At 34.0% G+C, this 57,671-nt stretch carries 58 protein-coding genes and 1 tRNA gene (1 of these 59 cut by a window edge); 22 read left to right on the forward strand and 37 right to left on the reverse strand.

The genetic code is table 11. The annotated features are described in order from the left end of the window. Positions 1-352: 352 nt before the first annotated feature. A complete protein-coding gene (locus ABEG63_RS07155) occupies positions 353-697 on the reverse strand; it encodes a zinc ribbon domain-containing protein YjdM (protein WP_346583950.1) in 345 nt (114 codons plus the stop codon). A 170-nt stretch (positions 698-867) separates the two neighbouring features. On the opposite strand from ABEG63_RS07155, the gene ABEG63_RS07160 reads away from it, so the two are divergent. From ABEG63_RS07160 to ABEG63_RS07225, 14 genes are all read left to right on the forward strand, one after another. Further along, complete coding sequence (locus ABEG63_RS07160; RefSeq protein WP_267404895.1) at positions 868-2,073, forward strand: RsmB/NOP family class I SAM-dependent RNA methyltransferase; 1,206 nt, start codon at positions 868-870, stop codon at positions 2,071-2,073. A gap of 236 nt (positions 2,074-2,309) precedes the next feature. Then, positions 2,310-3,974, forward strand: a complete 1,665-nt coding sequence (locus ABEG63_RS07165; RefSeq protein ID WP_346583951.1) for a GLPGLI family protein — start codon at positions 2,310-2,312, stop codon at positions 3,972-3,974. A gap of 320 nt (positions 3,975-4,294) precedes the next feature. Continuing rightward, a complete protein-coding gene (gene asnB, locus ABEG63_RS07170) occupies positions 4,295-5,971 on the forward strand; it encodes an asparagine synthase B (protein WP_346583952.1) in 1,677 nt (558 codons plus the stop codon). A 227-nt stretch (positions 5,972-6,198) separates the two neighbouring features. Continuing rightward, positions 6,199-7,041 carry a hypothetical protein gene (locus ABEG63_RS07175; RefSeq protein ID WP_267404892.1) on the forward strand — a complete coding sequence of 281 codons (843 nt, stop codon included), beginning with the start codon at positions 6,199-6,201 and terminating at the stop codon, positions 7,039-7,041. A 140-nt stretch (positions 7,042-7,181) separates the two neighbouring features. Next, positions 7,182-8,588: a DHA2 family efflux MFS transporter permease subunit gene (locus ABEG63_RS07180; protein ID WP_346583953.1), complete on the forward strand. Its 1,407-nt coding sequence runs from the start codon at positions 7,182-7,184 to the stop codon at positions 8,586-8,588. 330 nt (positions 8,589-8,918) lie between these two features. Next, positions 8,919-9,794: a pirin family protein gene (locus ABEG63_RS07185; RefSeq protein ID WP_312398337.1), complete on the forward strand. Its 876-nt coding sequence runs from the start codon at positions 8,919-8,921 to the stop codon at positions 9,792-9,794. Between the two features lie 199 nt (positions 9,795-9,993). Continuing rightward, positions 9,994-10,305, forward strand: a complete 312-nt coding sequence (locus tag ABEG63_RS07190) for a GNAT family N-acetyltransferase (protein ID WP_346583954.1) — start codon at positions 9,994-9,996, stop codon at positions 10,303-10,305. A gap of 77 nt (positions 10,306-10,382) precedes the next feature. Continuing rightward, a complete protein-coding gene (locus tag ABEG63_RS07195) occupies positions 10,383-11,285 on the forward strand; it encodes a pirin family protein (protein ID WP_346583955.1) in 903 nt (300 codons plus the stop codon). 19 nt (positions 11,286-11,304) lie between these two features. Next, positions 11,305-11,838, forward strand: a complete 534-nt coding sequence (locus ABEG63_RS07200) for an NADPH-dependent FMN reductase (protein WP_346583956.1) — start codon at positions 11,305-11,307, stop codon at positions 11,836-11,838. Between the two features lie 48 nt (positions 11,839-11,886). Continuing rightward, complete coding sequence (locus tag ABEG63_RS07205; protein WP_326982478.1) at positions 11,887-12,285, forward strand: OsmC family protein; 399 nt, start codon at positions 11,887-11,889, stop codon at positions 12,283-12,285. Position 12,286: 1 nt separating this feature from the next. Next, entirely contained in the window at positions 12,287-12,586 is a 300-nt protein-coding gene (locus tag ABEG63_RS07210) for a GNAT family N-acetyltransferase (protein WP_267404885.1), read from the forward strand. Positions 12,587-12,835: 249 nt separating this feature from the next. Further along, complete coding sequence (locus ABEG63_RS07215) at positions 12,836-14,275, forward strand: sodium:solute symporter (RefSeq protein WP_346583957.1); 1,440 nt, start codon at positions 12,836-12,838, stop codon at positions 14,273-14,275. Between the two features lie 535 nt (positions 14,276-14,810). Then, positions 14,811-15,662 (forward strand): transketolase, encoded by an 852-nt coding sequence (locus ABEG63_RS07220; protein ID WP_312398343.1) that lies wholly within the window; start codon positions 14,811-14,813, stop codon positions 15,660-15,662. 61 nt (positions 15,663-15,723) lie between these two features. Further along, on the forward strand, positions 15,724-16,671 hold the full coding sequence (locus tag ABEG63_RS07225) for a transketolase family protein (protein WP_346583958.1): 948 nt from the start codon (positions 15,724-15,726) through the stop codon (positions 16,669-16,671). 51 nt (positions 16,672-16,722) lie between these two features. Here ABEG63_RS07225 and ABEG63_RS07230 read toward each other — a convergent pair whose 3' ends face one another. The 5 genes from ABEG63_RS07230 to ABEG63_RS07250 all read right to left on the reverse strand — a co-directional run bounded on the left by ABEG63_RS07230 (position 16,723) and on the right by ABEG63_RS07250 (position 23,722). Continuing rightward, on the reverse strand, positions 16,723-17,136 hold the full coding sequence (locus ABEG63_RS07230) for a nuclear transport factor 2 family protein (RefSeq protein WP_267404881.1): 414 nt from the start codon (positions 17,134-17,136) through the stop codon (positions 16,723-16,725). Between the two features lie 6 nt (positions 17,137-17,142). Continuing rightward, positions 17,143-17,667, reverse strand: a complete 525-nt coding sequence (locus ABEG63_RS07235) for a TetR/AcrR family transcriptional regulator (RefSeq protein ID WP_346583959.1) — start codon at positions 17,665-17,667, stop codon at positions 17,143-17,145. 210 nt (positions 17,668-17,877) lie between these two features. Then, complete coding sequence (locus tag ABEG63_RS07240) at positions 17,878-18,255, reverse strand: hypothetical protein (protein ID WP_312398353.1); 378 nt, start codon at positions 18,253-18,255, stop codon at positions 17,878-17,880. 68 nt (positions 18,256-18,323) lie between these two features. Continuing rightward, on the reverse strand, positions 18,324-18,794 hold the full coding sequence (locus tag ABEG63_RS07245) for an AsnC family transcriptional regulator (RefSeq protein WP_042723244.1): 471 nt from the start codon (positions 18,792-18,794) through the stop codon (positions 18,324-18,326). A 134-nt stretch (positions 18,795-18,928) separates the two neighbouring features. Beyond that, positions 18,929-23,722 carry a translocation/assembly module TamB gene (locus ABEG63_RS07250; RefSeq protein WP_346583960.1) on the reverse strand — a complete coding sequence of 1,598 codons (4,794 nt, stop codon included), beginning with the start codon at positions 23,720-23,722 and terminating at the stop codon, positions 18,929-18,931. A gap of 4 nt (positions 23,723-23,726) precedes the next feature. Between ABEG63_RS07250 and tsaD the strand changes: the two genes are divergently transcribed. Genes tsaD through ABEG63_RS07265 form a run of 3 tightly spaced genes read left to right on the forward strand, consistent with a single transcriptional unit; the run spans position 23,727 to position 25,888 of the window. Then, the gene (tsaD, locus tag ABEG63_RS07255; RefSeq protein ID WP_346583961.1) at positions 23,727-24,743 is read left to right on the forward strand and encodes a tRNA (adenosine(37)-N6)-threonylcarbamoyltransferase complex transferase subunit TsaD; all 1,017 of its coding nucleotides are present in this window, start codon (positions 23,727-23,729) and stop codon (positions 24,741-24,743) included. Then, positions 24,740-25,147 (forward strand): hypothetical protein, encoded by a 408-nt coding sequence (locus tag ABEG63_RS07260; RefSeq protein ID WP_346583962.1) that lies wholly within the window; start codon positions 24,740-24,742, stop codon positions 25,145-25,147. The genes tsaD and ABEG63_RS07260 overlap by 4 nt, the downstream gene beginning before the upstream one ends. Before the next feature lie 45 nt (positions 25,148-25,192). After that, positions 25,193-25,888: an RsmE family RNA methyltransferase gene (locus tag ABEG63_RS07265; RefSeq protein WP_346583963.1), complete on the forward strand. Its 696-nt coding sequence runs from the start codon at positions 25,193-25,195 to the stop codon at positions 25,886-25,888. 34 nt (positions 25,889-25,922) lie between these two features. On the opposite strand, the gene ABEG63_RS07270 is transcribed toward ABEG63_RS07265, so the two are convergent. Continuing rightward, the gene (locus tag ABEG63_RS07270; RefSeq protein ID WP_346583964.1) at positions 25,923-26,600 is read right to left on the reverse strand and encodes an RNA methyltransferase; all 678 of its coding nucleotides are present in this window, start codon (positions 26,598-26,600) and stop codon (positions 25,923-25,925) included. A gap of 163 nt (positions 26,601-26,763) precedes the next feature. Between ABEG63_RS07270 and ABEG63_RS07275 the strand changes: the two genes are divergently transcribed. The 3 genes from ABEG63_RS07275 to ABEG63_RS07285 all read left to right on the forward strand — a co-directional run bounded on the left by ABEG63_RS07275 (position 26,764) and on the right by ABEG63_RS07285 (position 28,454). Further along, positions 26,764-27,780, forward strand: a complete 1,017-nt coding sequence (locus ABEG63_RS07275) for an asparaginase (protein WP_267404873.1) — start codon at positions 26,764-26,766, stop codon at positions 27,778-27,780. A 56-nt stretch (positions 27,781-27,836) separates the two neighbouring features. Then, positions 27,837-27,923 (forward strand) — tRNA-Ser (locus tag ABEG63_RS07280). 228 nt (positions 27,924-28,151) lie between these two features. Beyond that, on the forward strand, positions 28,152-28,454 hold the full coding sequence (locus tag ABEG63_RS07285; RefSeq protein ID WP_346583965.1) for a hypothetical protein: 303 nt from the start codon (positions 28,152-28,154) through the stop codon (positions 28,452-28,454). A gap of 8 nt (positions 28,455-28,462) precedes the next feature. On the opposite strand, the gene ABEG63_RS07290 is transcribed toward ABEG63_RS07285, so the two are convergent. From ABEG63_RS07290 to ABEG63_RS07430, 29 genes are all read right to left on the reverse strand, one after another. Further along, positions 28,463-28,813 (reverse strand): hypothetical protein, encoded by a 351-nt coding sequence (locus ABEG63_RS07290; RefSeq protein WP_346583966.1) that lies wholly within the window; start codon positions 28,811-28,813, stop codon positions 28,463-28,465. 96 nt (positions 28,814-28,909) lie between these two features. Then, complete coding sequence (locus ABEG63_RS07295; RefSeq protein ID WP_346583967.1) at positions 28,910-29,257, reverse strand: hypothetical protein; 348 nt, start codon at positions 29,255-29,257, stop codon at positions 28,910-28,912. A gap of 70 nt (positions 29,258-29,327) precedes the next feature. Continuing rightward, entirely contained in the window at positions 29,328-29,804 is a 477-nt protein-coding gene (locus ABEG63_RS07300) for a hypothetical protein (protein ID WP_346583968.1), read from the reverse strand. 942 nt (positions 29,805-30,746) lie between these two features. Then, positions 30,747-31,304: a hypothetical protein gene (locus ABEG63_RS07305; protein ID WP_346583969.1), complete on the reverse strand. Its 558-nt coding sequence runs from the start codon at positions 31,302-31,304 to the stop codon at positions 30,747-30,749. 174 nt (positions 31,305-31,478) lie between these two features. Continuing rightward, positions 31,479-32,129: a hypothetical protein gene (locus tag ABEG63_RS07310; RefSeq protein ID WP_346583970.1), complete on the reverse strand. Its 651-nt coding sequence runs from the start codon at positions 32,127-32,129 to the stop codon at positions 31,479-31,481. Between the two features lie 383 nt (positions 32,130-32,512). Then, positions 32,513-32,833, reverse strand: a complete 321-nt coding sequence (locus tag ABEG63_RS07315) for a hypothetical protein (protein WP_267404863.1) — start codon at positions 32,831-32,833, stop codon at positions 32,513-32,515. A 271-nt stretch (positions 32,834-33,104) separates the two neighbouring features. Beyond that, positions 33,105-33,767, reverse strand: coding sequence for a hypothetical protein (locus tag ABEG63_RS07320; RefSeq protein WP_346583971.1), 663 nt, complete (start codon positions 33,765-33,767; stop codon positions 33,105-33,107). Then, entirely contained in the window at positions 33,748-35,004 is a 1,257-nt protein-coding gene (locus tag ABEG63_RS07325) for a hypothetical protein (protein WP_346583972.1), read from the reverse strand. The genes ABEG63_RS07320 and ABEG63_RS07325 overlap by 20 nt, the downstream gene beginning before the upstream one ends. Before the next feature lie 2 nt (positions 35,005-35,006). After that, positions 35,007-36,962 carry a type VI secretion system tip protein VgrG gene (gene vgrG / locus ABEG63_RS07330; protein ID WP_346583973.1) on the reverse strand — a complete coding sequence of 652 codons (1,956 nt, stop codon included), beginning with the start codon at positions 36,960-36,962 and terminating at the stop codon, positions 35,007-35,009. A gap of 56 nt (positions 36,963-37,018) precedes the next feature. Continuing rightward, positions 37,019-37,405 carry a type VI secretion system tube protein TssD gene (gene tssD / locus ABEG63_RS07335; RefSeq protein ID WP_267403890.1) on the reverse strand — a complete coding sequence of 129 codons (387 nt, stop codon included), beginning with the start codon at positions 37,403-37,405 and terminating at the stop codon, positions 37,019-37,021. A 139-nt stretch (positions 37,406-37,544) separates the two neighbouring features. Beyond that, positions 37,545-37,931, reverse strand: a complete 387-nt coding sequence (gene tssD / locus ABEG63_RS07340; protein WP_267403892.1) for a type VI secretion system tube protein TssD — start codon at positions 37,929-37,931, stop codon at positions 37,545-37,547. A gap of 122 nt (positions 37,932-38,053) precedes the next feature. Further along, on the reverse strand, positions 38,054-38,440 hold the full coding sequence (tssD, locus tag ABEG63_RS07345; protein ID WP_267403893.1) for a type VI secretion system tube protein TssD: 387 nt from the start codon (positions 38,438-38,440) through the stop codon (positions 38,054-38,056). A 96-nt stretch (positions 38,441-38,536) separates the two neighbouring features. Beyond that, positions 38,537-39,919 (reverse strand): DUF5458 family protein, encoded by a 1,383-nt coding sequence (locus ABEG63_RS07350; RefSeq protein WP_346583974.1) that lies wholly within the window; start codon positions 39,917-39,919, stop codon positions 38,537-38,539. A 17-nt stretch (positions 39,920-39,936) separates the two neighbouring features. After that, entirely contained in the window at positions 39,937-40,386 is a 450-nt protein-coding gene (locus ABEG63_RS07355; RefSeq protein ID WP_267403895.1) for a hypothetical protein, read from the reverse strand. A gap of 43 nt (positions 40,387-40,429) precedes the next feature. Continuing rightward, on the reverse strand, positions 40,430-42,250 hold the full coding sequence (locus ABEG63_RS07360; RefSeq protein WP_346583975.1) for a type VI secretion system baseplate subunit TssF: 1,821 nt from the start codon (positions 42,248-42,250) through the stop codon (positions 40,430-40,432). 4 nt (positions 42,251-42,254) lie between these two features. After that, positions 42,255-42,683 (reverse strand): GPW/gp25 family protein, encoded by a 429-nt coding sequence (locus ABEG63_RS07365; protein ID WP_346583976.1) that lies wholly within the window; start codon positions 42,681-42,683, stop codon positions 42,255-42,257. 8 nt (positions 42,684-42,691) lie between these two features. Continuing rightward, entirely contained in the window at positions 42,692-43,387 is a 696-nt protein-coding gene (locus ABEG63_RS07370; protein WP_346583977.1) for a hypothetical protein, read from the reverse strand. Further along, entirely contained in the window at positions 43,365-43,967 is a 603-nt protein-coding gene (locus ABEG63_RS07375) for a hypothetical protein (protein WP_346583978.1), read from the reverse strand. The genes ABEG63_RS07370 and ABEG63_RS07375 overlap by 23 nt, the downstream gene beginning before the upstream one ends. 2 nt (positions 43,968-43,969) lie before the next feature. Then, positions 43,970-44,482, reverse strand: coding sequence for a type VI secretion system TssO (tssO, locus tag ABEG63_RS07380; RefSeq protein WP_267403905.1), 513 nt, complete (start codon positions 44,480-44,482; stop codon positions 43,970-43,972). A gap of 25 nt (positions 44,483-44,507) precedes the next feature. Then, a complete protein-coding gene (locus ABEG63_RS07385) occupies positions 44,508-45,668 on the reverse strand; it encodes a hypothetical protein (protein WP_346583979.1) in 1,161 nt (386 codons plus the stop codon). A 58-nt stretch (positions 45,669-45,726) separates the two neighbouring features. Then, a complete protein-coding gene (locus ABEG63_RS07390) occupies positions 45,727-46,065 on the reverse strand; it encodes a hypothetical protein (RefSeq protein ID WP_346583980.1) in 339 nt (112 codons plus the stop codon). Beyond that, entirely contained in the window at positions 46,055-46,258 is a 204-nt protein-coding gene (locus ABEG63_RS07395) for a hypothetical protein (protein ID WP_346583981.1), read from the reverse strand. Before ABEG63_RS07395 ends, ABEG63_RS07390 begins: the two co-directional genes overlap by 11 nt. 28 nt (positions 46,259-46,286) lie before the next feature. Then, positions 46,287-47,282 carry a DUF2931 family protein gene (locus tag ABEG63_RS07400; RefSeq protein WP_346583982.1) on the reverse strand — a complete coding sequence of 332 codons (996 nt, stop codon included), beginning with the start codon at positions 47,280-47,282 and terminating at the stop codon, positions 46,287-46,289. Positions 47,283-47,343: 61 nt separating this feature from the next. Then, positions 47,344-49,737, reverse strand: a complete 2,394-nt coding sequence (locus ABEG63_RS07405; RefSeq protein WP_346583983.1) for a DUF2235 domain-containing protein — start codon at positions 49,735-49,737, stop codon at positions 47,344-47,346. A 10-nt stretch (positions 49,738-49,747) separates the two neighbouring features. After that, positions 49,748-50,227 carry a DUF4280 domain-containing protein gene (locus ABEG63_RS07410; RefSeq protein ID WP_346583984.1) on the reverse strand — a complete coding sequence of 160 codons (480 nt, stop codon included), beginning with the start codon at positions 50,225-50,227 and terminating at the stop codon, positions 49,748-49,750. A 37-nt stretch (positions 50,228-50,264) separates the two neighbouring features. Continuing rightward, a complete protein-coding gene (locus ABEG63_RS07415) occupies positions 50,265-51,248 on the reverse strand; it encodes a hypothetical protein (protein ID WP_346583985.1) in 984 nt (327 codons plus the stop codon). Between the two features lie 22 nt (positions 51,249-51,270). After that, a complete protein-coding gene (locus tag ABEG63_RS07420; protein WP_346583986.1) occupies positions 51,271-52,299 on the reverse strand; it encodes a TssN family type VI secretion system protein in 1,029 nt (342 codons plus the stop codon). Next, on the reverse strand, positions 52,296-53,231 hold the full coding sequence (locus tag ABEG63_RS07425) for a type VI secretion system baseplate subunit TssG (protein ID WP_346583987.1): 936 nt from the start codon (positions 53,229-53,231) through the stop codon (positions 52,296-52,298). The genes ABEG63_RS07420 and ABEG63_RS07425 overlap by 4 nt, the downstream gene beginning before the upstream one ends. A gap of 2 nt (positions 53,232-53,233) precedes the next feature. Continuing rightward, on the reverse strand, positions 53,234-53,887 hold the full coding sequence (locus ABEG63_RS07430) for an NlpC/P60 family protein (RefSeq protein ID WP_346583988.1): 654 nt from the start codon (positions 53,885-53,887) through the stop codon (positions 53,234-53,236). Positions 53,888-53,982: 95 nt separating this feature from the next. Between ABEG63_RS07430 and ABEG63_RS07435 the strand changes: the two genes are divergently transcribed. Then, on the forward strand, positions 53,983-55,038 hold the full coding sequence (locus ABEG63_RS07435) for a PKD domain-containing protein (protein ID WP_346583989.1): 1,056 nt from the start codon (positions 53,983-53,985) through the stop codon (positions 55,036-55,038). Positions 55,039-55,052: 14 nt separating this feature from the next. Beyond that, entirely contained in the window at positions 55,053-57,521 is a 2,469-nt protein-coding gene (locus tag ABEG63_RS07440) for an ATP-dependent Clp protease ATP-binding subunit (protein WP_346584073.1), read from the forward strand. Between the two features lie 119 nt (positions 57,522-57,640). On the opposite strand, the gene ABEG63_RS07445 is transcribed toward ABEG63_RS07440, so the two are convergent. Further along, positions 57,641-57,671, reverse strand: the 3' end of a protein-coding gene (locus ABEG63_RS07445; RefSeq protein ID WP_346583990.1) for a hypothetical protein. 674 nt of this gene lie beyond the right edge of the window; only the last 31 of its 705 coding nucleotides appear in the window; its start codon lies beyond the right edge, outside the window; it ends in the stop codon at positions 57,641-57,643.

Genomic DNA, 57,671 nt, shown 5'->3' on the forward strand with positions numbered 1-57,671 from the left:
ATATCTATTCTAGCTTTACGAGCTTTCAGAACAGGTTTTTCTTCTGATTGTAGGCGGAAAAATAGCTCCGCCGCTTCGCCGAAACTACAAAAATAGCGAGTGCGAAGAGCAGGAAAAAGCTCCTAAACCAACTTAACCATCACATTTCATTACACTTACACTGTTAAATTTTTAATAAAAAAAAATACAAACATAAGAATTGAGTTTAAACTTTTCTTACATTTGTATTTCCACAGCATAAGGAAATTTTTGGTTAATTCTCTTTCTGCCTCTAAAGATGAAAATTAGTCTTATTCTAGACAGGACAATCGACTCTTTTGAAAGATTACACTGCCCAATTCTTTCCTTTTTTTTATGCTTTTTTCACAAATTCTGATTTCAAAGCCATTGCCCCGAAACCATCAATTTTGCAGTCAATATTATGATCGCTGTCGGGTCTTAAACGAATATTTTTCACTTTTGTCCCTGCTTTTACAGGTTTTGGAGCACCTTTTACCGGTAAATCTTTTACAACAACTACAGAATCTCCATCCTTCAGTTCATTTCCATTTGAATCTAAAATCACACCTGAATTAGATGTATCAGCAGATACTTCTTCGGGATTCCATTCGTAAAAACATTGCGAACAAACCATCATATTATCGCTTGGATAGGTAAATTCAGAACTACATTTCGGACAAAGTACAGTATCACTCATATTTTTTAATTTTTGCAAAGGTAAGATTTTAAATGTTGGAATGGAAGCCTGATAATGGAAGACGGAAGTTATATCCTATTAACCTTAAACACAGAACTAAAAACTTTGAACCTCAAATTATCAACTTAAATTTGTATTTTTGCAGATTCAAAATAGCAGAACCCAATTTTATGGAATTGATACACAGAAACCTGGCAATCGGAATTCACGATGCTTTACAGGAAACATTTTTCGAAAAAAATAAATATGCCGATAAAGTAATCGAAAGACTTTTGAAAGCACACAAAAAATGGGGAAGCCAAGACAGAGCGGTAGTTTCTGAGATTTTCTACAACATCATCCGTTGGAAAAAACGTCTTGAATATTACATGGGTGAAGGGGTAAAACCAAACAACATCTATAAATTAATCATCGCTTATCTTCTTTGGAGCAAAACAAATTATAAAAAATTCGAGGAATTTGACGGAATAAAAATCGCTGATATTCTTACTAAGCTTAAAAAAGGAACTGTTCCTACAAAAGCTATCGAACATTCAATTCCAGAATGGTTGGCTGAAACTTTGGAAAAAGAATTAGGTGACAAATGGGAGAAAGAAATGTTTGCTTTGAACGAGCAGGCTCCAACAGTCTTAAGAGCAAATTCTCTAAGAACAACTCCAAAAGAGCTGATTTCTGATCTTGCCGATGAAAATATTGTTTCATATCCTATCAAAAATTATCCGGATGCGGTTCAGTTAGAAGAGAAAAAGAATGTTTTTCTTACAACAGCGTTTAAAGAAGGATTATTTGAAGTTCAGGATGCCTCTTCTCAAAAAATTGGTTATTTCCTTGATGTAAAAGAAGGACAAAGAGTGGTTGATGCTTGCGCTGGCGCAGGTGGAAAGACACTTCACTTAGCTGCTTTGATGCAAAATAAAGGGCAAATTATTGCTTTAGATATTTTTGAATGGAAATTAGCTGAATTAAAACGTCGTGCAAAAAGAGCTGGTGCTCATAATATTGAAACACGAATGATTTCTGACAATAAAGTCATCAAAAGACTTCATGAAAAAGCTGACAGACTATTGATTGATGCGCCATGTTCAGGTCTTGGAGTTTTGAAAAGAAATCCGGACAGTAAGTGGAAAATCGATCAGGCTTTTATTGACAGAATTAAAATTGAGCAACAACAAATTCTGCAGGATTATTCTAAAATGGTGAAAAAAGGCGGACAAATGGTGTATGCCACATGTTCTATTTTACCTTCCGAAAATAATTTGCAGGTTGATGAATTCATCAAAAATAATCCGAATTTTAGAATGATTAAAGATGAGAAAGTAATGCCAAGTACAGGTTACGATGGTTTTTATATGGCTTTGATCGAAAGAGTTTCTTAATTCAGAAAAAACATATTGATATAAAACTACTCTATTTTTTGGAGTAGTTTTTTTTATTTTAAGCCTAAGATTTTAATTCTAAAAATCTGGAAAATTAATTTTGATAAAATATTTTCAATTCATAAAGGCAACTTCCACACAAATATTTATACTGATTATTAAAAAAGTACCATTGAAATTCGCAAAGCCCAAATTCTCTGAATTAAAATTTATCTTTGTGAAAAACCAATATCATTATGAACAAAAGAGTTTTACTCACTTTTTTTATTTTATTTTCTTGTCTGTCATTTGCTCAGACCTATGAAATTCAGTACATCAGTTCTTACAATGGAAAAGTTTTGACCGATCAATCTCCAACTCTTGTTTGGGTGAATGAAAAGGAAAATTTTATTTTAAATAACAAAATCAGAGAACAAAAATCAGATTATCCATTTGAAATAACGAAAGTGGAAAAACCTTCTAACACCATCGTTTCTTATGCTTTTCTAAAATCGAATGAAATAATTTCCAATGCAGACACAGAAGCTGTAGGAAAACAAACATTTGAGCTTACCAATGAAACGAAAAAAATTCTTGGTTATAATTGTAAGAAAGCGGTTACAAAAATCAATTCTAACACTATTGAAGTTTGGTACACCAATGATTTAAAAATAAATGGAGGACCTTCTGTTACAGGACAAAATTTAGGTTTAGTTTTGGAAATCGAAAGAAATAAAAATTCTGTAATTACAGCAAATTCCATCAAAAAAGTTAAGAAAACAGACATCGATAATATTGTAAAAGGTTCGATAAATTCAACCGACGCGTTAACTTATAAAGATCTTTTATGGAAAAGCAGATTCACCATCTTGAAAGTTTTTGATAATGAAACCATCAATTTTTCTGAAGATTCTAAATCTGATCAAAACATAAAAAGATTTGCCAATGGAACAATTATACTAAAAAAAATAAAGTTTCCGAAAATCTCTGAAGGCGAACTTATTTTTGCGGAATTAAAGCAACAATCTAATGGTGACGCGTACGACAGAACCGGAACAGTTTTCTTTATTCCACAGGATAAATCTCAATCTTTCTTCGATGGATTGGAAAAAGGTGCAAAAACGCTTCCTGTTTTTGATAACGGAAACGGAAAACAATATTATGGAATTACAGCTACCGAAAACTACAATCCGGCTGTAGAAATGATGAGATTTTTTACACCATTCGGAATTAATAAATTTAACCATATTCAATTAAAAGATAAAAATTGGCAAACGATAAATCCGTACAGAGAAGATATTACCGAACTGAAACCGTCTTTATCTGAAAAAGAATTATGGATCGGAACATTTATAGGAAATTATGATAAAGGAGGTCACAAAGTAAGCTTGGAAATTACCATTCACAAAAGTGACCAAACCGTTAATAAAAATAATACCGTAATTCCATTGTTCAATTCTTTGAATATTATGGAAATGGCGGGGCAGGATTATTCTACCATGTTTAATAATGATAAAGGTTTATTTGTAGAATTTACGTTGAAAAAAGATTTGAAAAACGCTCAGTTGAGATACACAACTACTGGTCACGGCGGCTGGGAAAATGGTGATGAATTTGTTCCGAAAGCCAATTCTATTTTCTTAGATGGCAAGTCTACCTTTTCTTTCGTGCCTTGGAGAACAGATTGTGGTTCTTATCGATTATTTAATCCAGCTTCAGGAAATTTCTCAGACGGACTTTCATCATCAGATTTAAGCAGATCAAACTGGTGCCCGGGAACGGTTACAAATCCTAACTTTATTCCTTTGGGAGATCTGAAAGCCGGAAAACATACGATTCAAGTAAAGATTCCACAAGGGCCAACAGAGGGAACGAGCTTTAGTGCTTGGAATGTTTCCGGAGTATTATTGGGATCTGAATAAAAAACAAAACCTTCTCACAAATTGAATTGTAAGAAGGTAAAAACACAAATGATGAAAAAAAATTATTTCGAGCCACAAAGTAAAGACAAAAATTCATATAATTAATTATCATATATTAAGAAATATCTCATTTTTATTTCGTATGTGAACAGTGTTTTCGATTGCACAAAGAAAAAAATCAACTTATGGCGTGAATTTAATTCGATTTAATTAAAAATATTCTTTAAAATAAATTTTTAAGTTAAAAATTTTCACATTTAACGATTTTTTGTTGCTATTTTTAAACCACATCAATACATTTGCTTTTAAATAATAATAAAATGTGCGGAATTGTATGTTTGTTTGATGCCAAACAAAAAACTGAAATACTAAGACCTCAGGTATTGGAAATGTCGAAGAAAATTCGTCACAGAGGTCCGGACTGGAGCGGAGTTTTCCAGGATGAAAAGGTAATTTTTTCTCATGAAAGATTAGCAATTGTAGACCCAACTTCGGGAAAACAGCCTTTATTTACAAAAGATCAAAAAGTAGTTTTAGCCGTAAATGGTGAAATTTATAATCACAGAGAATTAAAAGCCGAATTTCCTGATTATGAATTTCAGACAGAATCTGATTGTGAAGTTATCCTTGCGCTTTACAGAAAATATGGTAAAAATTTCATTGAAAAACTAAACGGGATTTTTGCATTCTCTTTATATGATACTGAAAATAATGTATATCTGATTGCCCGCGATCATATGGGAATTTGCCCGCTCTATCACGGTTGGGACAAAAACGGAAACTATTATGTGGCTTCAGAGTTGAAAGCTTTAGAAGGAGTTTGTAAAACGATTGAAACTTTTTTACCAGGGCATTTTGTTTACAGTGAAGACGGAAACGATCTGCAACAATGGTACACAAGAGATTGGGAAAACTTTGACCACGTAAAAGATAATGAAACCGATATCGCTAAAATCAGAAAAGGGCTTGAAGATGCCGTTCACAGACAGTTGATGAGCGATGTTCCTTACGGAGTTTTACTTTCCGGCGGGTTAGATTCTTCTGTGATTTCTGCGATTACCGCAAAATTTGCAAGACAAAGAATTGAAAGCGGCGATACTCAGGAAGCTTGGTATCCTAGATTGCACAGTTTTGCAGTAGGTTTGGTAGGTTCTCCGGATTTGGCAGCGGCTCAGAAAGCGGCAGAGCATATCGGTTCTGTTCATCATGAAGTTAACTTTACCGTTCAGGAAGGTTTGGATGCGATTCGTGATGTGATTTATCATTTGGAAACTTACGATGTTACGACCATTCGTGCTTCTACCCCGATGTACCTTTTAGCAAGAGTCATTAAATCTATGGGTATCAAAATGGTACTTTCCGGAGAAGGTTCTGATGAATTATTTGGCGGTTATTTATATTTCCATAAAGCACCGAATGCGAAAGAATTCCATGATGAAACAGTGAGAAAACTTGGAAAACTTCACCTTTACGATTGTTTAAGAGCCAACAAAGCGTTGATGAGCTGGGGAATTGAAGGACGTGTCCCTTTCTTAGATAAAGAATTCATGGATATTGCGATGACGATTAACCCTAAAGATAAAATGATTAACGTTGCAGAAGGTAAAATTGAGAAGTGGGTTTTAAGAAAGGCATTTGAAGATCTTTTACCAGAATCTATTGCCTGGAGACAAAAAGAACAGTTCTCAGATGGCGTAGGATATTCTTGGATCGATACTTTGAAAGAACTTGCTGAAAAAGAAGTGACCGACGAAATGATGGCAAATGCGAAATTCAGATTTCCGTTGAATACGCCTCAAAACAAAGAAGAGTATCGTTACAGAACTATTTTTGAAGAGCATTTCCCAAGTGAAACGGCGGCGGCAACGGTACCTTCTGTGCCTTCGGTAGCTTGTTCTACACCTATCGCTTTAGAATGGGATGAAGCCTTCAAAAAAATGAACGACCCAAGCGGAAGAGCTGTGAAAGTACACGAAACGTCGTATGAAAAACAGTGATATGTGTTTTAGTGTTTTACAGATAACTTTTTATGTTGAAAGATATTATGTCTGAAAAAATCTAAAAATATCAGTTTAAAAAACTAAATCCTAAGCACTAAAATCTAATCCCTTAAAAATAAATTTATCAATCCTGTAGCAATACAGGATTTTCTTTTGAATTAACAACAATAATATTGATATAATTTAACCAAGAATCAAAATTATTATCTAATAAATAATTATATTTGGAAAACGAAAATATCAATTATAAAGAAATGAGAAGAAACATTACTATCTTATTTGCCTTATTATCTATGACTTTTGCTTTTGGACAGGGAAAATATGGCAAGTATCTCAACTCAAAAAAGCTGGCAATGGCTTATAAAACAGTGAAGGATGCTGATAAAGATGATTACTACCAACAATATTACTGGTTGGCAAAAGCTGAGCAACTGAAAACCTTCCCTCACCTTAAAGATGTAAAACCGGTAGTTTTATATGAATTTGTAAAAAAGGTGAATCCTCAGAATCCTACTAAAAAATTGGATGATAGAGGAAAAGAATTGAGAGCTACAGCAGAATTATCATTGAATCAATATTTCAAAAATAAAAACTTCGAGAACAATTCTGTTTTGATGTATAATCTTGAAACTTATGTAGATCCGTCTAAAGGTCAATATTATACAAAGGTTGATCCTGAAAAGATTAAAGAATTGGTACCAAAAGAATTATTCGCATTCAATTCTAACAACAGAAATACAGGAGAAGACAAAACGTATTACCTGTGGATTGAAAAGAAAAAAGATGATTTTCACATTGTAGACATCATCCCAAGTGAGAAAGAAGATAAAGATTTTTATGTAAGATTAAAGCAATATCTTCCGAGCTATAAATTCTCAAAATACGTTCCTTCGGTTAAAAAAGGAACGAAAACTGATAAAACCGACGTAGATTATTATTACATTATGCCTTTTGAGCAGAATACGGATAATATAGAATACAAAACCAAAGATTTTAAAACTTTCACGTTAAGCCAATACAGAAAAGCGGGTGATGAATGGAAAGGAGTAGAAAAACCTAGAAGATAAAACAGAAAAGTCTTGTGAAATTTCACAGGACTTTTTAATTTTATATAGATTTCTTCATCTAAAGGAATGGACTGTTTTTTGACAGTCTTCTTTAAACCCAAAATAAAGCCTGGAACTTCAGAATTTCCAGCCGATAAAAAATGTCAGAACTCAACGCTACACAAACAAACATTAAAAAAGTACTACCACTGATCCTTGCAACTGCGATTTTTATGCAGATGCTAGACTCAACCATTCTTAATACTTCATTACCTTCCATCGCGAAAGACCTGAATGAATCGCCACTGAATATGCAGAACGCCATTATCAGTTATGTTTTAACATTGGCTGTTTTTATGCCTGCGAGTGGGTTTTTAGCAGATCGTTTCGGAACAAAAAAAATCTTTATCATTTCTTTAATTTTATTCAGTCTAGGCTCATTATTCTGTGCGACGTCTCAAAATCTCACACATCTTGTAATTTCACGTGTACTTCAAGGAGTTGGAGGAAGTTTAATGACACCTGTCGGAAAATTAGCCTTAATTAAAACTTTCGATAAAAATGAATTGTTAAAAGCCATGAATTTTGCTGTTGTTCCAGCCTTAATTGGTCCCATATTAGGTCCGCTGGTTGGTGGCTATATGGTAGATTATCTTTCGTGGCACTGGATCTTTCTGATCAATATTCCGATTGGATTATTAGGAATTGTTTTAGCTATAAAATTTATGCCGAATTACAAATCCAAAGATGTTGATTTTGATTTAAAAGGTTTCCTTATTTTCGCAGCTGCCTCTCTCTTGCTTTCCATTTCTTTGGAACTTTTCGGAGATCTTCAAAATACAACTCCTGTTTTATTCGTATTTATTTTAGGATTTCTTTTTCTTTATTATTATTACAAACATGCAAAAAGAGACAGTAGCCCTATTTTCCCATTAAACTTATTTCAGGTAAGAACATTCAGAGTAGGAATAATTGGAAATTTGGCAACAAGACTGGGCATAAGCTCCGTCCCTTTACTATTGCCTTTAATGATTCAGATCGCATACAAGCAGTCAGCGGTAACTTCAGGATGGATTATCGCGCCGATGGCCATTACCGCAATTTTCGGAAAGTCTTATGTTATTAAAATTTTAGACAAGTTTGGTTATCGACAGACTTTAATGGTCAATACTTTCATCATCGGAACCTTAATTTGCCTGTTAGCCATTCCCGATATTCACACTTCTTTATATTGGTTTATCCCGATTATTGCGATCTTAGGATTTTTCAACTCAATTCAGTTTACCTCAATGAATACTATTTCTATTGCAGATTTAAGAAACTTCCAGACCAGCAGCGGAAATTCATTGTTATCAGTCAATCAACAGTTGGCGATTGGTTTTGGTATTGCTTTCGGATTAATTGTTTTAAAAATATTCGAAAACACTCCGGAACTTATCAATCATGAAATTCACAATGCTTTTCGATGGACGTTTTTAAGCATCGGTATTCTTACGATTGTTTCAGGGTTAGTTTTCAGAAGACTACACATTTCGGATGGAAAAAATATGCAATCGAAAGAAGAGTAATTTAAAAGTGTGAATGGCATTCATTTATAAAATAAATAGTTTGTCATGCTGAAAGCATCTCGGCATAGTATTAGAAAATAGAATGGAAAGATTCGGGCATAGATGCTTTCAGCATGACAAATTTTATGCAAAATAACATCCGAAAATAGATTCTTCACTCTGCTTCCACTCAGTTCTGAATGACATAAGCAAAACCTGCACTAACAACCCGCAACAATCAACCAGAAACTAGATACAATCAAACAACAATCAGCCACCACGTAATTACCACAGATCAATGCATCTGATTTTCAGCTGTCGTACCTTTGTTTTATTAATATCAACAATATTATGGCAACTAAAAAAGTAGAAAAAATAGTATCTCCCAGACCTGCTCATTTTGTGGGTGATGGTTTTAGGGTTCATAATTTTATTCCAGGGGTACAGGGAATGGACATGAAAAGAATGGATCCATTTCTTGTTCTGGATTACAATTCAAAATTTCATTTCAACGGAACAGATCAGCCGCGAGGTGTCGGAGTGCATCCTCACAGAGGCTTTGAAACCGTAACCATAGCTTATAAAGGTAAAGTTCAGCATCATGACAGCGCTGGCGGCGGCGGAATCATCGGTGAAGGCGATGTACAATGGATGACCGCTGCAAAAGGCGTTCTTCACAAAGAATATCACGAAAAAGAATGGGCACAGAAAGGCGGATTTTTCCAGATGGTTCAGCTTTGGGTCAATCTTCCGTCGGTGTATAAAATGAGCTGCCCAAAATATCAGTCCATCAAAAATTCTGAGATGACGAAAGTTGATCTTGGCGAAAACGGTTTTATCGAAATTATTGCCGGAACATATAAAGATCAAAAAGGTCCCGCTTTCACTTTCAGTCCTGTGAATATGATGAATGCCAAACTGAAAAAAGGCGGAAAGGCAGAATTCAGTTTTCCGGAAAATTTCAATACGGGAGCCTTGGTTATCGAAGGAAATATTATCGTGAACGGGGAACAAAAAACAGCAACCGATCATTTTGTTTTATTCCGAAATGAAGGCGAAACATTTACCATTGAAGCTTCAGAAGATGCCATTGTTTTAATTATCAGCGGCATGCCATTGAACGAGCCAATTTATCCTCACGGTCCTTTTGTAATGAATACCCGAGAAGAAATCATGCAGGCATTTGAGGATTATAATTTGGGACGTTTTGGTTATTTGGCAGATTAATTTCATTCAAACTTATATTTTGAGTTCTTCTTTTTCTTAATTTTATGTGATTGTGTTTTAATATATCAAAATTCAACACGCCCTTTGTCATTCCGTAGGAATCTAAACTTATTTATTCGAGTTTAAATTTTAAATATAATAGCTGAGATTCCTACGGAATGACAAACTAAACGGAAATTTAAAACAATCCAAAAAAATCATGAAATCAGAATTTGAAAATATAGCATTAATCAACACAGGAAAGCGATTCGAAATAGAATTCAACGGTCATTCTGCTTTTATTGATTATCGCGAAATGGGAAGCCAGATTGCCTTAAACCATACCGAAGCAGATCTGTTGATCTCGGGAACTGGCGCCGCAGAAGCTGTTGTCGAAAAAACATTACAATATATTGAAGACCATCATAAAAAAGCACTCCCTTTCTGCCCTTACGTTGCCGCATTCATTAAAAAAAATCCTGAATGGAAACGTATTGTCGATGAGCGCTTTCACGGTTACGATCAACTTTAATTTTCCTTAAAGTACCGTAAACAGAACAAAAATTAATTACATTAGCTTATATAAAATTTAAAAACCACCTTAATATCATGTCAAATATCGGACTTATTATAGAAGAAAAATCAGCAGATATAGGAAACTTTTTAGTCGGCAGACTATTGCCTTTCCGTGAAAAAAGAGCGGTTGGACCATTCGTTTTTATCGATCATATGGGACCTTCAGAGCTTAAAGATTATCAAAATCTTGATGTTCCGCCGCATCCGCACATCGGTCTTTCAACATTAACTTATCTTCTGGAAGGATCAATTTTCCACAGAGATAGCATCGGAAGTGCTTTGGAGATCAAACCAGGAGCCGTAAACTGGATGACTGCCGGAAAAGGTGTCGTTCACTCAGAAAGAACACCGGAATATTTGAGACATTCAGATAAAAGACTTCACGGTTTTCAAATTTGGGTGGGGCTTCCGAAGCATTTGGAACAGTCTGAGCCTACTTTTCATCATATTGAAGCAGACGAAATTCCGGTTTGGGAAGAAGACGGAATTCAATATAAATTAATTGCAGGAGAAGCGTTCGGCAAAAAATCTCCGGTTCCGGTTCACAGCAAATTATTTTTTATTGAAATTAAAACTACAGACGCAAAAAAAATCAGCATCGGAAAAGATCTTTATGGGGAAGCGGCAATGTATGTTTTGGACGGAACCGTTACAACAGACGGAAATTCTTATGGTTCAAAACAATTGATGATTGCCAAAGACACCAAACTCTGCGAATTTGATATGAGTGAAAATGGAACGGTGTATCTTTTTGGCGGTGAACCTTTTGAAGAAGAACGTTTTATTTTCTGGAATTTCGTAAATTCAGACAAAGAATTAATTGAAGAAGCAAAAGTAAACTGGAACGACCAGAATCACGACGCTTTTCCTTTAGTTCCGGGAGACGAGGAAGAATATGTTCCGCTTCCGAAAGCGATTTTAAACAGAAAACCATAAAGAATTTTAAATATAAACGATGAAAATATTAGCATTTGCAGGAAGTACATCTTCCACATCGATCAATAGAGAACTGGTAAAATTTGTTTTGAAAGATTTTCAGAATGAAGATATTCATTTAATCGATTTAAATGATTTTGATATGCCCGTTTTCTCCGTTGACCGCGAGAAAAAAGGTTTCCCCGAAGAAGCGCATAACTTTTTAAAAGCCATTGAAGAATCTGACGTCATTATCTGTTCGCTTGCCGAACACAACCGATCGTACAGTTCGGCTTTTAAAAACGTTTTTGATTGGGCTTCGAGAATCAACGTCAAAGTTTTTCAGGATAAACCCATGTTTCTGATGTCGACTTCTCCAGGAGGTTATGGCGGCGGAAATGTGATGAATACGGCAAAAACATTTTTTCCGCAATTTGCAGCTGATATTAAAGATACTTTTTCATTGCCGAAGTTTTATGAAAATTTTGATCTAGAAAGTGGCGTTATCAACCCTGAAATGCTGAAAGAGCTCAAAGGCAAAATTGAAAATTTTAAAAATCAGATTAAAAACTAAAAATTTAATTGATTTTTATATTTAAATTAGAACCCAATAGAAAAAACAATGGCGGTAACGGTAAAAGCAAGTTTAGGAAAAGAAAAATATTATACACAGGTTGTCGCTGGTGAAAATACTTTGATCACCGACGAACCTGTAGATAAAGGCGGACAGAATAAAGGTTTTAACCCTTTTGAAATCCTGGCAACTTCTTTGGCAAGCTGTACGGCAGCAACCCTGAGAATGTATATTGACAGGAAAGAATGGGACGTTGAAAACATTAACGTAGAAGTAGAACTGGAAAACTTCCCATTAACTAAAAGAGCGATCTTTAAAAGAGATATCAGCTTTGAAGGCACAAATCTTGATGAAGAACAATTAAAAAGGCTTCACACGATTGCAGACGCGTGCCCGATTCATAAAATATTAACAAACGAAATAGAAATTTTAACCAAATTCTCATAATATGATTGAAGTAAAACAAAACAACGACGAAAAACACGGAAATTTTGAGGCATTCATAGATGGAAACCGCGCAGGTTTAATGACTTACACCTGGGCTGGTGAAGAGAGATTTATCATCGACCATACTGAAGTGGAAGAAGCATACAACGGCCAAGGTGTTGGCAAAGAAATGCTTGTAGCTGCGGTAGATTTTGCAAGAAAAAACGGAAAAACCATTATTCCGCTTTGCCCTTTTGCAAAAGCTACTTTCCAGAAACATGAAGAGCTTCAGGATGTTTTAGTGAATCAGACTCATGCTTAGTTTTTTAGACTAAGATTGAAATTGATTATTTTAAATTTAATCTAAATCTTATGGATGCTTCGACAGGCTCAGCATGACATTCCTGATACTAACTGTCTAATTTTAACAGCAAATTTTAACATGCCATGCTGAGCTTGCCGAAGCATTTTAAACAAAATAAAAACCTTTTGGATTTATATTCCGGAAGGTTTTTTCTTTTTCAGCAGACTATAAAAAAACTATATTTGTAAAATTTTAATCGAATAAAATATGTCTCCATTTATATTACTGGCCATCATTATCGTGTATTTTGCATTGCTGCTTTGGGTAGCCTACCGCACCGGAAAAGGAAGTGATAATGAGAGTTTCTTCATCGGAAACCGTAAAAGTAATTGGATGCTTGTGGCGTTTGGAATGATCGGAACTTCACTTTCAGGAGTTACTTTTGTGAGCGTTCCGGGAGCTGTTGGAAATGACAAATTTGCCTATTTACAGATTACCGTGGGATATTTGATAGGTTATGTGATCATCGCCTACGTTCTTCTCCCTTTATATTATCGATTAAAATTAACCTCTATTTACGGCTATCTTCAGCAAAGAATGGGACAGCTTTCCTACAAATCGGGAGCATGGATCTTCATTGTTTCGAGATTGGTAGGCGCCACCGCTAGATTATATCTTGTGGTGAATATTTTACAGGTTGCTATTCTTGATAGTTTAGGTGTTCCTTTTATTGTTACAACATTGATTATTCTCGCAATGATCATTCTTTATACTTATGAAGGCGGGGTGAAAACCATTGTCTGGACCGATACTTTACAGACTTCATGTATGCTTTTAGGATTAATCATTTGTACTGTTTACATGCTGAATCATTTAGGATTAAGCTTAGGTGAAAGTTTTACCGCGATGAACGAAAAAGGCTATACAAAAATCTTCGATTTTGATCCTAACCAGAAAAGCTTTTTCATTAAACAAATCTTAGCCGGAGCATTTATCACCATCACCATGACCGGAATTGATCAAGAAATGATGCAGAAAAGTTTATCAGTAACCAAACTGAAAGATTCTCAGAAAAACATGGTGACTTTAGGCTTTATTTTATTAGGTGTAATTTCATTATTCCTTTATATGGGCGGGCTTTTACATCTGTATGGCGCTCAGGAAAATGTAGCAAGTGCGGGAGATCAGTTATTCCCTGATATTGCATTGAACCATATGCCTCCATTTATTTCCATCATCTTTATTATTGCTTTAATTTCAGCTTTATTTCCAAGTGCGGACGGCGCAATGACAGCTTTAACCTCATCTTTATGCATCGATATTTTCGGAATGAAGGAGAAAAAAGAATGGGACGATAAAAAGAAAGAAAGATTCAGAAAAAATGTTCACCTGATTGTGGCACTATCTTTCTTAATTATGGTGATTATCTTTAAAGTCATCAATGATAATTCGATGATTGGTTTAATTCTTAAATTGGCGGGCTTTACTTACGGACCGCTTTTAGGACTTTTTGCCTTTGGAATTTTTACTAAATTTAAAGTGAAAGACAATCTGGTTCCATTCATTTGTATCGCTGCGCCAGTGATCTCTTATTTTATCGATAAATATCAGGAAACTTTATTTGGAGAATTTAAAATTGGTTTGGAATTATTGATTATTAATGGATTGCTTACTTTTATTGGCCTTTGGTTGATTAGAAAGAAATAATTTATTTTTAAACGCAAAGATTATATTTCTTCCTGCATTATTTTTTAGAAGGTAAAGGCAAATAATTTGCTTCGCGAAGCTTGAAACAACGCTTCATCAAATCAACTTGTTGATTATTTTTTACTCCTTTATTTTAAAAATAAGCAAATTAAAAACTTTGCGTCAAAAAGTATTTAAACAAATTTGAACAGATTGTAGGTTTTGGCTAAAGCCAAGTTTGAGGTCTGCTTTTTAAACGGACTAAAGTCTGTTCCTATTGAATTTTGAATTACTGATTTTTAATTATTAATTCAAATCTTTAATTTAAATTTTAGTTATCATTACAAATACGGAAAGTATTATCTATAAATTCATTTTACAGTTAAGATTCTTCCTTCGTCAGAATGACAAAAAACACTCTTAATTAGGATTAAAAAACAAAATACATATCATAAAAACAATCAAAAATACTGAAATCCGGAGTCAAAATCTGGATTTTTACATTTCCGTAAGCCACTAAAAAATTGTAGATTTGTGTATATATAAATCCTATACAATGAGTAAAAGTATCGAAGAGTTAAAATCTCTTACTACGCAAATCAGAAGAGACATTTTGAGAATGGTTCACGCTGTAAATTCAGGACACCCGGGAGGAAGTTTAGGTTGTACAGAATTCTTCACAGCCCTTTATGGTAAAGTGATGAACTACAATCTTCCTTTCACAATGGAAGGTAAGAATGAAGATCATTTCTATCTTTCGAACGGACACATATCTCCCGTATTCTATTCTACTTTAGCAAGATTCGGCTTTTTCCCTGTTGAGGAATTAAGTACTTTCAGAAAATTAGATTCAAGATTACAGGGTCACCCTACCACTCACGAAGGTCTTCCTGGTGTAAGAGTAGCTTCAGGTTCTTTAGGACAAGGAATGTCTGTGGCTCTAGGTGCTGCTCAAGGTAAAAAACTAGACGGAGATAACTCAATCGTTTATTCTTTACATGGAGATGGTGAATTGCAGGAAGGACAAAACTGGGAAGCGATCATGTATGCTGCCGGTAAAAAAGTAGATAACATCATTTCAACAATCGATTATAATGGACAGCAAATCGACGGAAGTACTGAAAATGTACTTTCTCTAGGAAATCTTCATGCAAAATTTGAAGCTTTCGGATGGACTGTTCTAGAAGAGAAAAACGGAAACGATCTTGAAGCTGTAATTGCTATTCTTGAAAAAGCAAAAACTGAAACAGGAAAAGGAAAACCAGTGGTTATTCTTCTTCACACCGAAATGGGTTACGGTGTAGATTACATGATGGGATCTCACGCTTGGCACGGAAAAGCTCCGAATGACGAGCAACTGGATACCGCATTCAAACAATTATACTTAGAAGCTCCTGCGGATTATTAATTATAAACAATAAATAATTGGTAATAAGTAATCTTTTAATCTTTAATTAATAATTAAAATAATGAAATATACATATACAGAAAAAAAGGATACACGTTCAGGATTCGGAGCAGGATTAGCTGAATTGGCAGATAAAAATCCTAATGTTGTAGCACTTTGCGCAGACCTTATCGGTTCTTTAAAAATGGAGAAGTTCATTGAAAAAGCTCCGGAAAGATTCTTCCAGACAGGAATTGCAGAAGCAAATATGATTGGTTTGGCAGCAGGTCTTAGCATCACAGGAAAAATTCCTTTCACGGGAACTTTCGCTAACTTTTCTACTTCAAGAGTGTACGACCAGATTCGTCAGTCGGTAGCGTATTCTAATAAAAATGTAAAAATATGTGCTTCTCACGCAGGTCTTACTTTGGGTGAAGATGGGGCAACTCACCAGGTTTTGGAGGATATCGGAATGATGAAAATGCTTCCTGGAATGACAGTAATCAATACTTGTGACTATAACCAGACAAAAGCGGCAACTTTAGCTATTGCTGATCATGAAGGTCCGGTATATTTAAGATTCGGAAGACCGGTAGTTCCTGTTTTCATTCCGGAAGATATGCCTTTCGAGATCGGAAAAGGAATTCTTTTGCAAGAAGGAACTGATGTAACAATTGTAGCAACTGGTCACCTTGTTTGGGAATCTCTTGTGGCTGCAGATGAGCTTGAAAAAGAAGGTATTTCTTGTGAAGTGATCAATATCCACACCATTAAACCTTTGGACGAAGAAATCATCTTAAAATCAGTTGAAAAAACAGGTAAGATTGTTTCTGCAGAAGAGCACAACTACATTGGTGGTTTAGGAGAGTCTATCGCGGGAATGTTGGCAAGAAAAAGACCGACAAGACAGGAATTCGTTGCTGTAAACGACACTTTCGGAGAATCTGCTACTCCTGCTGAATTGATGAAGAAATATAAAATTGATTCTGAAGCGGTAAAAGAAGCTGTGAAAAGAATTTTAAACAAATAATTTCTTTTGAAATATATAAATCAAAAGCATCCGTTTCTGGATGCTTTTTTGTTACTTAAACTTTCTGTCTTCTTCTTTTATCGCCAAATCATTAATACTTGCAAATCTTTTTCTCATTAAACCATTTTCATCAAACTCCCAGTTTTCGTTTCCATACGCTCGAAACCAGTTCCCTTCTTTGGTTTCATATTCGTATTCAAAACGCACAGCAATACGATTTTCAGTGTGTGCCCAATATTCTTTTTTAAGCTTGTAATTCAATTCTCTGTCCCATTTGCCACTGAGAAATTTCACAATCTCTTCTCTGCCGTTAACGAATTGATCTCTGTTCCTCCATTCGCTGTCGATGGTATAAGCTTTGGCAATTCTTTCGGGATCTTGGCTGTTCCATGCATCTTCTGCAAGTTGAACTTTTTCTAAAGCCGTTTCTAAGGTAAACGGTGGAAGTGGATGTTTTTGTTCCATTTTAAGTTAAATTAAATTGATAATTATTTTTTTTGATTTTTCTATTAATTCATTCGATTTGAAAAGCTGACTTTCGATGATACTGCTTTCGAATAATAAATAAATATGATCCGAAATATTTTCATCTTTTACCAATGCTGAAAAATAATTCCTCAGATCTATTTTATGATTTTGAATAACATTTAAAATCTTCACATTATCCATCGGGATCTCTGATAAAATATTCAGAAAACTACAGCCTCTGAAATTTTCTTTTTCATTCATGTAGATTAAAAAATCGAAAGAAGAAATGATTTTAGACTTTATATCATTTTCCTTTGAAGTGAATTGGTGTAATTCATTAAACCAATACTCATGTCTTACGTTTAAAAATTCCACACAAAGGTCTTCTTTAGACTTAAAATACTGGTAAAAGCTCGCTTTCGCAACCTTAGCCTCCGCAATAATTTGGTTAATTCCTGTGGAGTTATAGCCTTGACGAGCAAACAGGTGGAAGGTAGTTGTGATAATTCTTTCTTTTGGTGATGACATAATTTATTTTTAATAATACAAAGATAAAATAAAAACACTGAAATATACAGACTAGTCTGTCTATTAATATTATGAAGAAATATCTATAATTAAATCTAAAAATGAAAAATTTTTATTCACTTTTGGTAAAAAGAAAACTCAAGTAGAAACAAAAAAAGCGGGTTAAAGCCCGCTCATATTGAAAATATAATTTATTTAATTTTAAAAGTGTTATCTAAAAAACTTCCACTTCGGAATAATCGCTAACATTCCAAATCCTGTGAAAAGAAAAAGGTTGGTAACATCCGTATAAAGGAAAGTTGAAAGATAATAGCTGTGCATAAAGAAATGCAATACCAAAAGAGCTGGAAAAGAAAATATGCCTATTTTTCTGTAGAAAAACATTAAGATCAGACTAATCATCATTAACGCATCCACCGAAAAAATAATATAAAAATACCATCTTGGGATGTTTAGAAAATCGTGCTGAAGATATTCATCCACATCTATTCCCAATCCCATGATCGTAAACAGCATCAACGCTGCGAAAGCGCCTATAAATCCCCATCCTTTCTTAGGATTTTCATCAAAATAACTGTACTCTTCCATAACTACAAAAATAAAGAACTTATGAGAGATTTCATAAGTTCTTTTATATAATTCGTTTAAAATTTGAATTAAATAGAAATAGCGTTAATCAGTCTGTTTTTATCGCTTAAGTACTCTTCCATAGAAATCATACTTTCAGTTCTCATTACATCCTGAATATCATCTATTTGATAGATAATTCTTTTAGCATCTTCCGTATTTTTAGCTCTTACTTTACAGAAAATATTGTATTTTCCGGAAATTACGCTAGCCTCAATTACGTTAGGAATACTTGTAAGCTCTTTCAAAACCTCTTGCGTACGGTTTGATTTTGTTAAAAGGATTCCTATGAAAGCTGTAAAATGGTAATCTAACTTACCATAATCGATATTAAGAGATGATCCCAAAATAATACCTGCATCTTCCATTTTCTTTACTCTTACGTGAATTGTTCCGGCAGATACATCCATCTGCTTTGCAATCTCAGTAAAAGGCATTCTTGTGTTTTCTACTAAGAAATCAAGAATCTTCTTGTCTATTTCGTCCAGTTGATAGTTCATATTAGTTAAATTACAATTTTCTTAAAAAATATAAGTATTTTTTGCAAATTTATAAAAAATAATTTAACTAAAAAAGATATATCAAATATTAACAATAATTAACACAGATGATAAAAATCATTAAAATATTCTGATTATTTACCCTCGGATTTTGTAGAATCTGTTTTTATTTCACTTTTCGGTTCTGGCTTTTTTTTGTCTTTCTTCTTCTTAAATAAAGAATTAAAGCTCTTCGTCCACACGATACCCCCGCCATACGCCTGATTTGCAGAACCGTTTGTTCCGGCTCCGGCAAGCCCCATTCCAATATTGCTTGGTTTAGAATATCCTCTTAAAACCAGTCCGCCGTCATTTTTCTTAGAAACATCGTATTCTATGGAGCCTTCTCCGGAAAGATAATTGGTTTCCGTAGCGTCGGTTTTCGTTAAAGGAATCCCAAGACCTGTTTTCACTTTAATTCTGGGAGAAACCGCCACACTAATCCCCGCATTGGCTCTGTCACCTGTATTTGAATATTGATCTCCTTTTACATAATTAAGGTCGATCTGGAATTCGTTACTCATTGTATTCAATACAGATCCCAATTGTTTTAGAAGCATATTATACCCTGATGATTCAGCCACACCAGCAACGTCTACGTCTACTCCACCCGTATTGGAAACGTTGAAGCTGTTCAGCAACAAAATAGAACCGAATTGAAGTACCTTTTCACCTTCCTGACTCATTTTAGCAGCCAGCGTTTCCTTCACCTGACTTGAAACATCCATCGCGGTAACATTCAGATCAATCTTAGGATCAACCAATGATTGCGTAATATTGGCCTGTAATAAAATACTGATCGGCTGCAGGCTTCCCATGTTCAGATACTGACCTGCATTGGAAACCATTCTTACATAATTGGCTTTAATATCAAGAGCCGGCTTCATGGCATCACCATCCCAACGAATACTACTTCCTTTATCTATCTGGAAGGTTTTGTTAAGAATCGCTTTAGAAACAAATGTTCCGTTATCTACTTTATAGGTTCCACCCATTCCGATATTACCTTGGCGGCTCATTACAAAACGTAAATCATCCGCAACACCTTTTACGGTAATATTCCCGACATCATCACCAATCAAAACATTTACGGTAGTTCCTTTATCAACATCCAGATTAAAGTCGATATTCATATTGGCTCCCGTTTTCTTCTTTTCCTCAAGTGTTACCAAACCGTCTTTTCCTTCTTTCAGGAACCTCAGCATTTTAAATTCTTCAACATTCGATGTCGATCCTGAATTGAAAGTAAATGTACTTCCATTCAACGCTTTCATATTCGGAGTTGAAATATTCAATCCTGAAACCGGGCCATCCACATACAAATCTCCCTGACCGTAAACCCTTCCCCAGAATAGATCAGAATCTTTTTGAGTGGTATTCAACATTAATAAATTATCAGCTCTCATCACAAGGTTGACACCCATTGATGAAAGCGTTTCAAACTGAATCGCCCCGGAAATATTTCCTTTAGAATTAGATCTTCCGTCGTGAACTTCAATATTGTTAAGAATCGCTAATCCTTTTGATAAAGGAACCACTGTATCATCAAACGAATAATCAACTCCGGTAAACAACAGTTTTAATCCAAAACCTTTTAAACCAATATCTCCACTATAATCAAGGTCGTTGAATTTTCCGGCAATTTTAAGATCTCCGGTGGCTTTTCCGCGCAGATTTCCAAAAATGGACTGTACGAACTGTTGCGTAAACGCCAAATCAAAATCGCGCATTTCTGCGGTAAGATCAATAGTTGGCGTGGCTGTATTATTATTTACAGTTCCGGTTAAGTTTAAGCTATTATTACCTAAAACACCTGCCGAACTTACTTTTACATCAATATCATAAACATTAAGGGAGAAACCGTTGGTTGCAGAAATGGTAATGTCTCCCATATCGTTTCCGTTCATCATGATATCGTCAATCGTCATATCTACCAAAGGTTGCAACGTGTTTTTATCCATTCGGATTTTCACACTTCCGTTAGCTAAACCTTTAATATTCATTGAATTTCCCCCAGACTGCATTTCCAGAAGTTTCTCTATCGCAAAATTGTCGATATCGGCTTCCACATAAAAATCCTTGGCAGATTTAAACTGAGCATCTTTTATAAGCAACGCACTATTATCAGAATATATTCGAAGGTTCTGAATATCAAAATCTGCTGTTTTTTTACGATAGGTAATAGAATGATTCAGCGCCGGACTTGTATCAACAGCCCAGGTAACATTGTTGAACTTCACTTCGGTAGGTTCAAACCTGAAAACATAATCCCCAATTTCATTGGTCGACTGATCTACATTTATTGCATACGCTTTTAATTTATCTTCAATCTCATCTTCAGGGCTTCCGTGTTTAAAGGTAGTCGATAAATGCAAAGTGGAATTATCTTCATTTTTACCGCTTAACACAAGATCTTTGATAATATTTTTATTGTACTGAAGTCTGCTTACTTTAGCATACAGCTGCTCGCTTAGATTTGCGGTATTGATTCTCACCACAACGCTGTCTACCATCGCACTGTCTTTGCGGATGTTCTCTCTGTCATTGAGTTTATAATCAGGATTGGCAGCAGCCAGTGCTTTATCTGCTTCGGTGATTTCCTCAGTTTTGGTCATCATATATTTCAATGAAGCCGCATCAAGATTCAGAATCAGATTATTAGAATTTCCGTCATATTCTCCTTCTACTTTTGCTCCTTGCGGAATTCTTAGATCAGGTAGGAAATAATTAACCAAACCTTGCTGTACATCAAAGCCCATTGTAAAGTTTTGTCCTCGATATAACTTTCTCGGCGGTGGACCCACTAGGATTTTCCCTAAACCGTTTTCTACCATTCCCGCTAAATCAGCAAGATTATATCGACCGGAAATTTTTCCGTTAGCAGCTCCTGGCGCATCTACATCAATTACACGGTTTCCTCCTTCCACAAAAGTTTTTAGCTTGGCACTCGGAATATTATATTTTTGAGTAGCTGTTGCAAAATTCAAACTATTTGCCTCCACATCTAACGTCAGATCATTTACAGAAGACATCGACATCTTACCAACCACTTTTCCGCTCACGATTTGATTTCCGGGCTTGTTGGTAAAATAATTCATGTTTAAATAACTCACATCTGCATCTACATTCATAGCTACACGTGAGGTACTGAAATCAATTAAACCTTTTATGGTTGCTTTTGCCTGTTCGTCATTAATGGTAATCAATCCGTTATATTTTTTATGATCGAGTAAACCATCCAGATAAAGATTGTTAATTTCTTTATCCATGATTTCAATGCTGGTGATCTGAGACTTGGTAGTCAGTTTCATTGTATTCACATCGAAACTTTGCCCGTTGATATCAAATCTTCCCGAAATAAGACCCACCGTTTTATTTTTGGTAATAACCGAAGTATTCAGATCCTTCACTTCCGCAAGTCCAGAAAATTTCGGCACTGCCGTGCTGTAATCCGAAAGAGAAAATTTAGTAATTTTTGCCTGTCCGATCCCTGTTAATAAATTTCCGCTTGCCACATACACCTGTTCAGGAGTTACTCTTGCTGCCCCGTTATATTTCAATTTACCAAAATCATCCGCAAAATTTTTCATTTTGGTAGAAATAAACTTCGGCATCATCGCTTTTAGATCTTTATAGGTAAAATCTGCAGAAAGATCATTTGTTTCAATTAAAAAATTACCCTTCAGTAAATTATTGACCTTCATTGTTTTGGTAGCAACATTTACACTAGGATTACTGATATGGAAATTTTCGAGATTAAATTTATTTAAAGGCCCCGTCATTGTTCCGGAGACATTAAAAGGAATAAAATTATCCCAATTGGTCACGAAATAACTGATATCATAACCGCTCAACTGGCTTCCCTGCTCAAGATTCATGTCCCAACGAACACGATCTGCAAACTCAGACCAGGAACCATCATGAAGATTAAATTTTATATCACCCTGCAACAGCGAATGATCTGTATTTAACGTTAAATCTTTAAGCGAAAGAAAATCCGGCGTCAGAGATAATTCCGTAGAAAAGGTATCTACAAAATGAGATTTTCCCCATCTTTTAGTGACGAAGGACATATTATTGATGATCGCAGAAATATTGGCTCCGTTTACTTTTACATTGGGAGCTTTAAGATTAAAGTTGGTTGCTGTAAGCCATTTTCCTTTATCTCCCGGAGAATTTAAATTAACAATAGAAACTTTAGAATCTAAGATCTGTAATCTTGAATTTAACTGAAATGGCGGCTTGCTGGGGTCTCTTTTTTTCCCGCTGTCGAATAACTGGGTAAAACGTATAAAGTTTGAAATACTGTCGCCCTTGTAGGTAATAACTTTTACGTCGGCGTTTTTTAAGGTTAAAGAATTAAAGCTTAAAGAATTATTTTTTCCGATGTTCGTTGCTAAAGAAAACCAGTCGGAATTGGCGATAAATTCTTTAGCTGTAATAAAATCGAGCCCTTTATTATCTTTTATTTTTAAACCTTTGATCTTTACATTTCCGAAAAAATTAACTTCAACACTTTCGGTAGACATTTGTGCCTTAAAATCTCGGTTAACCAATTGCAAAGCCTGATCTGCCGCCCATTGTTTCGTGATCGGAAGATTGATAATAATAACAATAGCCGTGATAAGTCCAAACCCAAGCCAGAAAAGAATCAGCAACAATTTTGCCCACCAAGAATAGCTGGTAACATCTTTTATCGCCTGTTTCCCAAACTCTTCAGCTGTTTCCACGGGATGGCGAATGGCATCTGATGCCAGCTCAGACGCTTCTTTAACTGTCTCCTTTACAACATCTTCAGCATTTTCTACAGCCTTATGTACCTGATCACCTAAGTTGCCAGCTACTGATTTTTTGTTCTCATTCTCGTTATTATTCTCTAACTTTGCCATTATTATGAGCGACTCTATAATTTTAGGTATTGAATCGTCCTGCGACGATACATCAGCAGCTATCATCAAGGGAAATTCTATTCTTTCGAATATCGCTGCGACTCAGGCAATCCATAAAGAATATGGCGGTGTAGTTCCTGAACTGGCATCGCGCGCACATCAGCAGAATATCATCCCCGTTGTTGAAAAATCTTTAACCAAAGCAAATATACAACAAAATGCAATTTCTGCTATAGGATTTACACGTGGCCCCGGACTTTTAGGTTCGCTTCTTGTAGGAACCTCATTTGCTAAGTCATTGGCAATGAGTTTAGATGTTCCGTTAATTGAAGTAAACCACCTCCAGGCGCACATTTTAGCACATTTCATTGAGGATGCAAATCCTATGCCGCCCAAATTTCCGTTTTTATGTCTTACGGTAAGTGGTGGGCACACGATGATTGTTTTGGTGAAAGATTATTTTGATATGGAAATCATTGGAAAAACCACTGATGATGCGGCCGGAGAAGCATTCGATAAGATCGGAAAAATCTTCGATTTAGATTATCCAGCAGGTCCGATTATCGACAGACTGGCAAAAGAAGGAAATCCTGATGCCTTTAAATTTAATAAACCAAAATTAGAGAATTATGATTATTCTTTCAGCGGAATCAAGACTTCTGTATTATATTTTATACAAAAAGAAGTTAAAAGAGACCCTGATTTTATTAAAAATAATTTAATTGATCTTTGTGCTTCTGTACAGAAAACCATTATCGAAATTTTGATGACTAAACTGGAAAAAGCGGCAAAAGATTTAAATATAAAAGAAGTTGCCATTGCCGGTGGTGTTTCTGCCAATTCTGAATTGCGAAAAGTAATGCAGAACAATCACGAAAAATTGGGCTGGAACATCTATATTCCTAAGTTTGAATATACAACCGACAATGCCGCAATGATTGCCATGGTGGCACAATTGAAATTTGAGAGAGGCGAATTTACTGATTTGAGAACCTCTGCCACGTCAAAATACGATTTATGAGAATACTGTTAGAAGAAAAAATACTCGAAAAGCATTCTAAAAAGAATTCAAAATATTATTGGGTTTTAGAAACCATAATAGGGAAAAACGAAGTTAATGAAGAATTTGACGGAGATTTCGGCATGATCGGCTCAGAAACAGGATTTATTCAGAATATCAAAGAAGAAATTATTGAAAAAATAAACTCAGAGAACGTTTTTAGTTTTGAATATGAACCAAAAGAAGGTGATTATTTATCGATTAAAAATAATTTAAGAAAAAAAGAATACCTGAATCTTATTTTCCTAAATAATCTTTGGGTTGAAGAAATTTATGCGTGTACTTATCGTGATTGCGAGGGTGATATTTACACGACGATAAAAACGGGAGTGGCATTTTTAAGCGATAATGAAATTTACTTTTAAGAATTCTTTTAAATAAAATTCAGGCAGATTCTAAATATTTTACCTATGAAACTTTTTTTTGGAGAAATAAATAACGGAAAAGCAATCATCAACGATGAAGAGCAACAACACATTGTAAAAGTTCTTCGAATGAAAAATGGCGAGGAAATTCATGTAACGGACGGAAAGGGAAATCTGGCTTCCGGAACATTAATGATTGAAGGAAAAAAGGCCAATATTGAAGTTTCTGAAATAAAGACAGATTTACCAAATTTCAGTTCAAAACTTCATATTGCGATTGCTCCGACTAAAAATATTGACCGTATTGAGTTTTTTGTAGAAAAAGCCGTGGAAATGGGAATTTCAGAAATTACCATTCTGCAAACCGAAAAAACAGAAAGGAAAAATATCAACATCGATAAACTGAAAAAACAAGCTATTGCTGCTTCAAAGCAAAGTTTGAGATTTCATTTTCCTGTTATTAATGATATTATTAAAATTCAGGATTTTCTGAAGAAAACTAATCCGGAAACAACTTTTGTGGCGCATTGTCATGAGAATTTAGAAAGAATTGATTTGAAAGAAATTCCAACATTGGAAAATATAACTTTCTTTATTGGTCCTGAAGGAGATTTTTCGGAAAAAGAAATTTCGTTTTTGGCTGAAAATAATGTAAAAGCAGTTTCATTAGGAAATCAAAGATTACGAACGGAAACGGCAGGAATCTTTGTCGCAGCGTGGAATTATTACAATTTGATATAAAAACAAGGAGACTTAATAACAGTCTCCTTTTTCATTATTTCCAATCAATATTATTTTCTCTCAGATATTTTTCAAAAATCTGCTGTCCGCTTCTCATTGAATTAACCGCCCAAAGAATTTTCATTCTTAACAGCTTTTCTTCATTCAATTTATAATCAATACCTGATTTTATCAATTTCTGTTTCAGTTCATACATACAGATCGAAGCCGCCACCGAAACATTAAAACTTCTCGTAAAACCATACATCGGAATCGCTAACGTCTCGTCTGCAAACTCAAGAATTTCTTTAGAAACCCCTTCCATTTCAGTTCCAAAAACTAAGGCAATAGGTTCGGTAATTTCGTATTCGGGAAGCATTTTCGCATTATTTTCCAACGAAACAGCTACAATTTTGTATCCTCGGTCTTTTATTTTCTGAAAAGATTCCATATTTCGGGGAAGTTTTTCTACCTCAACCCAAGTATCGGCACCTTTTGTTACGCGAAGATTGGGTTCAAAACTATACTCTTCCTGCAAAGCCACTACTTTATGAAACGCACAAGCTTCCGTCGAACGCACAATAGCTGCTGCATTTCTGAACTGATACACATCTTCTACCACCGGAAGCACAAAATCTGAACTTTCCTGAGAAAAATGATCTATTTTCTGTAATCTTTCTTCGGTTAAAAACTGTTTTAAATATTCAAACGTCTGTTCTAAATCTTTCTGCATTTAGTTATTTTTTTCAATAGCTGAATGAAACATTTCTGGGAATGACTTAATTTTTAGACAATTTTGCCATTAGCGTTTCATTCATTTTCAAATCTTTGCAAATTAACGTAATTTTGAAATTCTGAACCTGAAAGAAATTCAAATTCTTTAATAAAAGTAAAAAATGAAACGTAAAGTCCTGCTTATTTATACTGGTGGAACCATTGGTATGGAAAAAGATTATGAAACCGGAAGCCTCCGCGCCTTTGATTTTGGAAATATTTTTGAGAAAATGCCCGAAATGAAACTGATGGAATGTGAAGTTTTCGTTCATCCTTTTGAAAAGCCGCTGGATTCTTCAGACATGGGACCTGAGGAATGGAAAGTGATTGCTCATTACATTCATAAAAATTATCAGAAATATGACGGATTTTTGATTCTTCACGGAACAGACACCATGTCATATACTGCATCTGCATTAAGTTTCATGCTAAAAGGTTTGACTAAACCCGTTATTTTGACAGGTTCACAACTTCCTATTGGAGATTTAAGAACGGACGCAAAAGAAAATCTGTTAACGAGTTTGTATTACGCCAGTCTGTATGAGCAAAATGATGCGGTTATTCAGGAAGTTGCGATTTATTTTGAATATAAATTATTGAGGGGAAACCGCACTCTGAAATATTCTGCGGAATATTTTGATGCCTATTCAAGTCCGAACTATCCTATTCTTGGGCAATCGGGAGTTCATTTAAATATTATTAAAGATAATTTGCATCGTTGTGATCCTAGAATTGAATTTCATGTAGACGATCATATTTCGGAAGATATTATTTTCTGGAGAATTTTCCCTGGAATGAATCTGAATCATTTTAAAGAAATTCCGACAATGAAAGTTCTTATTCTTCAGGTTTTCGGTTCAGGAACGATTTTCAGCAGTGAAAAAACGGTAGAGACGCTTCAGCAAATCCGAAATAACGGAACGGAAATCGTGGTGGTAAGTCAGTGTATTTCAGGAGGTATTTCGTTTGGAAAATATGAAAACAGTAATATTTTTTCAAGAATCGGCGCCATCAGCGGAACAGATATTACTGCGGAAAGCGCGATCACCAAAGCCATGCACTTAATCGACAACCCGAATTACCACGGAAGCTTCGCCGATAACTTTGCCAGAAGCCTTTGTGGAGAAATTTCTGAGTAATTGAATTTATTATTTGCAGATTCGGGAAAATACTCTATTTTTGCAGTCTCGAATAAAGAGAGGTGTCCGAGTGGTTGAAGGAGCTACCCTGGAAAGGTAGTATACGGGTAACTGTATCGAGGGTTCGAATCCCTTCCTCTCTGCAAATCAAAGTCTTACAAATTATTTTGTAAGACTTTTTTATTTGAGAATATTATTACCTTTATTCTTAAAATGCATTCGATGAAAAATTTTTACCTGTTATTAATTTTTTGTACAGTTTTATTACTCTGCTATATTGCGATATACTATGTAAACAAAACTTCAGATCAAAAAATAAAGCAATCTCAAATTGATTATTTGCTTAAAAATGGACTCCATTAAAAATAGATTTGATAAATTCAATAATAAAGATAAAAGAAAAGCAAACTTCTAATCCAACTAATTTTCAAGATTTTATTAATCTTTTTGTTCCTTTTTATGTGATAAAAAATGCTTTTTTCTACAATCCTAAAAATATTGTTACTTTCATAAAGTTAAAATACCAAGTAAATGGAATTCAATATGATAAAGAAATAACATTACCTTATACTGTAGAAAGTGTGATGATATATTTTAAAATGCAGGAATCTACAGTTCTCTATTATGATGAATCATATCCTGAGAATAGTTTGATCGATTTGAACTTTATTTAATAGATAAATTATTTTTTAAGGAATATAGAATCTTCGTGATACAAATCATTTTTATTACCATATGTTTCTATAGTATCTGTGACATATCCTTCCTTCTTTAAAAGGATTAAGTTTGCTAATTTATGGCTCTCCATTCCTAATTTCAATTTCGTCACTTCTTGTACCTTAAAATTTCCATTTATTGATGTTCTTGCTATTATTTGTTCTTCATCATTTATTAATTGACATACTTCAACATTATTAATGGGTTTCTTAGTATCAAAGTCATATACATAGCAATTCATTCCTATTCTCTTAGTATCTTTAACACAGGATAGGGAAATATTCACTACGAATAAATAAAAGATTGTTTTAATCATTTTAGTTTAGTTTTGTTAACCATATTAAGCCTAAAACATCTCTTTCTGCTATAACCATTCTCATTTTATCTTTTAAAGTAACTTCTTAATTATAAATTACTCAGGAATAGAATCTTTTTCTATACTTTTTAAATCTTCAAAATAAACTATGCCTAAATCAATTGTATCTTTTTTATTATAATCCTCTTTATTATAATATTTTTTCACGTTGATGTATTTATAAGTTTGATCCTTTTTCAAAAAGAAAACTTGTTGAACAATAGGCGCATATTTTCTAACATTGGAATGACTGTTTTCAAACCAACCAAACACCAAAAACCTACCTTTTTCATCTGTTTTGATTGTATCAAAATTATTAATAGCAAATTTACTTACGAAAAATTCTACTCCGTTTATTGGCTTTTTATCTACTTTGGAATAAACTCTACCTTTTACATTCGGCATTACAATATATTCTCTAGTGCATCCGAGAAAGCAGATAATTGTAAAAAAATATAGTAGCAGTTTCATAATATTATTTCAATTTTCGATACTCATCAATACATTTATGAAGAGTAACAGTATCAGGAGTTTTAAAAATGAAAAACAATCCTTCAAAATCATCATATTTTGGTCTATAGCTAGAAGTGCCAATATTTGTGGGAATACTATCTAATTGATAACCTTTTTTATTAAAAACAAGCATTTTTATTTCTGTTTGGACATGCAAAATATCTATTGACTTATCATTTATTCTAAAATATCCTTTATCGTTTGTATAGGTTATTGAAGGTTTTATATCCTTAACTATAGTTCCCTTCTCCTGATCTACAGTATACATTTTAACCTCAACATTCTTAATGAGTTTTTTATTCTCATCTACCACTATTCCATTATAATAATCAACAATTTCTCTATTCTTACTTTTTATTGTATTTTTTTGACATGAGCTTACAAATAAATTAATACTAAAAATATAGATGAAAATTAATAGCTGTTTTGATAATTTCATACGTTCAATATATTATGATCCCGTTAATTTTAAGAATAGAATCTTTAACCTTATTCTTTAATATAAATATTGTATCACCTTTAAAAAGTTCCTTTTGTTTTTCTCCGTTTTGAATTTGAATACTAGATATAGTGTCCTTATAATATTGTTCTTTATGGAAAATAAAACAATAATAACTTTACAATATTTTAATTTTTTTAAACCACAATAAACTCAAAACATCTTTTTCAGCCGCGGCACGTCTTAAAAAATAATTAGATTCAATATAGAACTTCTAATATTAATTTTTCCTTTTCAAGAAAATTTCTCCGAGATCAATCACATTATTTTTAGATGAGTAAGTTGTATAGTCCACAGTGTCGTTTGCATACCCATCTGCTTTTATAACTATCTTATTTGTTAATGCAGAGCCTTTTGGTTTTTCCATTCCTAAAAAAGTCCAGCTTTCAGAAGATATTTTGGTTAAAATAAATCTTCCTGTACTTTTAGAAGTGGTATAATCTACTGGTTCACTTTATATTGGTACTGTTTCTATTTTTCGCATTTAACAATGGCTTATTAGAATCAAAGCTCAATATAGTACCTCGAATCTCTGGTCGAAATACCCACTCATTGTGACATGAAGTAAGAACGAATAATAAAATCAAGAATATTTTCTTTTTATTCATATTTCATATGCAATTATTCAAACCAACTTTACTTTTCATAAAAAATCATTGTAGCGATATAGAAAAAAATATTGTAAAATAAAAAATGTAGGAACACAAACAATAAGATTGGTAAGGTAATAGTCATCCATTGCGGACAGAGTACCAATAGTAATTAATTGTATTAAAATTATATATATATTTTTTACTTTTGAATTGTATATCAGTAAATAAATAACTGTGACAATACTGTTCGTACCTCCAACTATTCTCGTAATTTTCCTCCTTCCATAACTTAATGCATTTTAGAATTTTCACCACTATTATTATCAAAAGTACCTTTTGTATGAACTTCGTTTTTATTTTCAGATATGATTTTCTTTTCTTTAGATTGATCGGTAACTTCTTTCGCTCTAGATTTTCGTTCCCCCTGTGCCACTTCCATAATATTAGCAGCCATCAAAGAATAATCCGCCACCGCATTCTGAATCATCATACCACCCGCAAAACTACTATGGCTTGTCCCTGCAGTTTCAGAAATATTCATGCCTGCATTAGAAGTAATATTCATTCCGGCAGTTATACTCACATTCTCTACCGCCGAAATATTAATATTCTTCGGCGCCGTAATGTCAATATTTCCATCACCATAGAAAACTGCAATAGTCTGCCCTTTCTGACTTTCCAGGGTCACATCTCCCGTTTCATCATCCATAATCAGACGGTTTCCTATGCGGGAATGAAGCACTTTATAACGATTATCCGCCGTCGCATAACCGCTGACTTCCTTTCCATTATACATCGCTCCCGAAACGTAAGGCTTTTCGGAATTGTTACTTTCAAAATTTACCAAAACTTCATCACCTATTTCATAAATAAAATGAAAACTTTTACTCTTTGAAAAGGTTTTCTAATTTTATAAAGGTGTATTATTTTTCCAAAATAAAGAAAGTAACTAGATTCCTTCTTTAATGCCTTTTTTAGAAAACTTACATTTGTTTCCCTTACCTGTACTTCTCAAATCTTTTTAGTAATTTTTTTTTTGATTCTCTTCCCACAAGTAATTTTCATTAAATTGCTTTAATGTCATAATGATATTACCACTGTACAAATAATTTTGATCAATACCAATTGAAGCTTCCCATTCAGATTTGTTTTTTTGAACCTTCATAACTTTAAATGAATTGATATCGGCTTTTACAACCTCTAATCCTCTCCAGTAAATTTTATTATTAACTTCTAAATAAGCTCCTCCTAGAAGATTATAATTCGAACTACTACCTACCTGAAAAAATCTGGGCTTGGAAGAATTATCATCATATATGTAGACGTAATTTTTGTCTTTAAAATAATTATAAAACGGATTATTCTGATAATAAATATTATTGATCTTTTTTTTCTCTGCTTCTGTACTGGGAATCAAGACAAATGTATTAATATCTATAACATCTTTGAGAGGCAACTCATCATTATTCAAAGTATATACAACCTTAAAAAATACAGTATCATTTTTTGTATAAAAATTTTTGTCATTCGCACTTTTAGAATAATAGGGAGCTTTAAATAATATTTGTCCGTCACCATCCTTTACTAAAAATGTATTATTATAATTTTTATTCTGTCTTTTACAGGAAAAGATGATCACTAAGAAAATTGCATAAAATAATATTTTCCACATAAAAATTTTTCAACGCTATTAAAAGAGGGATTTTAGTAATGAATCTTTTTGCTTATGATTGATAGGAAGGTTCTTTAGTTCTTCTCTATTCATTTTTGATTCGTTCCAATAGAGATTTTTCTTAAATATACCACGATAGAATACTTTATTTGATATAGTATCTTTTAATTTTAAAACAGTAAATTTTTCAGGTAATATGCTATCCATTTTAATACAATTGACACCTCCGAAACTATAGATGCTTCTCATATCTTTAATATAGCTTCCTGGAAGTATTTCAGACTTGACAGGATCCAAATCCATTATAAAATAAGCATCATTATTATTGGTGGTTGATGTATTAAAATATATGTTACTTTTATCTTTATAAATTTTATTTTTTCTTATTTCTGTATATGTACAAGTATCAATAATTTTATTAACGTTGTAATACAAACCTTTTTCTCAGAAAAGATAGAGTCTTGTAATAAAATTCCATTTTCCTTTTTTAGTAGCTTTTCGTCATTATTAGAACTGACAATTACATACGGTGAGCCTAAAACAATATTTCCTTTATATTTATACAAGTTAAATTTAGTAATGTAAATATCCTTTGCTGCTATTTGTTCCCCTTCTCGATTATAATATTTAGGATGAGAACTACCATGACAAGAAAGAATCAAAATACATGATATTAATTTTAATATTTTCTTTGTATTTTCCATATTCCAAATTTTGTAGATGCTGTTTTATCATTTGTTAGTGATGCTGCACCACTCCAATTTTTACTATTGAAGTACCACTACCTAAATTTTTTGCTTCTTCGGGATATTTTTTTTCTATATTAAATTTGAATATATTTCCTTCCTTACTAAAATAGCTACATATCCCGAATCACGTGTAATTTTTTTATGAAGTATACAATCCTTATATGAAAAATGGTCTTTATAAGTATTTTCATTATACTTGAGTACATATATTTATACAACAAAGCATTCATTTCATTTGCTCAAATATTCCCTCTTGGGGATTATATGTAAATATTTTAAGTGGAATCTTATTTATTGGACGGATATTTAAATTTTCATCTTCTATACTTCCTAATAATTCACCTTTAAAAATAGTAATAGTTTCTACGCAGTTTTCTTTAGATTTAGATACTTGTATGTAATTCACTTCTCTTATATTTTCTCCATTTCTTACAAGACTAGGATATTCAAAAATGGTTTTTATTGAATTTTTTAAAGGATTAAATTTTAGTATTTTACAATAACGATTCTCTCCTACACTTCCTCCATTACTATCTTTAATTAATAATCCAATTTCCTTTTTATTGCATTTTACATATATAGAATCAAAACTAAAAAAACGGGATGTTATATTTTTTTCATTGATAATACTTTTTTCTGTTTTTCCGTCAAAGAAAAAGATAGGACTATTATAATCCATTTCATCAAAAAAAAGATAATCAGGAACATTATCATTAGTGAGATTTATTCTAAAAGAGTCTATTGGATAGCCTTTGTTATGCATTAAAAAACTCTTCAATTCAGATAGTTGATTGTTCCCATCTTTTAATGAGGACGTTTTTTTGCTACAAGTAACAAATAGTATTAATAATATTACAGATATAACTTTTTTATAAAACATTGGGATCATATGGTATTGCTTTAACAGGATGAGAAAATTTACTAGGATTTTCTTTAAAATATTTAATAATTTTCTCTAAATGATAAATACATGTAGTTGAATTTATCCTTCTCAGATTAAATCCTTTTAGTTCTACAACTAATTTTTCTTGAACTTTACATTGTTTTTGTAGCCAATAATATTGTCTTGCAGTTTCCCATTGACCATTTATTCCATCATTAATTTGCATATCTGCAACATTATTCCCTTGCCCATGCCAACCAAGATATTTAGTCTTAGGATTTTCGCAGAGAATTTTTTCATCAATAAATTTACAATATTCCTGAGCCTGTTGTCTATCTTCTTTTTTAATATACTCTTCATAAAAAATGCTAACTTTTTTTCCATAACTAGCCGTATTCTTCTTAATTTCTCCTATCTCTTCACCAAATTCTTTGTTTCCTAAACGATACATATGAACTTTATACATAAATTGCTTCTTAAGATAGGCATTAGATCTACTCATACCTTTTTCAAACCCTAAATCATTTACTAAATTAAGATAAATGTACGCTATATCTTCTAATTCTTTGACTCCACCAGATGATTCAACTAAAACTGTAGATTTAAAAATATCTTTCTGCTTGGGTGTAAGATTTAAAGTTTTTGTTGTCTGCATTTTTAACTCATCCTGACAGTCCCCAATTCTTATTCCTCCACAGAATACATGAGATATTCCTCCATCAAAATATAAATCATCATCGTCTGCATAAAATTTAATTAGGCTTACCTTAAAACTGTCAATTTCCATTTCAAAACTGCTTCCATAAGACGTTTTTATTTTTTTTGATTCTGCTTTTTGGTTAGAAGTATTATAAATATCTGCTACTATAATTCCTGTATCATCATCTGCTGTTTTATTCCCTTTTTCTACTTTAAATTTTAATTTAACTTTTGACTTCGTAGAAACTAATCTTACTCTTTGCATTTTCGGAGATCTTTTGTCATTATCAATTCTAACATCTAATTTCCAATAACCATCTTTATCTTTAAACTCATAGTCTTTACTATTGGGAACAATTGAAACTATGGGTATAAAAGCATTCCCAAAATCAATATCTTCAGGATTACTATAGGTTAATCCTCTATCAATCCCTTCCACTTCGAAAAGGTTACAGTTATATTGAATGTCCGAATCAGATAATATCCTGTAATCACCTTCTATTCTCTCTATAAGTTTGCCGCCAATATATGTTTCTTTACTCATAATTAATGATTTTTAGACTTTTCACCGCTATTAATTTTCACTTCTTGCTGAGCCTGCTTAATAATCGTACCATTGCTATTTACCATAACTCCTTTTTCGTTATTAATAATAGTAGATCCTTTTTTTACTTCACTTTCCTTATTTCCAGTGATATATTCCACCATTTTTCCCATCACGTTGGTGATAAAATCTGTTCCTATGGCCACCATACTCATCATTCCAACTCCCACAGATTTGTTCATTCCCACCGTTTCTGTAGAATTCATCCCGACATTGGTATTCATATTTTTTCCAGCAGTAATATTCACATCTTCTCCAGCCATTAAATTAATATTCTTCGGAGCCATGATGTCAATATTTCCGTCACCATAGAAAACCGCAATCGTCTGCCCTTTCTGACTTTCCAGGGTCACATCTCCCGTTTCATCATCCATAATCAGACGGTTTCCGATGCGGGAATGAAGCACTTTATAACGATTATCCGCCGTCGCATAACCGCTGACTTCTTTACCATTATACATCGCTCCAGAAACATAAGGCTTTTCGGCATTGTTACTTTCAAAATTTACCAAAACTTCATCACCTATTTCCGGAATTTTATAATCACCTCTCGATGCTCCCGCATAGGATGTTTTTGTCCTCAACCACGGCGATTTCTCGCCCTTTCTTTCCTGCCATTGAAACTGCACCCTCACCCTTCCCATACCCGAAGGATCGTTATTATCAACCACTCTGGCCGACTGCTCCTCACCAAAAGGAACCGCGTCTGAATCCTGATACGGCGCATTTTCCAAGTCCGGAATTCCCACAAATTCATTATAATATTCATTGCCATCGTGATAATGCTTAAGCTCAATGATGCGGTACGTTTCCATCGGATTATCATTGATATCGATCAGTTTTGCCAAACCTCCTATTTTCAAAAGCGGATCCCGACTTTTCCCTTTAATCATAATTAAATTTTCACGGTTTTCGCGCTCCCTTCTCACCGAATCTTTCAGCTCTCTCGATGTATTATTCGAAATTCCGGTATGATTGTAAAACATTTCGGATCTCTTTTTGTAAACACTTTCCGAAGCATTGATCGCCACCGCCTGAAACGGATTTTCTTTATATTGATGTTGAACAGAATTCGACTGATAATCAATATTTTCACCCACTTGAACATCATACGCCGAATAGCTGAAATTCTGTGGCTTGATATTCATTTGAAACTCAACTTCAATTAAGTTCTTGTTTTCCTCCAAATCCAACATATCCTGCACTTTATTGCCAAATAAAAGCTGCTGGCCGTTGTAATAAAAATATTCACCAAACCTCGTTGCGAGCCTTTTAATAAACTGATAATCTGACTCTTTGTACTGAACCGTGTATGGAAGCGAATACTCCGTATTGGGATGATGCACCAAAATATGGGCTTCATCGGGATATTCCGAAACGATTTCCTTGATGATCTGCTCCAGCGATTTTCCTTCAAAGCTGCGGCATTTTTTTCCACTTTCCATCAGCATTGTCGGCGAATATCCGGTGATATAAAGTTCTCCGTAACCATTCTCTTTTCGGTTTCGAATATTCGCGATAATACCCACAAAAACCTGACGGATATTGCCATACCGATGAATATTGATGGTAATGGTTTTGCCTAAAATATTCTTAGAGTTTTCCATCACATAGCCTTTGAAACTATCCAAAGCATCGTCGGGAACAGTGATCGTGAAGGTGTCATGCTCATTGGTAAACTGGTTCAGCTCAACGGAAAAGGAAGATTTTTCCAGAAACGGCTTTCCGTCCATGCTCAACGTGGTGTAGACAATCGGGTTGGTCGGATCATTCAGAAAATCCTGAAAACTCCGCATCGAAAAATATTTTTTTAGATCATCAGGATGATTCAGCCTCCCAAAATCGGAGTTATAATATTTTTCGCTGTCTTCTTCGTGATTGTTGTTGTTTTCTTCCATAATAATTGTGCTTTTTTGGTTATAAAATTTTAATAATTGATAAAAAGTAAATAGACTTATTTCCACGATTTTTCATGAATAGCTCCATTAACATCGAATTTTCTTGCAATAAGGTGCATTTCAATCTGTAAAGGATCTTCATTATATGCGTGGAAAGTTTCAGTAAAATCAATGCAATAGGCCTTTTCAAAACTAAGTTCCTGAAGTTTACTCATGGCATCGCGTCGGAAAAAAGTAATTTTGCCGTCTTTCGTCTGGCTATGATCAAGCATCCAGCCTAATAATTCGGGATTTCCGGTGCTTTCTATTCTCAGGAAAATTTCGCCACCTTGAGGCATACCCTGTGGTTTTCCTGTCCCGTCAATAGATTGTTTGAAATTATATTTACATTCAATAATGTTATATATTTTACCGTCTAATTCTAATTTTGATAAAAATGACATAGTTTGTGTTTTTTGGAGTTAATAATTAATAGGTAATGAGCAATAAGCAATATTGCGGCTTTACACCGAAGATTGCCTATCACTCATTGAAAGTGGAAACAGGCATTTACCCGTAGCCTATTTCCGGTTTATGAAAACTTTATACCCATTCGTTTTCGTAAGCTCCCGATCCTAATTCAATTTTTCTTGCTGAAATAGTGAAAGCTTCTGTTAAAGGATTTTCTCCCGTAGCATCGAAATTTTCTTTATGCTTTACTAAGTAAGCCTCCGTAAATTTCAATTCTTTCAAGGTAGCATCGTTATCTCTTTTTACGAAAACTACGCTTCCGTCTTTTCTTTCAAAAGAATTGGTCATCCACTCGAAAAGGTCTGTGGCACCCGTTCCTTCTACCACCACATCTATTTTTCCGCCTCTTGTTACGGTAGATGGTCTTCCTGTTGCGTCTGTTTCCTGAAACAAACCGTAGCTGATATTCAAAACGTTATATTCTTTTCCTGCTACTTTTAATTTTGCTTTAAATGACATAATTGTTACTTTTTAATTTAGTTAATTTTCTTTCTATGTTTTTTTAAAAAAAGGTCCGCAAGCCTTTCTAATATTAAAGGTTATGAATTGTATGGAAAGGCTCTTGGACTCACAAACATGAGTTACACCCACTCATTAATATGTTTTGCACTTCCCAACTCGATTTCTTTTGCAGAAAGTACAAAGGTTTCTGTAAGAGGATTTTGGCTGGATGCATCGAAATCTTCCTTATACTTTACAATATAAGCTTCTTTGAATTTCAACTCTTTCAGCGTTGCCTCACTGTCTCTTTTTAAAAATACAACACTTCCGTCTTTTCTCTCGAATGAGTTCGTCATCCATTCAAAAAGATCGGTCTCTCCCGTTCCTTCAACAGTTAAGTGAATTTTCCCTCCTCTTACGACAGAAGAAGGTCTTCCTGTTGGATCTGTTTCCTGTAGCATTCCGAAATCTACAGCGATGATGTTGCGCTCTTTGCCCGCAACTTTGAATTTTGCTTTAAATGACATAATTAAATGTTTTAAGGTTTAAAAAAAATAATATTACCAATAATGGAATATGCCGTAAACACTTACATAAGTGATGTTTATATTAAATTTTACAGATTATTTCTGTTCATATTCAGTTTCCCATTCATTACCGTCTGTTCCTTTATGACCATCCATTTTAATCAGGAAGTTTTTCGCAGGGAAATAAGGCTTCATGTGAATGTCTAAATGAATTTTATCTTTCTGAATAGGATCTTGTTCAAATCTTCTGATCTCGAAGTTTTCAATCAGTTTTCCAGGTCCTGTAATACTGTCTAGAAAACGAACGATTTGGTTCATGATCTCTTTTCTCGTAACGGCTGTGAAGTTTTCGAAAGCTCTCCTGTTTAAGAAATCCATCAAAACTTTCGTTACATAATCGAAAACTCTTACCACAGAATAGGTCTGAAGTCCCAAATTATCTCCGTTGAACAATGTTTTTCCGGAGAACGCCATTACTTTACCATATTCATTTACCATTGGGATCAGTCCAAGGTTTTCAAGATTAGCAATTTCACTTTTCTTAAGGTCGAATCTCACGCCTTCTACTTCGTTGATTCCTCCGAATTTTTTACCTGCCGTTACCTGAGACATCAATGTTTTATAGATTTTACCTGCCAATGCCGCAGAAGGTGGAATAAACAGATCTTCAAGCTCATCAATATCCTCAAATCTTCCTCTGCCTACGAGCCAGTTACAGGTCATCAAAACATTCGATCTGTAAATATCACCTCCGGTAAGGTACGCCTGATCAAACATTTCCATCACATCATCAGGTTCATCAAGATGTTCGAAATCTGTAATCAACATTACCTTGTTTTCATGAGCCATTTTAGCCCATTTTTCAACGACTTTATTAGATCCCAAATACCCCGGAATTACCAAAATTCCGTAATTGCTTTTCAAATCTAATCTATCATAGTTATCAGCCAGTTCAGCATGAATCGTATCAATAAAACGTGTGTTATCAAGATCTTTCAGCTGATCTAAAGTTGAATTTACCACCGTAATATTTTTTACTTTTTCTATTTCTGTATTTTTATAGAAAAGTGCTGCCGTTCTGTAATTTCCCTCCAATTCTTTCGTTACCTCAACTGCTCTGGAAAGGTTTTTAGCCAAAAGATCTTCAGCAGATTTTCTCTGCGTTTCACAGTCTGCCACCATGTCTGTTAAAGAACTGCTCTTATTGATCACATCTGCCCAAAGTTCCAGCGTCTTTTTCAAGGTTTGTCTTTCTTTTTCCTTACTTTTTTCAGTTAAGAAAATTTTTCGTCTAGCTTTCCTATCTGGGTTAATATTTTGAACATTCTCGATAGAAGTTTCAAGCAGGTCAAAACCTCCATAACGAGCTAGTTTTTCAATTAAATCATCAATGCCTAGCTGAACTTGTTTTTTCTGCTCTAGCACAGGAGTTTCAGTAGTTTGCGGAGCCGTTTGTGGCTGTTTGTTATTATTATTCATATTATTTTGTGTTTTAATTATTTATTTTCTTCCAGTTCTTTAATCAAATTTTGCAATGTATCGTAAAGTGCTTTTTTCGCATCCGGATCTTCCAACGCGGCTTTCAAAATTTTGTTTGTTTTCAATTGCTTTACAATTTTTTGATATTGATCTTTCTCCGTCTCAAGACCCAGCAAAAATTTACTTTGTCCTGTAATACCTTTCGTTCCGAAATCACCTAAGTTTTTGAATCTCAGGTTTTCCATTTTCACAGATCCGTTGGCATCTTCAAAATCTACTTTCACTTCTGGCTTAAAGTGTTCGAAAACCCTGTCGATGGTATTCAATCCTTCCACCAATTCAGGTTTTACAGGATCGTTTGCCGTTAATTTCTGTGCTAAAAGCGTTCTGTTTTGAGGGATCTCGAATATCGCCTCACTTGCGTCTAATGGAACTTCATTTCCACCAATTCCTTTGTTTGTTAACATAGTGTTTTTGTTTAAAAATTGTATTAATATTATTAGTGATTTATCACTTTTCAAAAATCCTGTATGGATATATATTGGCTGATGCTTTTTGTAATTTTAAAAGGAAACTTTCTCTCAAAAATTCCCATTCAGATTCTTTTAAATCTTTTTCAGAATTTCGAATAAGAAAAACATCAATCGTTCTACTGAATCCTCCTTTTAATGAAACTTCTTTCTTCGTTCCCTTCTGAACCTGAATATCTTTAATCGTGCTTTTAAAATGGCTCATTCCAAATGCTTTGATATCTGCCACCGTCACAATTCGCCCTCTCGTTAACAAAGAATTTCTGTATTCCAGGATTTTTTCCTGTGCCGAAAGACTTGTTCTTCCGCCAACAGAACCTTTAATCATCACAGCAGTTTTATCCAAGACAGATTTTTCAGAATCTTCCACGGTAAGCACCGTTGCAGGTTTTACGTCATTTCCTTCTTCCGCGAGAGTCAGCCAGTAAGAAATGTTGCATGAAGTTTCCGTTTCCTGAGCATCTGCATCAATAATCAGATAAGGATTATTGGTTTGAGAAAATTTCTTTTCTTTGGCTAATTGATGCAGAGCCGCCACATTTTGATTGATCTGCCTTAGCGTTTTTGTCGCCGAATCTCCTCCAATGCCTGAAAAAGCAGCCGTTTCATCTTTAATTAACTCTAAAAGATACTGCAACAGTTCAGAAGCACTTCGCTGATCGAATCTCGAAACGCCTCCTTTTCTTAAAAAAGCGGTCGTTCCTGTTTTCTCCTGCGAATAATTTTTGATATCAAATCGTTTTCCTAAATCATCACGTACATAATCGAGATCAAGAAAATAATCATCAGACTGAATCGGAATAATATTCAGCCTTCCAAAGACTCTTTTATGAGATTTTACATTATAAGTATTGATTACCGGAATACAATTCAGCGTCACACTTACATTTTCAAGAACTTCACCCACAACAGCTTCGGAAAATTTAAATTTTAGCCAAATAATCTCTTCCTCTTTTGACAGTTCGTTTTCAACAAAATATTTTGTAAAAAGTTCCTCATTCTGAGGTTTTTCCTGATGGCTGATTTTATCTTTTATAGTGAAAAAATTTCCGAAATAATACTGATTCACATCATTATAAATATGTTGTAAATCTGAATAATTTTTCGTGATAATATTATCCAGGTTAATATCTTCCTGATTCACATTATAACCTTCATGAAGCGAAAGCTCTTTATCACCAAGAAATATTTTCGCCTGCTTCAGATAATAGAAAAATAATTCTCTTTGATAATTATTATTGATGTCAATATAAAGCATCAAATTTTTAAGCTCAGTATTTTGCGGACATTTAATTCCTACCCATAATTCTCCTGACGGAATATGATTTTCACTCCTTGCAATTGTATCACTGAAAAAGAAGCTTTCAACCCTGTTCATCATATTTCCATACGCGATATATTCTATCTTAGCCGTCGTTAGTTCTGCTTCAATCGTCGGGCTGAAAAGAATATCTTTATTTGTCGCTTCTGTTGGATTGAAAACATTGTGAATTCTTTTACTCGTCTTGAATTGATTATACACCGATGTTTTTCCTCCATTTTCCAATGGAAAAATCTGAATCAACGATCTTGCCGGAACCACTCCCGAAACCTCTTCCGGAAACATGATTTCAAGAATCCGCTCAATAATTCTGGAACGCGAACTTTCCAGCTCAAAACCTAATTTTTCAAGCTCCGAAGCTGTTGCAGAAAGCAGTAAGCTTACAATGGGATCGAAAGATGTCTCGGCCTCAAGCTCGTTGTATCCCCACATTCGGGCTGCTCTGCGAAGTATTCTGTCTTTTATTCTTTCTTGATTCATGCTTTTAATATGAAAGAGGTCCTACAAAAAATGAATTCTTGAATAGAAATGGTCTGTTGGTTTCCAACACTTGTCCTTTTACAGAGATTATAACCTTTTTTTTCATTCTTCTTTTTCCGATAGTTCCTAAATTATAATCACTTACCGAAACTTCTACGTCTTCCATAAAAAGTCTCTTCTCATGCATTATAATGCCTTTTTTCAATGCGCTTACAATATATTCTTTCAGTTGATTATCGCTTTTCAGTAAATCAAAATCCAGCTCCCATATTTCTGTACCGAAGGTTTCATCAAACTTGCATTCTCCCAAAGCGGTAGTAGCCACGAGAAAAATCTGCTGACTGATAGAATTGTCGATAGAGATTTTATCGGCATCTTTTTTATGAATAATCCCTTCAAAATCCATCGGGATCTTATAATAAATTCCTTTCATCTGATTGATTATAAATAAATTGTTCTTTTAATATTTCCCTTATCATCGTATTCAAAATTCTTTGGAACTTCCTTACGACGAATAATCTGTAATTCTACTTTTGGTGTGAGTTTCAAAAATTTTTCTCTGTACAAAATATCTCCAATAAAGCTTTTGCCACCCTCTTTATCTACTACGATAAAATATTGGAAAACATCTTCCGGTTTTTTAAATTCATTAATATCTCCGGCATACAGCATGATGTTTTTATCTTCACTTTTCAAATAATAAATCAATTCATCATGTGATAATTTTCGATGTCTTGAAATATCAAACTTTTCAATACGTTCCAAAGTTGGCTCGTAAGGTATATTTTCGTACAGATACGATGTCTTGTCGAATTTTTTAAATCCCAAAAAAGAAAGAATACTTCTCTTGGTCTTAGTTTTTGTAAAACTTAAAGTGTCGCGGGTTACCTGATAAGATTCTGTTTCATTGGTTTTATCATCCGTAACCGTTAATTTATACGTCGGAATTTCAATTTCTTTGTCTCCGATTTTCAAATTAATTTTTCCTATTTCCTGATCCGAAATTACAATTGAAATGATATGCTTTCTTAATCCCGAATTGGTTCTCACAATAATTTCTCCATCACCTTTCGCAGCGGGTGCATGAGGATCTTTTGTAATTCCAAGACCAAGATTAAGTTCCGGAAGCGGGCTCATTTTTTTCTTCTTTTTTGTGTTTTTTAATTTTTACTTCATCTGTTTTTTTCACTTTGTAAGCTGCTAAACAATTCAATTGATTATCAATATCATAGTTTTGAGCTTCACTTACATACAGTTCATAATTTTTCTCGTAAGCATATATTTTAATCGAGGAAATTTCGTTTTCCTTTAATTTTAAATAATCTTTCTTACTCAATTGTTTGGCAAAATATCCTTCGCAGTTTAAGGCAAAATCATTCTTAAAAGTCACTACTTCACCCGATTTAAAGAAAATATCAAGCACTTTATCTTTTTCAATACAAACATTTTTATCCGCAATTTGTATATACATAAAGATTTTATCTTTTCTTTTTCCGAACTGCAAATTGGCATACACATATTCTACATTGTCTACGCGAAGCGATATCGCAGGTGTGCTTGCAAAATATTGATTATGTAGCTTTTGCTTAGTCTGAACAATTCCGCAGTCAAAATTCGCCGAATTTTCATAGGTATTGCCAGCCATCTGCTCCTGAGCCGTCATCAGTAAAGAGAAGCTTACGAAAAAAATGGTGAAAAATAATCTTAACCTCATCATAATTATTGAGCCTGATACAATTGTCTACATACTTCAAGATCGGTCTTCATCTTATCATATTCTGCCTTCAATGCGACGTTTATTTTGCTTAAACTATCCATTGTTGCCTGATTTCCGGAAAGATGCTTGATTTCTTTCTTTGCATCGATAAGATCTTTAAAAGTCATGATCGTATTATTATACATCACTTTATTTTTCAAAGTATCTTTAGGCAATTGCTTATACATATCTGCCAAAATCGACAATCCCAATTTTTCATTGAAAAAATCGTTCTGACCAGGAACACCAATAGAATCTACCGCAGATTTTACCTTTTCTAACTGAAAGGAAAATTTATCCTGGGTTTCCATTTCTTTTTTCATTTTGGCATTCTCGGTTTTCAGCAAACTATTTTCTTTAAAAGGGAAATAGGCATTAAAGAAAACTGCCGTTACCAACACGATAACCGTGATTAAAAAGAATAAAATGAAAAATGAAAAGGCTCTTGCTCTTTCTCTTTTATTAAGAACTTCCATATTTAGATTTGTGTTTTATAAGTTATTAATCTGCAAGAAAAGTTCTGCTTCGTTTTGCATGAATTACAGAATCTCTATCGTCTGTATTTTCTGATACAAAAATACTTCCGTCACGTTTTTTACCAATATAATCAAGACGGTTAAGCACCGAGAACAATTCTTCAAGCGTTTTCATAAATCTTGTGATCTTAGCAACAGCCATATCAATTTGATTATGATTGTATTCTGCATTAATGACCTCCGAAAAAATCGTTTCAAAATGCCCTTGACTTACGTTGCACCATTCAGCAAAATAATTCAATAACTCCTCTTTTCCCGCTCCGGATCTTGAATCAATAAAATTCTTCAACACTCTCGCCATCGCCACCACGGAAAGCAGCATCTGCGCAGGCGAAACATGAGGCGACATCCAACGAAATTTGTTGATTTCCAACCCCAAATAATTCAGTGTTTTGTCTGCGAGAGACTGCATCATCAACGCTAAAGCATTGGATTGCTTTTTCAGATGAATTTTTTGCTCAATCTGAACCGCATACAATTCAATCTGACCAAAAAAATTATCGATTTGACCGTACAAATCTCTCAACTTTTGATGCGCAGAAGCTGTAACACATGGCGGAATATAATTGTCATCAATCCTTGATTCTCCGGCATTCACCAAGATTTTACCTATGGTTAAATAGTTAATTCCGAAGCCTAACATATTTTTCAACTCCTTTTCCGGAACAAGATTCAGAGAATATTCCGGCTGGGTAAACGGATAACGCGGCGGATTTTCTTCCGGATCAGGCTCTCCAAAAGGTGTTCTTTTAAAGTGATTGACCGAAAGACAAGCCAACAGCGTCATGGTTTCGTTGTCTTTAATCTCGTAAGTCGCTTCCGGATAAGGAATCGATAAATTAATAGACTCCGAAGTTCCTTGCCCAATATCAATTCGTGATCCGCTGGGCGTGATGGCATGACATTCATCTACCCTTATTCTCAACAATTTATGATTATCAATAATAAGACTCATTTTAATGGAATCTTCCACAGGCAACAGCCCGTAATTAATCATTGAGGTATGCACTCCCACAGAATCTCTCACCGCATCGTTTACAAAATTCTGAACATCGATGAAGTGGTTTTTATTTATTTTCATCCCGTCTATCCAGTTGACTGGGAAATGGTTTAACTTTTCTATCATTGGATTGTTTTTTGTTTTATTTTTTTATTGAGGGTTATTTTTGTTTTATTTCTAAAAATCAAGCAAAATTATATAAGGTTAATGCAGATAGTAGAACCAATATTATTATCACAATTAAATTAGCAGTGCCTTGTTCATTTTTCTTCAAAACATACCATACGACGGTCTCCAAAACCATGTAAATAAGCCATATTCCATAAAAATACATACTCAGATAAAGTGCACCTAATGCACCGGAATGTTTATCCATTATTGACAATACAACAAAAAATAATATAATTGCTCCTATCAAAACTCCTAAGCGTATCATTATATTTTTTCCGACATCCATTTCTTCCTTTTTTTGAGGCAGTTCTTTTTCAGATTCTTTGATATCAAACATTTCATTAAATTTCATCACTTTGCTTTTTATAAAGTTTAATAAAAAATGGAAGTAAACCAGCATAAGATAACACGCTAAAAAAATCAAAAATTTGATAAAGAAAAGATGCTATAAATTCACGGTTTATAAATTCTAAAGCAAAAGCAATTATATAAATCAATATTTTGAAAATAATACTTATTATTGCTAATAATGTTGCTTGTTTCATTGTGTTTATTGTATTTTCTAGTTATTATTTAATCATTACTCCAAACTCCTTCTACTTTATATTTCTCTAAAGGAATTTCTTTATCACCACATTTTACCGAGACTTTCATATCATTATACTGAAAGGTGGGTTTTATAATAATATCCATTGGTTTTCCGGGATCATTCTTTTTAAAATCTCCGAAAACCTTTAACATTTCCTGATCGTTGAAGGTGATCTCGGTATTATATATTTTAAACATTGGTTCTGTTTTATAGGGAATTGCTTTTTCTACATATTGCCCTTTTGCAATCTCTTCAGGTTGTAAAAAAAAATCTTTTTCTCCATTATAGTAAGTAATAAAATTTGTCAAAATCACATCTTTGCCATCATAAGGTTTAAAAACAAAACGATAATTAAATCTTTCTCGATACTTATCCCAAAGACCATAAGAAATACCTCTTTCTTTAATCCTTTTTTGAATACTATCAGGAACAGCATATTTAAATCCTATATCAAAAAATTCCTGCTGACTTTCATCAGGATTAGGGTGAGGTATGAAATCATTCTTATCTACATAAACCACTTTCGCCTGAAGTCGACAAATCTCAACTCTGTTATGATTTCCTGATAGCCAAACCACAATAACTCCCCCTGGGGCAGCTCCTATAGTCAAAGTCTCATAAGTACCATGCACTGAATTATACAAATGATCTGCAACTAAGTCTGTTCCTTGTATTGTAAAACCTTTTCTGAACGCTTCCAGTATTTTAGTCGCTGGAAGATCAGCATCTACCGTATAGAATTTTTTTTCCGCATACGCTACATAGGTAAGATTAAGATGATATGGAATAGTACTTCCTCCTTGACCTGCCTCAGCTCCATCCACTATCCAACTTCCTGTTGTAAAACCCGCTTTAGGCATAGCACAGATAAATTGTTTTCTATCATCTTGTAACCAACCCTCATGTACTTCAATAGGATATCCTTTGGGAGCAGTTACTGTTACCCCATAATTATACTTTGTATTTTCTTGCTTTTCCATGACTTTATTTTTTTCGCATCCTTGTATCACTAGTATTAGCAGGACACACAGCCATTTTAACTTAGTGTACATTTCTTTTTCTTTTTCTTTTTCCGTTTTTAAAATTCGGATGATTCTTTCCAGACAGCCATGTTCCTTTAGCTTCTGCAGGAGATCCATACGTTGCATTCCAATGGAGATAATATAACCGAAGAAACTTCAATATTTCATTATTCTTTGTAATTTCTGCATCCAGTTTCGCCTGCTTTTCCATAAATCTTTTTTTATATTCAATAATATACTCTGCTGCATCATGACTTCCTTTTTCATACTTGAACAAGGGTTCCTTATAAATTTGCGGCTCTATAAACTGCAAAGGTTTCCCCCCTTCAAAGCTGTATTTTTTAAGGATAGCTTTTATAGTGTTTAAGAAATCTATATTCTTATATTTTATATTCGGAATATCATCTATAAAATTAGAAGTGAATGTATATTTATAAACATTTATAATATCGGATTCCTTTATAGGAACTCCTTTCCGTTCACAAAATTGTGCCATCAAATGAAGCGGAATATAACTATACTGATTACTAACTTTCTTTTTATAACCTTCCAATCTGTAAAAATTACCCGCTATTTGAGCAAGAATAATTCCTGACATATAAAAATGAACAGACATCTGATCTTCCTTAAACCATCCTTGTCTTACAATTTCTTTTTTCTCTATTTCTAGCTCATCTTTACTTCGGGAAACATTGATTCTATACGGATGGTTGCCGGCTCCTTCTTCATATGCTCCTCCGACATCACAGTGTACTCCGGGATATATTAATTCTACCCCTCTTTTTCTGCTTACAGACGAAATATCAGCAAGATCAAAGAAGGCTCTATGCTCATCGGCTGCTACCATATGCACCACATAATCGGCATTATTTACACTGTTCAATCCTAGGTCTTTAATATCATTCGTCTGAGTAGCTCCATGATGTGGTACTGTATCATAGATTCCGACAAATCTCACCTTTATTTTAGTACGTTCATCCAATAATTTAGCTTCCAACAAAAGCTGACCTAATACACCAAAAGGCGGTAATGTTTTATCAGCATAGGAATTAGGAAGCCTGTGTCCCTGCAAATCCCATACAGAAGGAAATCCTTGAGGACCATTATCATATGTTTTTTCAGGTTTGTATGCAGGATGAGTCACTACATGTACAAAGTGACGGGCTGCCGCTGCCCCACGGCTGAAACCAAATACATCAAATGTGATAGTATCCGGATACTCTCTTCCTTTATTTGTATTTGAATTTATCTTTTTGATTACATCTACTATACTTTTCCTTACTTTATCTATAATCCCTGCATTTCCCATCCCAAAAGCAGGTCCTTCCATTAGATCATCCCCTTTATAATCTTTTTGGGTTAATGTTCCTCCTTGTTCTTTAGGTGCGCTATGCGTTCCTACTCCTTCTGTATATATTTTAAATATAGAAGTGAAATCTGCTATATAATTCTTGTAAAGAATTGCAGGATTAGAGAGATCATTCTCATAACTACTTTCTCCATAATCTGGATCTCCATGCTTATAAATTTCTTTAAACTGATAGAGCTTCATACTCCTGTCTAGCCCGGTTGTATTTCTAGGAGCTGCCTTTTTAGGATCTATCATGCTATCCATTTTCTGCTTCATTTCGGTGTTGTACATATTGTTCAATGTACCATCTATGAAGACCCCAAAGGTAAAATTCAGTCCTTTTTTATTTTTCTTGGTACTTTCTACTTCTCCTATTTTCTGAGGTTTGTTCCCAAGATCTTGCTGTACAGTTTGCTTCAATTCATTTTTCACCTTCAGCTGAATCTTGTCTTCTATCTGATTTAGCTTATTATAATACTGTATCCTTGCATAATACTCATGAGTATCTTCGTCAACATAATCCATCTTGTTCAGCTTCTTTTGGTACAAAGCCATGTTTTGCAACTCCAGATAAGCATAACCGTTTTTGGTCACAGGCTGTGTGTATAAGCTTCCCATATCTCGAGAACTTTCTGCATGCCCGTCTGCATATTCATCCTCATAAATGGTTACCTTCAATCTATCTCCCTGCGGTATGTTCTGGGTTTTTACGACCAGAGTCACCTTATCCAGATACGCTACTTCACGGTTTCCTATTTCTTTTTTGTTAATATCCTGCCAATACAGTTTCAGCAGTTGGGGTTTTCCTATCAATGGCTGTATTTGGATAGAATATTCCACCAGCTTTCTGGTATCAGGATTTCTTACATATGCCACCAACTTTAGAGAAAGCGCTCCCAAATTAGTCCCAAACCTGAAAATACCTTTATCATTTTCCGCCAGTCTTCTACCTTTATAATATACTTCCCACAGAGCCACCTTCACCGGAGCTCCGGCATTGGTAACCATGGTATAGGTATACATTTCGTTGGTATAAGGTCTTATGTCTCCTAGTATTTTCATTATTTGTTATTTAAAGTGACACATAGTATTCATCATGAACATTTTCGTCTTCTTCAGCTAAAAAATCAAAGAAAGGACACAATTCTGCCAGCACATTCGGGTCTGCATTTTTCAGATTCTGAGCGGTCACCTCACATACCTGTCCGTGATCTATAATTTCTATACAGTCTTTGGCTCCCACAGGGCAGGTAGCTTTGCTGTCTTCTAACAAGACGTGCCCTTTATTATCTTCAATTGTTATTTTTTCATAATAGCCGCTCCATTCCGTTACCACTGCCTGACAGGGATTGTTGTTCATTTTAGCACAATTCCCGAAGGTATTTTTATCGAATGTTTTCCCGATATCTTTATGGGTGGCGGTCAGCTTTTTCTTTCCATCCTTATCATTGATGTAGCGTTTACTTTGAGTCTTCACCTTCAGCATATCCGGTGTAGTCCCAAAATTACATTTGCAGGTTGCGCCTTGGCAAACAAGATGTTTTTCGCTCATACTTTTCGTTTCAATTATTGTACGTCATTAATCAATTTTATTCCTCCGTTTCATAACATTCAAAAGAGATACTTTTATAGTTTCCTGCCTTATTAAGATCTATCGTTCCCCAAATGCTTGAAATACTATTATCCATAGCATTCAGCATATAGGTAAAATCCAGATTGCCTGATATTTTTTCATGTTCTGTTTTCTCTTCATTTTCAGCATCTATGTGCTTTCCTTTTACGGAAATCTTAAATTTCCCTTCTTCTGTTACCTCTTCATAGATGGTCATTTTAATATCATACCCTATCTGTTGCTGTTTCGGAAAAACAGGAATTGCTGTTTTAAACGAATAGGTATGATCTTCTTCAAACTTTTCATACAGAGGAAAAAAATACAATACAAAGAACAGACTGTCTAAAATTCCGCGCTGCGTTTTCCCTCGGAATTCTAATTGCTGATCCAGGTTTTCAATCAATTTTTCTACTATTTCACCTTTATAATAAGAGGTAAGCTTTTTCTTTTTTATTTTCCATCTGTTCTGTATCTCAGAAAAATTATCTAGATGCTTCAATCTTCCGCTTTCATAGAGTTCCAAGTGCATCGGATAAAAAATACTTCCCACCTCATCTGCTATTCTTTCCATCACTAAATCGGGTCTTTTTTGATTAAGATACACCGACCTTCTCATCAGCATTAATTTAGAACGCTCACTTTTTTTCACATTCATGCTATAATGCATCTGCTGCTTTTCACCTCCATTATTTTGTACCGTTTGTACAATGCCATATATTCTTTCAAATTTTTTACTATTGTCCAGCACATTTGGCGTTCTGTAATACGGTTTATTTTGTTTCTTATTTCTAAAATATCCCGTTTCAGTATCCGGAACCGGAATGTAAATAATCTCTACATGCGGCTGTATATCAGGATCTATAAGATCTCCCACCGGGCAATATTTATTATGAAACCATCTCAATTCTGCAGGATCCAGCTTGAAATGTTCTGCAAGTTCACCTAAGGTGACTTTCCCCATGGGTATCCTGCATGTTTTATAATTAAGGCTCATAATGAACATCTTCTGTTATCACCTCTTTTTCATCCTTTGCCTTTTCCTTAGATTTTTGAGTATTTGTCCCATCTTTTTCCTTTGTATATTCATAATCTGCATCGTTTTTATCTCTGCTTTTATCCTGCCCCATCACCTGCTCGGTACGCATACAGAAAATCACGCTATTTTCTTCAATTCCATTCATATAAAGAGTAAGTTCCGGATCGATATATTTTGTACTTTCATACCATTTAGGCTGAAGGAAAAAGACCCAGTTGAACAAGCCGTTTTCGTCTTTAATCTGAATTTCATCATCCGGATGCTTATCGTTATAATCCATAATGAAGTTGTAAAAGAGTCGGCCAAAATCTATTCGGGTAGGCCCTTTAGCCCGATAAACCCCATATTTAGTCGCATTTTTATCTTTATCCATCATATAGGTAAGCAGTACCGTATTTCTCCATTCATGCTCTTCCAGTCCTGAATCCTGCTCGTAATCATCAGGAAACTTCCATGTTTTATAAATTTTCGGCGGAATGGCCATCGCTTTAGTAAATGTATCATTCAGAAACGTCGGAATAAAGAATATGATGTAATGCCCCAACATCAGAAACATAAAATCTACTCCGTTTAAAAATGTATAAATTAACATAAACGGAATCACAGAATATGTTATCGTCAATAAGGCAAACAAATATTCTTTTCCTGAATTATTATCTCCGAATTTGTTGAAATAAGAACGGTACATTATGCAATGGATAATGCCCATCAACAATGAACTTATCTGATAAAAAATAAATTCATACAAATTATTATCAAGGAACAATTTATTATATCCTAAAAAGGCAATCACGGAATAAACAAATGCCATAGAGAAACAATAGATATAAAATTTCGCTTTATACTTTTGCTTAAACTCGGAGGTCTTTTGAGAGAAAATCATGGTAAGGATGATGATAATCGCCAAAAGAATCACACTCGCAGCCAAAACCTGCGGTTCTAAAAGGTTGATAAAATATTTTTTCAATTGCATCATATTCTTGTGTTATATCCTAAAACTGAACTTTCTTCATTGGTAAATTCAAATTTTTGTTTTTCTTCGGGTAAAAGAATCACTGTATCTATTTCTACTTCTATGGGGAAAAAGTATTCGTAAAACAGATCCAGGAACTTTTTCTTTTTACCGTCATGGATATAATCAACAAAATTTGAGTTTTTCAATGGTCCTATTTGTATATTAAAATGACTGGAATAATCATCATAGCTGTTTCCGGTAATAAAATCCAGCCCCAGCCTGCTGTCTCCCAATATTATGCTTTCATCTTTATCGGTATATTTTTGATGGGTTTTATTATTTACCACCACCTCTTCCTCCAGAAGATTGGCCAAAATTTCACAAGCCAACGGTATGTCTCCCACAATTTTATAAGCGAAAGGCAATACCCGTATAAATTTAGAGATCAACATTTTAGGAAAATCTTTGCTTATTCCCCAAAAGTCATAAAACATATCGGCTGCCAAAGCGCCATTTAAATCTGATAGAAACTGTCTTTCAAACCCTTCAATCGCAACGCCGTACGTGAAAATTTCATTTTCAAAAGGCTGAAAAAAAATTCGCGCTCCTTTCTGTTGCTTCTTCTGGTTTCGATGCTCGCGAATCATAACATCCACATCTTTCTGAGGAGTATCATTTCTTACATTATGTACCAAACCTTCCGGTAGCATATCATAAAGGCTATCTCTCGAAAGTGCAATTTCTAAAACCTGTGTCGCATCAAAATCATAATCTGTAATCTCCGCATCCAGAATGTCAAATCGATACGCTCTGGAAAACTGCCCGTCTTTAGAAACCACATATTCCGCCTCAGAAATATCTTTATTTTTCAGCAAATCATTGATAACAACCTCTGCACGAATATCATGTTTTAAAGAAGTGATATGACGCGCCAGATCTGTAAGCCTTTCCATAATTAATTATTTGTAGGTTTCAATCTTCCTGCTGCCACATATCTCAACTGAAAATATTCATCATTGAAATTGTAAATATTCAAACCATCTGCAGTACACGCCAAAATACGGTCGTTGTGCAGATAAATTCCGACATCTGAAATCGGACGATACTTGTCATACCTGAAAAAAAGTATATCTCCTTCGCGTAAAAATGTTCTTCCCGTAAAAAGCTGAATAGATTTTGATCTGAAAATACCATCCGGCGTTTTCGGAAAAGTAACTTTAAATACATCACTGTATAATGCCTGCACAAAATATGAACAGTCTACGCCTACTTTTTCTTCTAATTTTTGAGACTTATAAGGTGTTCCCAACCATTGATCGATATATCCGTAAAATTGATAATTATTAATTTCTTTAGGCATAACTTTCAGAATTATAGAATATTTTTCTTTAATTCTTAATTGTTCATCACTTAAATTCTCTTTATTATCATCAACAATATAATAATTTTCACCAATCCCTTTCTGAGCATGCGAATTATCATCTAATTGATCAGACGGATAGTTGTATGGAATATCTAAAATGTATTTCTTGCTGTTACATGAAACTGTAAAAGTGAGTAGTAAAAAAACTACAGGTAAAGTAGTGTTATTAGTTAAATATTTCATCATCGGTGTGTATTGGACAAATTTATAAAAAAAATTTAATATCAATCACTTTTTGTTGAAATATTTTTATTTATATTTGTAAATTCACAAAAAGCACAATGAAAAAAACTACCTCAAACCTAGTGGACAACAGAGTATTAGTAAGCTTAGGAGTCCTTTTATTAATCAGTTTACTTTTCCTTTTATACCAATTTACCCGCCATGTCGATTGCGAGAACGCCAATTTTGTAGTTCATTCCGACGATTACATGATCAATAATGTGGTGGAATATTATGATAATACTCCGGGTGCTAAATCTTGGCAATGGGATTTTGGCGACAGCACAGCTATAGATGTACGTCAGAGAACGATGCACACGTATAAAAAGCCTGGCGAATATTTAGTAAAACTTAAAATCAACGGAAACTGTGTTCATGAAAAAATGATCACGATTTCCAGTATCAGCCAACAAGTTGGTTATCTTCCGACGATTATCAGCCCGAATGTTGTTACCGTAGGAGAAACCATTTCTTTTAATGCAGAAAAAGAAGGCGGCGAATCTTGGGAATGGAGCTTTGGCGAAACTACAAGAACCGATGCTTTAGGAAAAAGCCCTTCATATGTTTTTAAATCTGTTGGTGATAAAAAAATTACCCTTATCGTGAATGGTGATGTAGAACATACGGCTGTAAAAACCATTTATGTAGCTCCAAAAACCATTACTGCTAAACAAAAAATTGATATCAAATCTTACGAATTTGAAAAACCGCATACCGCTTTCTCGCTCCCAATGGGCAGTGCACAGAAAGACCCGTTGGTAGATATGATGCAATATATTCCGGTTTCTCCTAAATCGGTTTCGAAAACAGATTCTGTGATTGCCGAGAAAAAAGCACCTGAAATTTCGAACGAACAGTTTAAATTACTTCTAAATCAAGTCGCCGCAGAAGCAAAAACAAAAGATGATTTTAAAGATTATGTATGTGGAAAATTTGATATTCCGGTGGTTGCCAATGATAAAAAACTGATTCCGTTCGATCAATTCTGTCAATCTATTGCAGGCAAAAAGATAAAAATTACGGCTATCAGAATTAATAAGGATAAGAAAAACTGTATACAGAATATCAATATTCAATACAAAGTAAAAAAACTAATGATCTGGGTTAAAGAATAAAACACACCAAAATGATGAATCAACAGGAAATTATTTACAATCAAGAAGTCACAAAAGCTCTTGAAATTGCTCAAAAACTGGGTAGGCAAAATCTTAACTCCACTTTTACGGGAGCCCATCTTTTAAAAGCAATGCTCAATAGAGACTTATCTCTTTTGAAGCAACTGGAAAACTTAGGAATCGATGTTTTTTATCTCGAAGAATGGGCTGAAGTTCGAATTGATGACTCACCAAAATCTCCCAATACATTTTCTTGCGAACCAGATGAAATCATTGATGAAATTTTCGCTGAAGCAGATTCTGTACGAGAAATTTTAGGATTGGAAGATATTACACTTTTCACATTAATGGTGGCGATAAGCTCTCCCGGAGTCGCATTTTCGTTTGATCAGATGAAAACTTTTCCCGTGACAAGAAATGATCTATTAAAAGATGTTTCTAATCCTTCAAATAATATTAGTTCAGCAAATACAACGTTTCAACCGAAGACTAACAAGGGATTTATTCAAAAATATTGTATTAATAAAAACGAAGAAGTAAAAAAGAAAAACAAAAAAGAACTATTAGTAGGACGCGATGTTGAAATTAATAAAATAACTGAAATATTATCCCGATACAGTAAGCAAAATGTTTTAATCATTGGTGAACACGGTATTGGTAAAACAGCTTTAATAGAAGGTTTTGTTCAAAAAATACTATTAAAACAAATTCCGGATGAGCTTTTAGGATTAGAAATTTTTGAACTAAATATGGGGGCTTTAATCGCAGGTGCTTCTTATAAAGGCGAAATTGAAGACCGAATAAAAAATATTGCTCAGGAACTGAAATCTATTCCCAAATCTTTATTAATTATAGAAGAAATTTCATCTCTTTTAGGAAGTCAAAATTCAGATTCTGGAGTTACCAATCTTTTGAAAAGTGAACTCGCAAACGGCTTAACCGTCATTTCAACAACAACGATCGAAGAATACAGCAAAAAAATTGAGAAAGAACCAGGTTTTGCAAGTATGTTTGAATTGATAAAAATGGAAGAATCTACGGATGAAATTCATTTTAGAATGCTTAAACAAACTCTAGTTGACTATCAAAATCATCATAAAATAAACATTGATGATCAGGCGATAAAAGAGGCTATTCGCCTTTCTCAGCGTTATATGAAGGAGAAAAGTTTGCCCGCTTCTGCTATCGATTTGATAGATCATACAATGGCTGTCGTAAAAACTGCAGGTGAATCTTTCATTAAGGAGAAAAATCATCTTTTAACGAAAATTATTCACCTAGAAGATAATGTCAATAATCTTTCGCAAGAAAATAGAAAAATGCAGGCAGAATGGTTACTGAAAGATTTAGTTGAAAAAACAAAATATCTTATCAGTACTTCCGAAGAAGCTGAAGAAAAAGAAATTCCTGACTTTGAAAATACCGAAAAACTTTTAACTTTTTCGAGAAATTTAATTGAAAAAACAGAAAGAATAGCTCAGGATAAAAGAACACATATCACAGATCTTGATTTAGCCTTAATTATTTCCCAAAAAACAAATATCCCTATTGGAAAGTTGAAAGAAGAGGAAAAACAGCGACTTAATGAAATGGAAGATATTTTGAGCCGTCGTGTTGTAGGGCAAGATCATGCGATAAAAATTGTGTCTGAAGCCGTTTTAGAAACGCGATCCGGGTTGAGTAAAGCCGGACAACCCATTGGCTCATTTTTCTTTTTAGGTCCCACCGGAACTGGAAAAACAGAATTGGCGAAATCTTTGGCTGAGTTTTTATTTCAGGACGAAAATGCCATTATCAGATTTGATATGTCTGAGTTTAAAGAAGAACATTCTGCGGCGCTTTTGTATGGTGCTCCTCCGGGATATGTGGGGTATGAAGAAGGTGGATTGTTGGTAAATAAAATCAGGCAAAAGCCCTACTCTATTGTTTTATTTGATGAAATTGAAAAAGCTCATGCTTCTGTTTTTGATGTCTTTCTTCAGATTATGGATGAAGGAAAATTGCACGACAGATTAGGAAAAGAAGGCGATTTTTCAAACGCTATCATTCTTTTCACTTCCAATATTGGTTCGGAATTTATTGTTGAATCTTTTGGCAATGGTGAAATTCCGCAATCATCGAAACTATTGGAAATGATGAGCCGATTTTTCAGACCTGAATTTTTAGGAAGATTAACGGAAACCATACCATTTGCACCAATAAGTAAAGATAATGCGCTGAAAATATTTGAAATTCACTTGAAAAAAGAATTGCTTGATTTGGTTAAAAATATAAACATTGATCTTGAAATCAGCCAAAAAGCTAAAGAATTTTTATCCGTAGAAGGATATGATATAAAATACGGCGCCAGACCATTGAAGGGCGTTATAAGAGGCAGATTAAGAAGACCTCTTGCTAAAAAAATTGTTTCGGGAGACTTTAATGAAGGAGATAAAATTTTTGTTGATCTGAAAGATGATGAATTAGTCTGGACGAAGCAATAATGTCAATTAATTTTAGGTAAAAAATCCCAGCCACAAAGGCTGGGATTATTGTTTGAAAGATAAGCTAACAAAATTTTCAAACAATATAATATAGTTATATGAATGTATGGTGTATTATTTTAGTTACAAATGGTTAAAAAGCTATGATTT

This window comes from Chryseobacterium sp. C39-AII1, from assembly GCF_039672645.1.
Classification (GTDB): Bacteria; Bacteroidota; Bacteroidia; order Flavobacteriales; family Weeksellaceae; genus Chryseobacterium.

Bases quoted from the DNA above. Each gene is read 5' to 3' on its own strand.
- ABEG63_RS07155 (WP_346583950.1), bottom strand. From the start codon at position 697: ATGAGTGATACTGTACTTTGTCCGAAATGTAGTTCTGAATTTACCTAT.
- ABEG63_RS07160 (WP_267404895.1), top strand. From the start codon at position 868: ATGGAATTGATACACAGAAACCTGGCAATCGGAATTCACGATGCTTTA.
- ABEG63_RS07165 (WP_346583951.1), top strand. From the start codon at position 2,310: ATGAACAAAAGAGTTTTACTCACTTTTTTTATTTTATTTTCTTGTCTG.
- asnB (WP_346583952.1), top strand. From the start codon at position 4,295: ATGTGCGGAATTGTATGTTTGTTTGATGCCAAACAAAAAACTGAAATA.
- ABEG63_RS07180 (WP_346583953.1), top strand. From the start codon at position 7,182: ATGTCAGAACTCAACGCTACACAAACAAACATTAAAAAAGTACTACCA.
- ABEG63_RS07185 (WP_312398337.1), top strand. From the start codon at position 8,919: ATGGCAACTAAAAAAGTAGAAAAAATAGTATCTCCCAGACCTGCTCAT.
- ABEG63_RS07190 (WP_346583954.1), top strand. From the start codon at position 9,994: ATGAAATCAGAATTTGAAAATATAGCATTAATCAACACAGGAAAGCGA.
- ABEG63_RS07195 (WP_346583955.1), top strand. From the start codon at position 10,383: ATGTCAAATATCGGACTTATTATAGAAGAAAAATCAGCAGATATAGGA.
- ABEG63_RS07200 (WP_346583956.1), top strand. From the start codon at position 11,305: ATGAAAATATTAGCATTTGCAGGAAGTACATCTTCCACATCGATCAAT.
- ABEG63_RS07205 (WP_326982478.1), top strand. From the start codon at position 11,887: ATGGCGGTAACGGTAAAAGCAAGTTTAGGAAAAGAAAAATATTATACA.
- ABEG63_RS07210 (WP_267404885.1), top strand. From the start codon at position 12,287: ATGATTGAAGTAAAACAAAACAACGACGAAAAACACGGAAATTTTGAG.
- ABEG63_RS07215 (WP_346583957.1), top strand. From the start codon at position 12,836: ATGTCTCCATTTATATTACTGGCCATCATTATCGTGTATTTTGCATTG.
- ABEG63_RS07220 (WP_312398343.1), top strand. From the start codon at position 14,811: ATGAGTAAAAGTATCGAAGAGTTAAAATCTCTTACTACGCAAATCAGA.
- ABEG63_RS07225 (WP_346583958.1), top strand. From the start codon at position 15,724: ATGAAATATACATATACAGAAAAAAAGGATACACGTTCAGGATTCGGA.
- ABEG63_RS07230 (WP_267404881.1), bottom strand. From the start codon at position 17,136: ATGGAACAAAAACATCCACTTCCACCGTTTACCTTAGAAACGGCTTTA.
- ABEG63_RS07235 (WP_346583959.1), bottom strand. From the start codon at position 17,667: ATGTCATCACCAAAAGAAAGAATTATCACAACTACCTTCCACCTGTTT.
- ABEG63_RS07240 (WP_312398353.1), bottom strand. From the start codon at position 18,255: ATGGAAGAGTACAGTTATTTTGATGAAAATCCTAAGAAAGGATGGGGA.
- ABEG63_RS07245 (WP_042723244.1), bottom strand. From the start codon at position 18,794: ATGAACTATCAACTGGACGAAATAGACAAGAAGATTCTTGATTTCTTA.
- ABEG63_RS07250 (WP_346583960.1), bottom strand. From the start codon at position 23,722: ATGGCAAAGTTAGAGAATAATAACGAGAATGAGAACAAAAAATCAGTA.
- tsaD (WP_346583961.1), top strand. From the start codon at position 23,727: ATGAGCGACTCTATAATTTTAGGTATTGAATCGTCCTGCGACGATACA.
- ABEG63_RS07260 (WP_346583962.1), top strand. From the start codon at position 24,740: ATGAGAATACTGTTAGAAGAAAAAATACTCGAAAAGCATTCTAAAAAG.
- ABEG63_RS07265 (WP_346583963.1), top strand. From the start codon at position 25,193: ATGAAACTTTTTTTTGGAGAAATAAATAACGGAAAAGCAATCATCAAC.
- ABEG63_RS07270 (WP_346583964.1), bottom strand. From the start codon at position 26,600: ATGCAGAAAGATTTAGAACAGACGTTTGAATATTTAAAACAGTTTTTA.
- ABEG63_RS07275 (WP_267404873.1), top strand. From the start codon at position 26,764: ATGAAACGTAAAGTCCTGCTTATTTATACTGGTGGAACCATTGGTATG.
- ABEG63_RS07290 (WP_346583966.1), bottom strand. From the start codon at position 28,813: ATGATTAAAACAATCTTTTATTTATTCGTAGTGAATATTTCCCTATCC.
- ABEG63_RS07295 (WP_346583967.1), bottom strand. From the start codon at position 29,257: ATGCCGAATGTAAAAGGTAGAGTTTATTCCAAAGTAGATAAAAAGCCA.
- ABEG63_RS07300 (WP_346583968.1), bottom strand. From the start codon at position 29,804: ATGAAATTATCAAAACAGCTATTAATTTTCATCTATATTTTTAGTATT.
- ABEG63_RS07310 (WP_346583970.1), bottom strand. From the start codon at position 32,129: ATGTGGAAAATATTATTTTATGCAATTTTCTTAGTGATCATCTTTTCC.
- ABEG63_RS07315 (WP_267404863.1), bottom strand. From the start codon at position 32,833: ATGGAAAATACAAAGAAAATATTAAAATTAATATCATGTATTTTGATT.
- ABEG63_RS07320 (WP_346583971.1), bottom strand. From the start codon at position 33,767: ATGATCCCAATGTTTTATAAAAAAGTTATATCTGTAATATTATTAATA.
- ABEG63_RS07325 (WP_346583972.1), bottom strand. From the start codon at position 35,004: ATGAGTAAAGAAACATATATTGGCGGCAAACTTATAGAGAGAATAGAA.
- vgrG (WP_346583973.1), bottom strand. From the start codon at position 36,962: ATGGAAGAAAACAACAACAATCACGAAGAAGACAGCGAAAAATATTAT.
- tssD (WP_267403890.1), bottom strand. From the start codon at position 37,405: ATGTCATTTTTATCAAAATTAGAATTAGACGGTAAAATATATAACATT.
- tssD (WP_267403892.1), bottom strand. From the start codon at position 37,931: ATGTCATTTAAAGCAAAATTAAAAGTAGCAGGAAAAGAATATAACGTT.
- tssD (WP_267403893.1), bottom strand. From the start codon at position 38,440: ATGTCATTTAAAGCAAAATTCAAAGTTGCGGGCAAAGAGCGCAACATC.
- ABEG63_RS07350 (WP_346583974.1), bottom strand. From the start codon at position 39,919: ATGAATAATAATAACAAACAGCCACAAACGGCTCCGCAAACTACTGAA.
- ABEG63_RS07355 (WP_267403895.1), bottom strand. From the start codon at position 40,386: ATGTTAACAAACAAAGGAATTGGTGGAAATGAAGTTCCATTAGACGCA.
- ABEG63_RS07360 (WP_346583975.1), bottom strand. From the start codon at position 42,250: ATGAATCAAGAAAGAATAAAAGACAGAATACTTCGCAGAGCAGCCCGA.
- ABEG63_RS07365 (WP_346583976.1), bottom strand. From the start codon at position 42,683: ATGAAAGGAATTTATTATAAGATCCCGATGGATTTTGAAGGGATTATT.
- ABEG63_RS07370 (WP_346583977.1), bottom strand. From the start codon at position 43,387: ATGAGCCCGCTTCCGGAACTTAATCTTGGTCTTGGAATTACAAAAGAT.
- ABEG63_RS07375 (WP_346583978.1), bottom strand. From the start codon at position 43,967: ATGATGAGGTTAAGATTATTTTTCACCATTTTTTTCGTAAGCTTCTCT.
- tssO (WP_267403905.1), bottom strand. From the start codon at position 44,482: ATGGAAGTTCTTAATAAAAGAGAAAGAGCAAGAGCCTTTTCATTTTTC.
- ABEG63_RS07385 (WP_346583979.1), bottom strand. From the start codon at position 45,668: ATGATAGAAAAGTTAAACCATTTCCCAGTCAACTGGATAGACGGGATG.
- ABEG63_RS07390 (WP_346583980.1), bottom strand. From the start codon at position 46,065: ATGAAATTTAATGAAATGTTTGATATCAAAGAATCTGAAAAAGAACTG.
- ABEG63_RS07395 (WP_346583981.1), bottom strand. From the start codon at position 46,258: ATGAAACAAGCAACATTATTAGCAATAATAAGTATTATTTTCAAAATA.
- ABEG63_RS07400 (WP_346583982.1), bottom strand. From the start codon at position 47,282: ATGGAAAAGCAAGAAAATACAAAGTATAATTATGGGGTAACAGTAACT.
- ABEG63_RS07405 (WP_346583983.1), bottom strand. From the start codon at position 49,737: ATGAAAATACTAGGAGACATAAGACCTTATACCAACGAAATGTATACC.
- ABEG63_RS07410 (WP_346583984.1), bottom strand. From the start codon at position 50,227: ATGAGCGAAAAACATCTTGTTTGCCAAGGCGCAACCTGCAAATGTAAT.
- ABEG63_RS07415 (WP_346583985.1), bottom strand. From the start codon at position 51,248: ATGGGGAAAGTCACCTTAGGTGAACTTGCAGAACATTTCAAGCTGGAT.
- ABEG63_RS07420 (WP_346583986.1), bottom strand. From the start codon at position 52,299: ATGATGCAATTGAAAAAATATTTTATCAACCTTTTAGAACCGCAGGTT.
- ABEG63_RS07425 (WP_346583987.1), bottom strand. From the start codon at position 53,231: ATGGAAAGGCTTACAGATCTGGCGCGTCATATCACTTCTTTAAAACAT.
- ABEG63_RS07430 (WP_346583988.1), bottom strand. From the start codon at position 53,887: ATGATGAAATATTTAACTAATAACACTACTTTACCTGTAGTTTTTTTA.
- ABEG63_RS07435 (WP_346583989.1), top strand. From the start codon at position 53,983: ATGAAAAAAACTACCTCAAACCTAGTGGACAACAGAGTATTAGTAAGC.
- ABEG63_RS07440 (WP_346584073.1), top strand. From the start codon at position 55,053: ATGAATCAACAGGAAATTATTTACAATCAAGAAGTCACAAAAGCTCTT.